The 49,529-nt window shown below is 43.3% G+C and carries 32 protein-coding genes, 2 tRNA genes and 3 pseudogenes (1 of these 37 running past the window's edge); 29 read left to right on the forward strand and 8 right to left on the reverse strand.

Annotated features, from left to right (window positions below):
* Positions 1–205 carry the 5' portion of a hypothetical protein gene (locus tag ABV001_RS15580; protein ID WP_352423660.1) on the reverse strand. It extends 113 nt beyond the left edge of the window, so 205 of the gene's 318 nt are visible here — the first part of the coding sequence; the start codon lies at positions 203–205; its stop codon lies off the left edge, out of view.
* A 204-nt stretch (positions 206–409) separates the two neighbouring features.
* On the opposite strand from ABV001_RS15580, the gene ABV001_RS15585 reads away from it, so the two are divergent.
* The 10 genes and pseudogenes from ABV001_RS15585 to ltrA all read left to right on the forward strand — a co-directional run.
* Positions 410–967, forward strand: coding sequence for an IS1096 element passenger TnpR family protein (locus tag ABV001_RS15585; protein WP_352423661.1), 558 nt, complete (start codon positions 410–412; stop codon positions 965–967).
* A 285-nt stretch (positions 968–1,252) separates the two neighbouring features.
* Positions 1,253–2,155, forward strand: a complete 903-nt coding sequence (gene miaA / locus ABV001_RS15590) for a tRNA (adenosine(37)-N6)-dimethylallyltransferase MiaA (RefSeq protein WP_352423662.1) — start codon at positions 1,253–1,255, stop codon at positions 2,153–2,155.
* Between the two features lie 102 nt (positions 2,156–2,257).
* Positions 2,258–2,331, forward strand: a tRNA-Asn gene (locus ABV001_RS15595).
* 30 nt (positions 2,332–2,361) lie between these two features.
* Positions 2,362–2,435: transfer RNA gene (locus ABV001_RS15600), tRNA-Asn, on the forward strand.
* A gap of 196 nt (positions 2,436–2,631) precedes the next feature.
* Positions 2,632–3,588 carry an NAD(P)-dependent oxidoreductase gene (locus ABV001_RS15605; RefSeq protein ID WP_352423663.1) on the forward strand — a complete coding sequence of 319 codons (957 nt, stop codon included), beginning with the start codon at positions 2,632–2,634 and terminating at the stop codon, positions 3,586–3,588.
* 21 nt (positions 3,589–3,609) lie between these two features.
* Positions 3,610–4,836, forward strand: coding sequence for a M16 family metallopeptidase (locus ABV001_RS15610; protein WP_352423664.1), 1,227 nt, complete (start codon positions 3,610–3,612; stop codon positions 4,834–4,836).
* Between the two features lie 254 nt (positions 4,837–5,090).
* Positions 5,091–5,705, forward strand: coding sequence for a porin family protein (locus ABV001_RS15615; protein WP_352423665.1), 615 nt, complete (start codon positions 5,091–5,093; stop codon positions 5,703–5,705).
* A 165-nt stretch (positions 5,706–5,870) separates the two neighbouring features.
* Complete coding sequence (gene dacB / locus ABV001_RS15620; protein WP_352423666.1) at positions 5,871–7,322, forward strand: D-alanyl-D-alanine carboxypeptidase/D-alanyl-D-alanine endopeptidase; 1,452 nt, start codon at positions 5,871–5,873, stop codon at positions 7,320–7,322.
* 76 nt (positions 7,323–7,398) lie between these two features.
* A complete protein-coding gene (locus ABV001_RS15625; RefSeq protein WP_352423667.1) occupies positions 7,399–7,599 on the forward strand; it encodes a hypothetical protein in 201 nt (66 codons plus the stop codon).
* A gap of 6 nt (positions 7,600–7,605) precedes the next feature.
* Positions 7,606–8,688: pseudogene (gene ltrA / locus ABV001_RS15630) on the forward strand (group II intron reverse transcriptase/maturase); the annotation flags it as partial.
* Between the two features lie 132 nt (positions 8,689–8,820).
* On the opposite strand, the gene bamJ reads toward ltrA, so the two are convergent.
* Positions 8,821–9,384 carry a BamJ family beta-barrel-assembly machinery protein gene (gene bamJ / locus ABV001_RS15635; RefSeq protein ID WP_352423668.1) on the reverse strand — a complete coding sequence of 188 codons (564 nt, stop codon included), beginning with the start codon at positions 9,382–9,384 and terminating at the stop codon, positions 8,821–8,823.
* Positions 9,385–9,402: 18 nt separating this feature from the next.
* On the reverse strand, positions 9,403–10,947 hold the full coding sequence (locus ABV001_RS15640) for a glycine--tRNA ligase (protein WP_352423669.1): 1,545 nt from the start codon (positions 10,945–10,947) through the stop codon (positions 9,403–9,405).
* A gap of 313 nt (positions 10,948–11,260) precedes the next feature.
* Between ABV001_RS15640 and ABV001_RS15645 the strand changes: the two genes are divergently transcribed.
* From ABV001_RS15645 to feoB, 11 genes and pseudogenes are all read left to right on the forward strand, one after another.
* On the forward strand, positions 11,261–12,766 hold the full coding sequence (locus ABV001_RS15645) for an oligosaccharide flippase family protein (RefSeq protein ID WP_352423670.1): 1,506 nt from the start codon (positions 11,261–11,263) through the stop codon (positions 12,764–12,766).
* Between the two features lie 91 nt (positions 12,767–12,857).
* Positions 12,858–14,999, forward strand: coding sequence for a S46 family peptidase (locus tag ABV001_RS15650; RefSeq protein ID WP_352423671.1), 2,142 nt, complete (start codon positions 12,858–12,860; stop codon positions 14,997–14,999).
* A gap of 191 nt (positions 15,000–15,190) precedes the next feature.
* Positions 15,191–15,910, forward strand: a complete 720-nt coding sequence (locus ABV001_RS15655; protein ID WP_352423672.1) for a DUF6088 family protein — start codon at positions 15,191–15,193, stop codon at positions 15,908–15,910.
* Positions 15,907–16,860, forward strand: a complete 954-nt coding sequence (locus tag ABV001_RS15660) for a nucleotidyl transferase AbiEii/AbiGii toxin family protein (RefSeq protein ID WP_175533498.1) — start codon at positions 15,907–15,909, stop codon at positions 16,858–16,860. The genes ABV001_RS15655 and ABV001_RS15660 overlap by 4 nt, the downstream gene beginning before the upstream one ends.
* A gap of 24 nt (positions 16,861–16,884) precedes the next feature.
* Complete coding sequence (locus ABV001_RS15665; RefSeq protein WP_352423673.1) at positions 16,885–20,172, forward strand: helicase-related protein; 3,288 nt, start codon at positions 16,885–16,887, stop codon at positions 20,170–20,172.
* A gap of 2 nt (positions 20,173–20,174) precedes the next feature.
* Complete coding sequence (locus ABV001_RS15670) at positions 20,175–23,969, forward strand: Eco57I restriction-modification methylase domain-containing protein (RefSeq protein ID WP_352423674.1); 3,795 nt, start codon at positions 20,175–20,177, stop codon at positions 23,967–23,969.
* Between the two features lie 102 nt (positions 23,970–24,071).
* Positions 24,072–24,893: pseudogene (dinD, locus tag ABV001_RS15675) on the forward strand (DNA damage-inducible protein D); the annotation flags it as partial.
* 158 nt (positions 24,894–25,051) lie between these two features.
* On the forward strand, positions 25,052–25,969 hold the full coding sequence (locus tag ABV001_RS15680) for a hypothetical protein (protein ID WP_352423675.1): 918 nt from the start codon (positions 25,052–25,054) through the stop codon (positions 25,967–25,969).
* Between the two features lie 45 nt (positions 25,970–26,014).
* Entirely contained in the window at positions 26,015–26,899 is an 885-nt protein-coding gene (fic, locus tag ABV001_RS15685) for a protein adenylyltransferase Fic (RefSeq protein ID WP_352423676.1), read from the forward strand.
* A gap of 139 nt (positions 26,900–27,038) precedes the next feature.
* On the forward strand, positions 27,039–28,091 hold the full coding sequence (locus tag ABV001_RS15690) for a metal-dependent transcriptional regulator (RefSeq protein ID WP_352423677.1): 1,053 nt from the start codon (positions 27,039–27,041) through the stop codon (positions 28,089–28,091).
* Positions 28,069–30,447: a ferrous iron transport protein B gene (gene feoB / locus ABV001_RS15695; protein WP_502929910.1), complete on the forward strand. Its 2,379-nt coding sequence runs from the start codon at positions 28,069–28,071 to the stop codon at positions 30,445–30,447. Before ABV001_RS15690 ends, feoB begins: the two co-directional genes overlap by 23 nt.
* Before the next feature lie 285 nt (positions 30,448–30,732).
* Here feoB and ABV001_RS15700 read toward each other — a convergent pair whose 3' ends face one another.
* The 5 genes from ABV001_RS15700 to ABV001_RS15720 all read right to left on the reverse strand — a co-directional run bounded on the left by ABV001_RS15700 (position 30,733) and on the right by ABV001_RS15720 (position 36,325).
* Positions 30,733–33,159 carry a TonB-dependent receptor gene (locus ABV001_RS15700; protein ID WP_352423679.1) on the reverse strand — a complete coding sequence of 809 codons (2,427 nt, stop codon included), beginning with the start codon at positions 33,157–33,159 and terminating at the stop codon, positions 30,733–30,735.
* A gap of 228 nt (positions 33,160–33,387) precedes the next feature.
* Positions 33,388–33,768, reverse strand: coding sequence for a DUF8478 family putative metalloprotein (locus ABV001_RS15705; protein ID WP_352423680.1), 381 nt, complete (start codon positions 33,766–33,768; stop codon positions 33,388–33,390).
* Positions 33,769–33,885: 117 nt separating this feature from the next.
* The gene (locus ABV001_RS15710; RefSeq protein ID WP_352423681.1) at positions 33,886–34,350 is read right to left on the reverse strand and encodes a hypothetical protein; all 465 of its coding nucleotides are present in this window, start codon (positions 34,348–34,350) and stop codon (positions 33,886–33,888) included.
* Positions 34,351–34,391: 41 nt separating this feature from the next.
* Positions 34,392–35,609, reverse strand: a complete 1,218-nt coding sequence (locus tag ABV001_RS15715) for an ABC transporter permease (RefSeq protein WP_352423682.1) — start codon at positions 35,607–35,609, stop codon at positions 34,392–34,394.
* A 68-nt stretch (positions 35,610–35,677) separates the two neighbouring features.
* Positions 35,678–36,325 carry an ABC transporter ATP-binding protein gene (locus ABV001_RS15720; protein WP_352423683.1) on the reverse strand — a complete coding sequence of 216 codons (648 nt, stop codon included), beginning with the start codon at positions 36,323–36,325 and terminating at the stop codon, positions 35,678–35,680.
* Between the two features lie 398 nt (positions 36,326–36,723).
* Here ABV001_RS15720 and ettA point away from each other — a divergent pair, with 398 nt between their 5' ends.
* The 8 genes and pseudogenes from ettA to ABV001_RS15760 all read left to right on the forward strand — a co-directional run.
* Positions 36,724–38,403: an energy-dependent translational throttle protein EttA gene (gene ettA / locus ABV001_RS15725; RefSeq protein WP_352423684.1), complete on the forward strand. Its 1,680-nt coding sequence runs from the start codon at positions 36,724–36,726 to the stop codon at positions 38,401–38,403.
* Positions 38,400–38,555, forward strand: coding sequence for a hypothetical protein (locus tag ABV001_RS15730; protein ID WP_352423700.1), 156 nt, complete (start codon positions 38,400–38,402; stop codon positions 38,553–38,555). The genes ettA and ABV001_RS15730 overlap by 4 nt, the downstream gene beginning before the upstream one ends.
* 73 nt (positions 38,556–38,628) lie before the next feature.
* Entirely contained in the window at positions 38,629–40,779 is a 2,151-nt protein-coding gene (locus ABV001_RS15735) for an FUSC family membrane protein (protein ID WP_352423685.1), read from the forward strand.
* Between the two features lie 184 nt (positions 40,780–40,963).
* Positions 40,964–42,289 (forward strand): ATP-binding protein, encoded by a 1,326-nt coding sequence (locus ABV001_RS15740; protein WP_352423686.1) that lies wholly within the window; start codon positions 40,964–40,966, stop codon positions 42,287–42,289.
* A gap of 151 nt (positions 42,290–42,440) precedes the next feature.
* Positions 42,441–44,108: a tetratricopeptide repeat protein gene (locus ABV001_RS15745; RefSeq protein ID WP_352423687.1), complete on the forward strand. Its 1,668-nt coding sequence runs from the start codon at positions 42,441–42,443 to the stop codon at positions 44,106–44,108.
* A gap of 453 nt (positions 44,109–44,561) precedes the next feature.
* Entirely contained in the window at positions 44,562–46,874 is a 2,313-nt protein-coding gene (locus tag ABV001_RS15750; RefSeq protein ID WP_352423688.1) for an outer membrane beta-barrel protein, read from the forward strand.
* 91 nt (positions 46,875–46,965) lie between these two features.
* A complete protein-coding gene (locus tag ABV001_RS15755) occupies positions 46,966–49,167 on the forward strand; it encodes a peptidase domain-containing ABC transporter (protein ID WP_352423689.1) in 2,202 nt (733 codons plus the stop codon).
* Positions 49,168–49,283: 116 nt separating this feature from the next.
* A pseudogene (locus ABV001_RS15760) lies at positions 49,284–49,529 on the forward strand (HlyD family secretion protein); the annotation flags it as partial.

Raw genomic sequence — 49,529 nt, forward strand, 5'->3', positions numbered from 1 at the left:
CGAGACGTACCTGATCATTGTTTTCAAAGCGCAGAAAATGGCCCTCTTTTCCCTGGTCCTCAACACCCGTGATTTTTCCACGTGACTCTTCCAGCTTAGGCTCACCGGCAAAAGCAAAATAAATCACCCTCGCGTCGTCTTTTTCCATCTCCCTTTCAAAAATTTCAAAATAACCGGGGTCTACAGGCATATATTTTGGTTTCATATCTTTTTTTAATTCTTCCATTTTACTATTAGTGGTCTTTATAAAACAATTGCTTTATGTTTTAGGTTCATCCATAATATAGGTTCATTCGTTGTCGGTAGTGTTGTCGGTGGTGTTATCGGGTAAAAATAATTACTGCAATGTGAAAAATTAAAACTTTTTATTACCTTTGAAATGTAAACAATGCATAAAACAAGAATCACAATGATATTCAAGTTCCTAATCCTGTCAGATGAAGTAGATAACTTCAAGAGAGAAATTAAAATTGATGCGGATGCCACGTTCCTGGATTTTTATAATGCCATCATTGAGGCCACCAGGTTCAGTAATAAAGAAATGGCGTCGTTCTTCCTTTGTGACGATAAATGGCGTAAGAAACAAGAAATCACTCTGGTGGAAATGGATACCTATTCAGATGAAGATTCTTATATAATGGAAGAGTGCGTCCTGGGCGATTATCTGGAAGATGAAAAACAAAAACTAATGTTCGTGTTCGATTATTTTAATGAGCGCGCATTGTTTATTGAGTTGTCGGAGCTTATTCCCGGAAAGAACTTAAAAAAACCGGTCTGTACCCTTTCAATGGGAGAAGCACCGGAGCAGATCGTGAATATCGAAGATCTGAAAACAGATACTGTTTCATTGGACACGGGTGAAACTTTTTATGGCGATGAAAGTTTTGAACTGGATGAGTTGGACAGGGAAGGGTTCGAGGGATTGGACGACACTCTGCCAGAACCGGACACAAACGACCTGTACTAATTCGGCTTCGCCAATTCCATTGTTATTCGGCTTCGCCAATTCCATTGTTATTCGGCTTCGCCGTTATTCGCACTTCGTGCGTTATTCGCTTCGCTGTTATTAGTGCTTCGCACGTAGCTCAAATACAACTGAATATTTGCGATAAGCGAGCACAGAGTTTACTATGTCGAGCGCAGCAAATATCTAAATTTACAAGGTAAATTTGAATAACAACCGAATAACAACCGAATAACAACCGAATAACAACCGAATAACAACCGAATAACAACCGAATAACAACCGAAAATGAACAAGCTTCTCGTGCTACTTGGCCCGACAGGCGTGGGAAAGACCGAGTGGAGCCTGCGTATTGCCCGAGCATTGGGATGCCCCGTTATATCGGCCGATTCGCGTCAGATCTACAGGGGAATGACCATTGGCACGGCAGCACCCACCTCCGCTCAATTGAAACAAGTGCCGCACTATTTCGTGGGGGTACTTTCCCCGGAAGATTATTATAGTGCCAGTGAATATGAACAAGATGCCCTTTCCTTGCTTCGGGAATTGTATGAGCAATATCCGGTGGTGGTGATGGCGGGTGGTTCCATGCTGTATATTGATGCTGTCTGCAAAGGGATTGACGATATCCCTACTATTGATGAAACACTTCGGGGGGAATTGCAGGAACTTTACCGGAAAGAGGGGCTCGATCCCATACGGCAGCAGTTGAAGATACTTGATCCTGTTTTTTATAATGAGGTGGATTTGAAAAATCCCAAACGGGTGATCCATGCCTTGGAGATATGTCTGATGGCCGGGAAGCCTTATTCGTCTCTTCGCACTAATCCCAGAAAAGAACGGCCGTTCCGGATTGTGAAAGTCGGTTTTACCCGTGACCGAGAGGAATTATACGACCACATCAATTGCCGTGTCGATCAAATGATCGAGGATGGCCTGGTCGGGGAGGCAAGAGGTTTCTATCCGCAACGTCATCTGAATTCACTCAACACGGTAGGGTATAAAGAACTTTTTGATTATTTCGACGGGAAATGTACACTTGAATTTGCCATAGGAAAGATCAAGCAGCATTCCCGTAATTACGCCCGCAAGCAGCTTACCTGGTTCAAAAAGGACAAAGAAACGACCTGGATCAACTTGTCCGATGAAAGTGCAGAGGTAATGGAACGGGTGATGAGCCTGTTAAAATAGCATCATCCGGTTTCTATCCGGGGTAACATAATTTTTTTTAGGAGTTATTGGTTTATTCGGAAAATTATACTACTTTTGCATCGCTTTTCAGCAAAGAAAAATTCTTCCTTAGCTCAGTTGGTTAGAGCATCTGACTGTTAATCAGAGGGTCCTTGGTTCAAGTCCAAGAGGAAGAGCGAGAAAGTGGATTTTTGAAGTAAATATATTCTTCCTTAGCTCAGTTGGTTAGAGCATCTGACTGTTAATCAGAGGGTCCTTGGTTCAAGTCCAAGAGGAAGAGCGGAAAACGGGTCGGAAGGCTCGTTTTTTTGTTTTAATGTGCCAATATGCCAATGCGAATAGTATGCCAACATGCCAATATGATTAATATTTTAATTTTCTTGCAATTTAATTGGTATATTGACTAATTCGCACATTATTAAAGTCTTGGTTCTTGGTTCTAACAGTCTTTACTCTTTACTCTTTATTCTGAAGATATGAAAAAAGTATTAATAGCATATCGGCTAAAATCGGAAGGGCTGAAAGCGCTGGAAGGGAAATATGATGTTACCCTGCCTGTTGATAAATCGTATTTCAGCAAAGAAGAAGTTCTGGGTATAATCTCTGATTATGAGGTGCTTGTGCCTAATTTCAGTTTCTATACCGATAAGGAGATCATGGACAGGGCGGTGAAACTGGAGTTGATCTCTAACTGGGGTGTGGGGTTTAACAATATCGATGTGGATTATGCTACCCAAAAAGGCATTGTGGTCACCAATATCCCCAATAGTACGCGTGAGCCGACGGCCGAGTTTGCTTTTGCGCTTTTATTGGCTGCCGGACGCCGTATCGGTTATTATGACCGGAAATTGCGCACTCCTGAAGGGGTAAGCTGGGGAGTGTATGCCGAGAGCGGGATGCAGGTGCATGGAAAAATATTGGGTATCATCGGGATGGGGCGTATCGGGCAATCATTGGCACGGCGTGCGGTAGCATCGGGCATGGAAATCATCTATCATAATCGCCACCGTTTGGATGAAATTATCGAGCAACCATACAAGGCCCGGTATGTATCATTCGAGGAACTGCTGAAAACGGCTGATTATATTTCGCTGAATGCACCTTATACTTCTCAAACGCACCACATGATAGGTGAAGAGCAACTCAATATGATGAAACCCACTACTGTGTTTATCAATACTGCGCGTGGCAGTATGGTGGACGAAAGAGCACTGGCAAAAGCGTTGAAAGAAAACAGGATTTGGGCTGCCGGACTGGATGTGTTCGAGAATGAACCGCATATCCTTCCGGAATTGCTGGAGCTTGATAATGTGGTGCTTGCACCTCATGCCGCGACCAAGACAATAGAGGACCGTATCAACATGTCGGTTGAGATGACGCAGAATATTGTGGGATTTTATGAAGGAACTTACCCTGTATCACGGGTGAATTGAGAGGGGAGAGGATTATAAATAATGGTACAGACACACACTTTATTGAACGGTTTACGTGTTATCCATCGTTCTTTCCCATCCGACATATCTTATTGCGGCATTGCAGTGAATACCGGAACCAGGGATGAATTTCCCGGTGAGCACGGTATGGCCCATTTTGTGGAGCACATGCTCTTCAAGGGCACGCAAAAGCGCAGGGCACACCATATTGTCAACCGGATGGAGGATGTGGGAGGAGAGCTCAACGCATACACGGCAAAGGAAGAGACATTTATTTATGCTGCCTTCCCGGGTGAATATTTATCCCGGGCGGTGGAATTGTTGGGCGATATTGTTTTTCATTCCCAATTTCCTTTGCGGCAGATAGAGAAGGAACGGGAAGTGATCATCGATGAGATTCTGTCATACGACGATTCTCCCTCGGAATTAATCTATGATGATTTTGAAAATATGGTATTTGCCGGACATGATTTGGGGCACTATATACTGGGCAATCCGGAGACGCTGCAATCATTCAGTACCGGAAATATAAAACGTTTTACGGAGAGGCAATACCGCCCGGATAAGATGGTTTTTTTCTCTTTTGGAAAAACTCCCTTTTCAAAGGTGGTACGTTTGACGGAAAAATATTTTTCATCCGCGTCTAATCCGTCCAACGGAGCATTCCCCCCAAAACAGCGTACATCTCCAGGTATCCTTGTTCCTGCAAGGCAAGAGATCCGGAAAGACACTTCCCAGTCGCATGTGGTAACGGGTTGGAGGACTTTCAATATGCATCATCCCGACAAGTATGTATTGTATATGATCAATCATATATTGGGTGGAGAGAGCCTGAACAGCCGGCTCAATGTGTCGCTCAGGGAAAAGCACGGATTGGTCTACCATGTGGAATCAAACGTTACCCTCTATTCCGATACAGGTTTGTTCACTGTGTATTTTGCCTGCGACCCTAAGTACAAAGAAAAGTGCCTGCGACTGGTCAACAAAGAGATAGAGAAGATCCTGCAGACCGAACTGACTCCCACACAACTCATGCGGGCCAAACGGCAATGGAAGGGACAGATGGGAATTGCTGCGGAGAATCATGAAAACAGTGCGTTGGCGATGGGAAAGGCCTTTCTGCATTTCGACCGCTATACGCCGTTGAACGATCTCTTCCCCAAAATCGACCCGATCACAGCGCGGGAGATCAGGGAAGTTGCCAATGAAATCTTCTCAACACCTCCTTTTGAGTTGAGTTATGTATGATCAGATGTAATTTATCATATTTTGGTGATTGGATAGCAAAAATAATGAATAAATATGAAAAAGAATTGTTGTAGAGTGTTCTCTCCTATAATTTTTACATTTGGTACATATATGATCAAACAATTTGGGGCTGTCGGATGTTTTATGCTGTAGTATTTAAACCATTTTTGAAAGATGTAGTCTGAATGCAAACGAAGACATGATCTTCCAATAACGAACTAACTAATTAAATTTTTAACTAAAAAAGTGAAATTATGAAGAAAATTACATTCTCGCTGATCGTGGCAATGCTTGTTGCTGTAACGTCAGTAAGTGCACAACAGCTATACCTTGGCGTAAAAGGAGGTATAAACTTGTCAAACTTTAGTGGTGATCTTGACGATGCGGATGCAAAGGTCGGTTTCAACATAGGATTGGCTGCCGATTATGAATTTATGTTCAACCATGCCATCCAAACAGGATTGTTTTTCACGACGAAAGGTGCGAAATACGAAGGGGATCTTGGTGAGGTATCCGGAAAGCTTACGATGAACCCCATGTATCTGCAACTTCCGGTACATTATGCTTATAAGCTCGATGTCTCTCCCGGCACCCGTCTTGTTTTCCATGCCGGTCCTTACATGGCAGTGGGTGTAGGCGGAAAAGTAAAGGTTAAAGCAAGCGGTTCCTCTGCTGAAGTCAGTGATGATTTTTTCCAGGATGGCGCTTTCAAACGTTTTGATGCCGGTTTAGGTCTTGGCGTAGGTGCCGAATTCGGTCCGCTTTTGCTGGATCTCGGTTGGGATATGGGGTTGACAAATATCTCCGATATCAGTGGTGCGGATGCCAAAAATCAGAATGCTTACCTCACTGTAGGATATAGATTCTGATCATAAGCAGAAAACAGATTATATAAGCGGATGGCTCTCCAAAGGAGTCATCCTTTTTTATTGGCCGCCCGGCATGAACGGTAAATTGAAAATATGTAATGAAAATTGTGACTTTAGTTGTGATTAATTTATATATTTGACTCATCGAGATAAAATGAGGTGATTATGAAAAAATATCTCTTTTTTGCTATTTTTCTTTTGACAACCGTATTTGGCTACTCACAGTCGCAGACGGCATTGCAGCGTTTTATCAGTCATCCCGCACTGAAGCATGCTTCTGTAGGTGTGTCGGTGGTGGAGCTTGAAAGCGGCCAGCGTATCGTTTCGCACGATGCAGGGAAATCACTTACTCCGGCATCCATTCTTAAATTGATCACTACCGCCACAGTCCTGGAGACATTGGGAGATAATTACCGTTATAAGACCGAACTGGCACTCGATGCCGATGATCCGTCGCGTATCTTGGTTTTCGGTGTCGGAGATCCTACGCTGGGAAGCGAGGCGTTCGGGGAAAATAAGAATGCTTTTTTTATCCATTGTGCCGATGCCCTTGGAAAGGCACTTCCCAAAGACAGGGAGTATTCCATTTACGTGGTGGATAACCTCTTTGGGTATGACGGCATTGCGCCCGGATGGACCTGGATAGATATGGGAAACTATTATGCCGCGGGGGCTTATGGTATCAGTGTTTTCGATAATAGTTACCGGTTGTTTTTTAATACTCTCGACAGGAGCAGTTGCCCGCGGATCCTTCGTACAGAACCGGAGATCAAAGGGCTTACCTTCCGGAATTCGCTTTCACTGAACAATAGCGGACAGGATAACGGATATATTTATGGCGTTCCTTTCTCTTACGACAGGGAGGTGAGGGGTAATATCCCGGGCGGTAGGACGGAATTCAGTATCAAGGGCGATATTCCCGATCCGGGTATGTTGCTGGGTGAAACACTGGCTGACTATCTTTCCCGTGCGGGTTTCAGGATCGAGAAGATTGAAACCGCACGTAACGACTATCTCTCGGGAGTTTGTAGGGTGGAACGCAGGAAAACAGGTTATCGTGCCGGAAAAGTGGTCTTCACGCAGACATCTCCTCCCTTGAAAGAGATCATCCGGGAGGTAAATGTGGAGAGTAATAATCATTATGCGGAACATCTGATCCGTACTTTGGGGCGCTACAGCAAAGGAGATATCTACGCCGATCCGTTAGAGGCAGGCATTGAATATGTAGAAGAGTTTTGGAAAGGAAAAGGGACTGCCACCTCCTCATTGCAGATGTATGATGGTTGCGGACTGGCACCACAGAATGCAATAGCACCGCAGTTACTGACCGATTTATTGGTATATATGTACAACCGAAGCGATTATTCCAATGCTTTTCTTCAATCATTGCCCAAGGCAGGGCAGGAGGGTACAGTCCGTAGTTTTCTCCGGAACACGAAACTAAACGGGAAAGTTTTCGTGAAGAGCGGCAGCATCGGAGGGGTACAGTGTTTTGCGGGTTACCTGATCGATGGAAATAAAAAATATGCGTTTGCCGTGATGGTGAACAAGTTCAATGGTACACGTCCCCAGGTCAGGAGCGCTATCGAGCAGTTTTTAACCGGAATATCCCTATAAATAGGGGCATTTCGAGAAAAAAATCCCAATTTTAAGGGATTGAAATCATTGTGCTGAGGCAGTAATTTTGTAAAAAATGCATGTACAAGATGAAATCTCAGAATCAAACCTCCATATTCAATTTATTAAGGGGCTATATGGGAAAGAAAGGAATTTTGATGCCTTTTTCCATTACGCTCTCGGTTTTGGGAAACCTGGTAGGGATATTGCCGTTCGTATGCGTATGGCTGATTATCCGCCTGTTATTCACGGAAGGAACCGCTGCCTCGGGCAATGAAATTGTCCGGTACGCCGGGTGGAGATACCGAAAGGAAACGGTCAGACCCGTCCCCTTGGTATCCCGACGGTCGTCGACCGTCTGGTTCAACAATCCATATCCCAAGTCCTCACGCCGATGTATGAAAGGGAGTTCAGCGAAAGCAGTTATGGCTTCCGCCCCAAACGTGGCTGCCATGACGCCCTGCGGAAAGCGCAACGCCACATCAATTCGGGCTACAAATATGTCGTTGACCTCGATCTGGAGAAATTCTTCGACACGGTCAGCCATAGCCGCCTGATAGAGGTGCTGTCACGGAAGATCCGTGACGGGAGGGTGATTTCCCTGATCCACAAGTATCTCCTTGCGGGAGTGCAGGTGGGTAACCGCTACGAGGAGAGCCGTGCCGGCGTACCCCAGGGCGGTCCGTTAAGTCCATTGTTGGGCAACATCATGCTCGATGAACTGGATAAGGAGCTGGAAAGGCGTGGACACCCGTTCGTGCGCTATGCTGATGATTGCATGATCTTCTGTAGGAGCGAACGGGCGGCTGAAAGGACAAGGGATAGCATCATCCGCTTCATAGAAGGCCGACTTCATTTGCGGGTCAACCGTGAGAAGACGAAAGTCGGCTATATAAGGGGAATGAAATTTCTCGGGTATAGTTTCTATGTCCATTCGGGAGAATGCCGCCTGTCGGTTCACCCCAAAAGTATCGAGAAGTTTAAAGCAAAACTTAAAGAACTTACGGGTCGGAGCAATGGCATGGGGTATGCCGGGCGCAAGGAATCGTTGCGCCACTTCATCATGGGCTGGCTTGAATACTTCAAGCTGGCTGACATGAAGAGCAAGCTCCAAGAGATGGACATGTGGTATCGCCGCCGGTTACGGATGTGTATCTGGAAGAACTGGAAAAGGGTAATCACCCGGTTCAGAAACCTCATGAAGTGTGGAATAGACAAGTATCAGGCATGGCAATGGGCAAACACCCGCAAGGGTTATTGGCACATATCCAATAGCTGGGTTCTTGGACGTGCACTGAACAATGATAATCTGAGACGGGCAAACTATCCACTGTTAATAGACTGTTACAGCAAAGTCGTATCGTAAGTAAGGAACCGCCGCCTACGGAACCGTACGGGCAGGTGGTGTGAGAGGTCGGAAAATAAAGTAGGAGGAACTACTTTATTTTCCTCCTACTCGATTAATTTCACAAAAGACTTGCGGTCTCTGCTTGACGAGTTATTTTACAATACTGACCAGTTCAATTTCAAAAACCAGGGTAGTGTAGGCGGGGATGGTTCCGGAACTGTTTCCTGAGGATCCATAAGCCAGTTTCCAGGGAATCCATATTTCCCATTTATCTCCTACCTGCATATGTTGCAGTGCCGTTGAAAATCCTTCTATGATATATGAAACCTGTGGATTGATGGCGAACGTGCTGGGAATATTGTTCCTGTTTTCTGTGGAGTCGAAGATGTATTTGTTGGTGATGGTCTCTCCTTTATCATTAGGATAGGTATCGGGCAAAGACCAGTCACGTTTGAACCAGCCAGTGTAAAGCACTCTCACCTTATCGGTAAAATAAGGTATCTCCCCGTCCCCGGCCTCAATCTCCTTGTACATGATATAGCCACTGGTTGATGTTGTATTGATCCGGGTGTACTCCGAATCGGCAGTAATTTTCGCGAACTGTGCTTCATTATCTATTTTCCATTGATCGTCGAATGTTTCCGTATCATCGTCGCATGAAGCAAAAAGTATAAGTGCGCAGAGGCTGAAAATCAGTGATAGTTGTTTCTTCATTGTGGTGGTTTTTATGCTTTATACTGACAGTTGTTTCAGTAAATTCTTCATATCTGTCCTTTCGGCGATAGTGCGTTGCAGGGAATCGATAGAAACCCTTTCCTGTTCCATCGTGTCGCGGTAACGGACAGTTACCGTATTGTCTTCGAGCGTCTGATGGTCGATGGTGGCACAGAAGGGAGTGCCAACGGCATCCTGGCGACGGTAACGCTTGCCGATGCTGTCTTTCTCGTCATATTGACAGGCGAAACTGAATCTGAGGTCGTCCATAATCTCACGCGCTTTCTCGGCCAGACCATCTTTTTTAACCAGCGGCAATATGGCCAACTTGACCGGCGCCAGGGTAGGGGGAAGCTTCAGCAATACTCGGGTCTCACCACCTTCCAGTGTCTCTTCGTGATAAGAACCGGCAAGGATCGAAAGGAACATCCTGTCCACCCCGATAGACGTTTCCACCACATAGGGCACATACGATTTTCCCTGTTCCGGGTCGAAGTATTGTATCTTTTTACCGGAATATTTTTCGTGTTGGCTCAGGTCGAAATCGGTGCGGGAGTGAATTCCCTCCACCTCCTTAAAGCCGAACGGCATCTCAAACTCTATGTCGGTGGCGGCATTGGCATAGTGTGCCAGCTTGTCATGGTCGTGGAACCGGTATTTCTCCGCTCCGAATCCCAACGCCTGGTGCCATTTCATGCGAAGCTGTTTCCACTGCTCAAACCATTTCAATTCTTCACCGGGAGCCACAAAGAATTGCATCTCCATCTGTTCGAATTCGCGCATGCGGAAGATGAACTGACGGGCCACGATTTCGTTGCGAAACGCTTTCCCTATTTGAGCGATACCAAACGGTATCTTCATACGTCCCGTTTTTTGCACATTCAGGAAGTTCACGAAGATGCCCTGTGCCGTTTCGGGACGAAGGTATACCTTCATTGCTCCGTCGGCTGTCGATCCCATTTCGGTGGAGAACATCAGGTTGAACTGGCGCACTTCCGTCCAGTTGCGCGTGCCGCTGATGGGGCACACGATCTCGCAATCGATAATGATCTGGCGCAGTTCTTCCAGATTATTGTCATTCAGCGCTTTGGCAAAACGGGTGTGGATTTCGTCCCGTTTCTGCCGGTTTTCCAGTACACGGGGATTGGTCTCGCGGAACATAGCTTCGTCGAACTGGTCGCCGAACCGTTTTGCGGCTTTCTGTACTTCTTTTTCTATTTTTTCGTCATATTTGGCGAGATGGTCTTCAATCAATACGTCGGCACGGTATCGTTTTTTACTGTCTCGGTTATCGATGAGCGGATCGTTGAAAGCATCCACATGTCCCGATGCTTTCCAGATGGTGGGATGCATAAAAATGGCGGAATCAATCCCCACCACATTCTCGTGAAGTAGTACCATACTGTCCCACCAGTATTTTTTGAGGTTGTTTTTCAGTTCAACACCCATCTGCCCGTAATCATATACGGCGCTCAACCCGTCATAGATCTCACTCGACTGGAATACAAACCCGTATTCTTTACAATGCGATACCAGTTTCTTAAAAACGTCGTCCTGTGCCATAAACTCTTATTATTTCAGCCTGCAAAGTAAACTTTTTTTTTCCATATTCCAGCTATCATTGTTCTTAAAGATAAATAATGATGGGCTACAGGAGAAATGCTACGCAGAAAAATAGTACCTTTGCCATCGTTGAAAATTAAAAGTTAAGAATTAATTAAGAATTAATTAAGAATTAAGAATTAAGAATTAAGAATTAAGAATTAAAAGTTGGAAGTGAAGAAGTATAAGAAGTAGAGAATCTCAAATTTTCACTATTCATTTTTCACTATTCACTATTCACTATTCACTATTCATTATTCATTATCAAATAGATATGGCAGGAGGAATGAAATCATTGGCAAAGGAGACTTTCTTCTATGGGATAGGAAGTGTCCTTCCCAAGCTCCTTAGCTGGTTGTTATCGCTCTACTGGGCATTTGCCCTGCCAAAGATCTCCGATATCGGAGTGCTGACCAATTTTTATGCCTGGGTGGCGCTTTTGCAAGTGATACTCACTTATGGGATGGAGACCGGTTTCTTCCGTTATGCCAATAAGGAAAAAGATCCTGTCAGGGTTTTTTCTACTACCTTTATCAGTATAGCTTGCACTACATTGCTTTTCTTTGTCGCGGCCCTCTTATTGTTGGAGCCCGCAGCTTTTGCCTTGGGAGGTGTGGCAATGAAGCCGCGTTATCTGCTTATGCTGGTGAGCATCCTATGTTTTGATGTGTTGGGGGCTATTCCATTTGCCAACTTAAGGTTTAAAAAACGTCCCATCCGCTTTGCGATGATCAAATTGATCAATGTGGTGCTGACCATCATTTTCAATTTGTTTTTCTTCCTTGCCTGTCCCCGCCTGCAAGCAATATTTCCTGAAGCTTTTGCATGGTTCGACATTAGCCACGGCGTGGATTATGTGCTGATCTCCAACCTTGCTGCATCAGTGATCCAGTTCCTGATGGTGTCGCCGGAGTTGAAAGTCAGGTTTACATTCGACCGGGTATTGTGGCGGCAGATACTGCGATATTCGTTTCCTATCCTTATCCTGGGTGTGGCGGGCGTATTGAATCAGACGGTGGACAAGATTGTCTTTCCGTGGGTATATCCCGATGCCGACCCGGAGAAAGCCAATGCGCTGCGGGAACTGGGTATTTACGGGCAGAATTTCAAGATTGCCGTCATCATGGTGATGTTCACCCAGGCTTTCCGTTACGCTTTTGAGCCTTTCATATTCGCAAGGAACAGGGAAGCGGCAGACGACCGGCAATCGTTCAGCGATGCGACCAAATACTTTATCATTTTTGGATTGCTGATTTTCTTGCTAACCACTGGTTATATTGATATTATCAAAGGATTGTTCCCGGAACGGTATCATGTGGGACTAAAAATAGTGCCTATCGTCCTGTTGGGCGAGCTCTTTTTCGGCGTTTATTTCAATCTTTCGTTGTGGTATAAACTTACCGACCAGACCCGCTGGGGAGCCTACATGTCGGTCTTTGGCTTTGCCATCACCATAGCAATCAATATCCTTTTTATTCCCCGGTTCGGCTATATGGCTTGCGCATGGGCATCATTTATCGCCAACCTTGCCATGATGCTGGTCTCTTATTTCCTGGGACAAAAGAATTATCCTATTCCCTATAATCTCAAATCGGCTGGATTCTTTTTCATCTTGTCGATGATTCTTTTTGCGGGAATCACACTGGTGTATACCTATGTGCCGAACGTGTGGTTGCGGTTACTGGTCAATACGCTGTTGATCGCGGTGTATATTTTTGTGGTTGTTAAAAAGGAACTGCCTCTGCGGGCATTGCCGGTGGTGGGGAAGTATTTTAAGTGAGTGCCTAAGTGGTTAAGTGCCTAGGTGCCTAAGTGGCTAAGTGCAAAATAGTAATTTGTCATTTGTAATTGGTAATTTTTAATAGTGTTTTATGAAGAAATTAGGTTTGTTGGTCGCGATATTTCTTGCGGCGTTGACGGTGAAAGCCGATGAGGGTATGTGGTTGCTCAAGGAGTTGAACAGCGAGAGTGTGGCCCGTATGAAAGAGTTGGGATTTACTTTTCCCGTGGATCAACTATACGATGAGAATAATCCGTCCCTCAAAGATGCTGTGGTGATTTTCGGCGGTGGATGTACCGGCGTGGCAGTTTCCGAGCAGGGACTGATATTTACCAACCACCATTGCGGTTACGGGGCTATCCAGAAACTGAGTGCCGTAGAGCATGATTATCTGAAAGACGGGTTTGTTGCCAAATCACAAGGCGAGGAACTGCCTGCCGACGGACTGACTGTATCGTTCCTGAGATCGATGACAGATGTGACCGACCGGATTTTGTCACAGGTGCCCTCCGTACTCAGTGAAATACAACGTGAGCGGGCAATCGATTCTCTCTCTACGGTGTTGATGGATGAATATGAAAATGATCCTTTTACCAGCGTGAGGATAATTCCTTTCTACTCACGTAATCAATATTATCTGGTGCAGTATGATCAATTTCGTGACGTGCGCCTTGTCACTACGCCTCCCTCTTCCGTGGGGAAATTCGGCGGAGATACCGACAACTGGATGTGGCCCCGCCATACCGGCGATTTCTCGGTGTTCCGTGTCTATGCGGATAAAGATAACCGTCCGGCCAACTACAGTAGCGAAAATGTACCTTATCAACCTAAATATGTAGTGCCCGTGTCACTCGATGGGGTGACCGATGGTGATTATGCCATGACTGTGGGTTACCCCGGCAGCACACAACGTTACATGTCGTCGTGGGGCATCCGCCAACGGATGGAATCGGAGAACAAACCCCGCATTGAAGTGAGGGGAGCCAAACAGGATATCTGGTGGAACGCGATGACCCAAAACGATACCATCCGCATTAAATATGCCAATAAATATGCCGGCAGTTCCAATTATTGGAAGAATTCCATGGGGATGAACGAGGCGCTTACCAACCTGGAAGTGCTACCCGAAAAAGAGGTGCTGGAAGCAAGATTGAATGAATGGATCAATAGCAATCCTGTTCGTAAGGCCAAGTATGGCAATACCCTCGCTACCCTGGAAGAGGCTTATGCCGAGTCCGGTGATTTGGCTCTGTATACTTCTTACTTTTTGGAGACATTCAAAAACGGAATCGAGTTGATCCGCTTTGCCAATACCATCCTACAATTCGATAGTGATGGTACCGAAGAGGACAAGCAGGAATTTATCAACGAACGGTTTATAGAGTCGTATAAGAATTATGAACCTGCACTCGACAGGAAGGTACTACCCATATTGATGAAACTCTATGCCGAGCGTGTTCCCGCAGAGTATCACCCTGATATCTACCGGAAAGTGCAGGATGAGTTCGGCGGTGATTATGAACAATATGCCGACTGGTTGTTTGCCAACTCCCGGTTCACATCATTAGCAGAGTTACTGGAATTGCTGAAGACGGCAGATACACAGTCGCTCACAGAAGACCCGGCCATGGAACTGGCGTTGTCGACTGCAGATATGGGTTATGAGTTGTCGGGACAAATGATGCCCTATTATGAAAAAATGCTCAGAGGAGAACGGGAATTTATGGCTGCCCTGATGGAGATGGATGCCGACAGGACTTTTTATCCGGATGCTACCTTCACCCAGCGTATGAGTTACGGGACGGTAGGAGGATACCAACCGCGCGATGCCGTGTGGTATGATTATTACACTACGTCAAAGGGGATATTGGAAAAGCAGAAGCCGGGTGATCCCGAGTTCAATGTGCAGGAGTATATCCTGGATGCCATCCGTTCCGGGGATTTCGGTGGTTATGCCGATCCGGAAGGTGTGCTGAGAGTCAATTTCCTGTCGAATAACGATATCACCGGGGGTAATTCCGGTAGTCCGGTTCTGAACGGGAATGCAGAACTGATCGGACTGGCATTCGATGGAAACTGGGAGTCACTCAGTGGCGATATCCTTTTTGAACCTGAAATGCAACGTATGATCAGCGTGGATATCCGTTACGTATTGTATGTCATCGACAAGGTGATGGGGGCATCGCGTGTGATGGATGAGTTGAAACTGGTGAAAAAGGGCCTGAGTGATTAAGGGCCTTAGTGATTAAGTGCCTGAGTGGTTGAGTGCCTGAGTGATTAAGTGCCTGAGTGATTAAGTGGCTGAGTGATTGAGTACCTGAGTGATCAAGTGCCTTCTGGTTTGAGGTGTTTTTTTAATAATTCCTGTTTTTACCCGTAAAAACAGGAATTTATTTTATCTTTGCGGTAATGATCAGTGAAAATATGACAGAGATTATAAAAAGGACAATTGATAAATTTCCATTTGGTTTTGTGATTACGCCAAGTGATTTTCCGGTTGATTTGAAAAAACAAGCATCGGTTAATCGAATACTGAACAATATGGTGGCTGCCGGTACTATTCGTCGTTTGTCGAAGGGGCGTTTTTATAAACCACAAATAAGTAAGTTCGGAGAACTCCCTCCTGATACATACCAAATTGTAAAAGACTTGCTTGAAAAAAACGGGAAAATAACGGGATATATCACTGGGTACTCTGCTTTTAACGATTTAGGGCTTACTACTCAAGTGCCTTTTGCCTTGCAGATTGGAGTGAGGCATGAAAAAAAAGCTATTCAACGAGATGTATATCGAATTAGTTTCATTAAGCAAAAGAATGCGATAACTAAAGAGAATATTCCTTTGCTACGTTTGCTTGATAGTTTACGTTTCTTTAAAAACATACCTGATACAATGCCTGATGATGCATGTAAGCGGTTACTGTATTTATTCTCCCAACTCGACAGAGCGCAAACCGACAAAGTAAAAAAATTAGCACTAAATTACAATCCTGCCACAATTGCATTGTTAGGTGCCATCCTTGAGACCCTTAATGAAAATGAAGATACAACGAGGCTGTTAAAAGAACTCAACCCTCAAACTTCTTATAAATTAGGCATTTCGGAAAAAGTATTGCTTAATCAACAAAAATGGTACATAAAATGAATTTACATACAAATAAAGAATTGTTTTATACACTTATAACTTTGACAGCAAGGCATTTTCGGATGACACCTGCTTTTGTTGAAAAGGACTATTGGATCACACTTATTCTCTATAATTTGGCAAATTCCCCTTTTTCTAATGATGCTGTTTTTAAGGGTGGAACCTCTTTGTCTAAGGGTTACAGATTAACAAATCGGGTGTCGGAAGATATCGACATTGCTGTAATCGAAGAAAAGCTGACTGGTAATGCGTTGAAAACAAAAATCCGCAACATTGAAAAAGGAATAACAATCAATTTCACAGAAATTACAGTACCGAATATTAGCAGCAAAGGCTCTATATTTCGAAAATCTGTCTTTGTATATCCTTCTATTATTTCAGGAGTTTTGAATGGGAATGCGTCAAAGCGGATTATTGTAGAAATTAATTCGTTTGCTAATCCGTATTCTTATTTGCAACAGGAGATAACCTCTTTTATCTCGGAATTTCTACTGGAAACAAAACAACCGCAGACCATAGATGAATATGGATTACATTCTTTTTCTCTCAATGTGTTAGATAAACGTAGAACGATGCTTGAAAAATTGGTTTCGCTCATACGTTTTTCTTTTTCAGAAAACCCGACGCAAGCACTTGCTTCCAAAATACGTCACTTTTATGATTTATATTATCTAACTCAAGATTTTGATTGTCAGGGATATTTAGAATCAACTCATTTCAAATCGGATTTTTCGGAATTGTTATCACATGATAAAGATGCATTTGATACGCCTAAAGGATGGCAAATCAAAGACATTTCAACATCGCCATTGGTAGATAATTTCTCGGCATTGTGGGGCGGCTTGAAAACAACTTATCAAAATGAATTGTCTCAATTGGCATTTGAGACAATTCCTGATGAAAAATTGGTCGCTCAGAATTTTGAAAAAATAATCAATCGAATTAGGTAAATAATAAAGCACAAAATTGATAATATGGAAGGTAATTTTATCACCAATCAAAACAATAGATTTCTGTCTGAAATAATAAATGGCATTTTACCTAAATGCGATAATAGTTATTTTTTAGTCGGGTATTTTTACTTTTCAGGCTTTGTGGAATTATACGAGCAATTGAAGGATAAAAATATAAGAGTGCTTGTGGGGTTGGATATTGAAAGGGATATGATTAATCGTATTCGGGAAGTTGATTATCATTCAACACTGAATCTCACCCGTGCTGAAGTAAAGCAAAATTACTATTCCTCGCTGGTTGAACTATTCAATGAAACAGATTACTTCGATAGTCAGCAACAGGAAGAGGCTTTTAAAATTTTCTATGAAAAGATAAAAGCCGGCACATTGCAAATTCGAAAAACCAAAGAGCCCAATCACGCTAAAATGTATCTTTTCGAAAACAGGGAAGAGTTTGCGGAATGTGGAACATATCCCGGAGCACTAATAACAGGATCAAGCAATTTATCTTTGTCCGGATTGAAAGGCCGTTTAGAATTAAACGCCATTCTTCGTGCCAGAACCGACTTTTTGGAAGGAAAGCGTATCTTTGATGAGTTATGGGATAATGCTATAATTATCGCTGATAAAAATAATATCACAGAATTTGAAAATGGGGTAATTGAAAAAACTTGGTTTGAGAAGTTGTATTCGCCATACTCTTTTTATCTCAGGGTTTTACATGAATATTTTTCTATTAGTTATGACAAGGATTTTAAAACAGCCCACGAGATTACAGATGGCAAATTTTTAGATTTAAAATATCAGGCAGATGCCATTCAAATGTCGCTGGCTACAATAGAGAAGCATAACGGGGTTATTATTTCCGATGTAGTCGGTCTGGGGAAAAGTATCATTGCTTCGGCAGTTGCACATAATATGGGATTGCGGACTATTATTATTGCGCCTCCACATCTCAAGCAACAATGGGAAGATTATCGTTCAGAGTTTAGTTTTAATGCGAAAGTTGAAAGTAGCGGCAATATAGAAAAAGCACTGAATTATTATAAAGAACGTGATGACGAAAAAAAGAAATGGCTTATTATTATTGATGAGGCTCATAAGTATAGAAACGAGTACACCCAAGACTATTCCAATCTGCACAAACTTTGTCAGGGGAATAAAGTGATGTTGCTTACCGCCACGCCATTTAACAATAAACCCCAGGACATCTATTCTATGATACGCTTGTTCCAGATTCCGTCAAAATCTACACTCAAAACAGTGGATAATCTGGGGCGAGAATTTCGGGAACTGATTAAGCAGTATAAAGAATTGGCAAAAGAACAAAAGGAGGGAAAATTAACAGCCATTGAAATACAAAAGAAGGTAGATGATATTGCAGGAAGAATTCGTGCGATTATTTCTCCTTTGGTCATTCGTCGCTCTCGACTCGATTTGAAAGCAATTACTGCTTATAAAACAGATTTAAAAAAGCAAAAGATTGATTTTGCAGAAATGAATGACCCTGAATTGTTAGAATATCCTTTAGGGAAAATGAAAGATTTATATTTAGAAACACTAAATCTTATTTCTCCTGACGTGCCAACAGACATAGAAATTGAGGGAACATTCAAGGCTGCGCGCTATCATCCCATACAATATGTAATCCCCGAACGGGAACCACACTTACAAAAAGAGATTGAGAAAGCGGGGTTTGAATACAATCTGTTCAAAGGGACTCAACGAAATTTGTCGAAATTTATGCGTCATTTATTGGTACGTAGATTTGAAAGTTCCACAGCAGCATTTAAATTCTCTTTAGAATCCATGATAACCTCATCCAATGGCATATTGAAATGGATTGAAAAGAGAGGTAAAGTGCCGGTTTACAAAAAAGGATACCTCCCTGATGTGGATGAACTATATCAGACCGATGACGATAACATTGACAATGAGACAAGAGAGCAAGGCGTAGAGTTAGAACTGGATAAATTAACAGAAAAGGGCCTTTTTGAAATTGATGTGGAGGATTTGGAAGATAAATTTATTGATGACATAAAAGCTGATGTAAAGCTGTTGGAATCTATTCACGAAAGATGGTTCGTAAAAAATGCTATTCATCATGACCCGAAGGTAGAAGCATTCAAAAAGATATTATGTGAATTGTTGGAAAAAGAACCTGATCGCAAGATTATTGTATTTAGCGAATTTGCCGATACTGTAAACTATTTATACAATTGCCTGAAAGACGAAAACATGGGCGTATTTAAATACACTTCAAGCGATGCTTCTCCGGCGAACAAAGAAATTATCCGCACCAATTTTGATGCGGGGATTAAGGAGGAGTTGCAAAGTGATGATTATAAGGTTTTAATTGCAACTGATGCCATTTCAGAAGGATACAATTTGCATCGTGCCGGGGCCATTTTCAATTATGATATCCCATATAACCCTACAAGGGTTATTCAACGCATTGGACGTATCAATAGGGTAAACAAAAAAATGTTCGACCGATTATATATCTTCAATTATTTCCCGACCGATGTAGGGGAGAAAGAAACTCGAACAAAAGAAATTTCCACATTAAAAATGGCTATGATTCAGGCAATCATGGGTGAGGATACCAAAGTGTTGACAAGTAACGAGGAGTTACGGTCCTATTTCAAGGAAAGATATACAAAAGAGTTTCAGGCAAATGAATCTGAATCGTGGGAGAGTAAATACCGGAATCTATTAGATAAGTCTGCCAATAGTGAATATTATAAAGACGCTCTTAAAATGCCACACAGGGCAAAAATTGGCAGACAAACGGAGAAACATGCAGGAGTTTTAGTATTTGGAAAGAAAACCAATGATTATGTTTTTAAGTTGGGAGTTTCAGGAACTGATGTATCTTCATTAACTCCTGAAGAGGCCATATCCCTGTTTGAAGCAACCATTTTTGAACAACCCCAGAAAATATCATCCGGATACGATGCAATTTACCAAAACGTAAAACGCAAACTGTTCGAGACTCATAAAGATGATAAAGTGGAGAAGGCTAAGCGTGAAGCCTTGGATAAAATTAACGTTCTTCTTCGAATGGAAATAATTGATAAAGATTATCTCAACGATTTAAAAGAAGTCATAGAATTAGATGGCCTTCCGGGACATTCCATCCGGTTTATCAATAATTTAAAAATGAAAGATTACAATTCTCTTCCCAAACAAATAGAACAAGGATATATCAACCGGATGATAAAACTCTCCCGCGAAATTGACTTGGGAAGCGAAGTGTTGATTTTGTCTGAAGAGTTAACGCGTAATTCAAATTTGAAAAATAAGTAGTAATGAGTAGTATAGATTTCAAACAAGCATATAGTCGAGAGACGTTTTTAAGTTTCTTAGAGAAAGACTTTTTACCGGATGATTTGCGCATTGAACGGGAAAGTATAGACTATTCGGCAAAATACACCCAGCAGGTTACCCGTTTAGGTGAATGTCAAAGTTTAAAGCTTGATGTTATTGAGATTATTCATGCTTCAACTCACGACGCACGGGTAGGTTTATCGAAAGAGGCTTTTCGGCTACTACTTGAAAGAAGCAAGTATAACAGGGCGCTAATACTCTTTGTGCCAAAAGATAACCCCGAAACCTATCGTTTTTCTTTGGTAAGTATTGAAATAACGTTGGATGAACATAAGATCCGTCGTTCCTATTCCAATCCTCGCAGATATTCTTTTTTGTTGGGTGAAGAAGCAAAGGTGCATACTCCCACGCAATACCTTGTAAACAAAGGTAAAGTTAGAGATGTAGAAGACCTAAAGAAACGCTTTTCAGTAGAAGTGCTGACCAAAGAGTTTTATGCGGAACTTTCCGATTGGTATTCCTGGGCTATTTCTGAAGTTAAGTTTCCGGGAGAAAAAATAGATTCGACAAAAGATGAAAAAATTGAACATAATTCTAAGAATGTCATTCGGCTGCTTACTCGCTTACTCTTTGTGTGGTTTTTAAAACAAAAGCACCTTATACCTGATGAGTTTTTCAATGAACAGTACGTTGCCGATAATTTATTGAAGAATTTTGCTCCCAATAATCCCGAAAAACTGGGAGAATTATATAAATCTATTGAGAGTAAATACTATAAAGCCATTTTGCAAAATCTTTTTTTTGCGACACTGAACTGTCCAATTACAGCTCCCGGGGATGGTGATACTCGTGAACGTGGTTTTCGAAAAAGTAACAGCTATGGACAACACCGTGATGCCAATTACCTGATGCGTTACGAAATTTTATTCAAGAATCCTTCTCATTTCTTGGATTTGGTCAACAAGCAAGTCCCTTTCTTAAATGGAGGACTATTTGATTGTTTGGATAATAAATCAGCTCAACCGGCAGAGTATATCGATGGGTTTTCAGATAACCTTCCGGTACCCCATCAATTGATAGTCCCTGATTTTCTGTTTTTTGGAGAAAATCAGGGGAAGAACATAGACCTTACTTGGTTTTATGGCAATAGCAAGAAAAAAAAGAATGTGAATATTCGGGGGCTTATTGATATTCTCGAGACCTATAATTTTACAATTGAAGAGAACACGCCATACGACCAAGAGGTTTCTCTTGACCCGGAATTATTGGGAAAAGTATTTGAAAATTTATTGGCAAGCTATAACCCCGAGACACAATCTACTGCAAGAAAACAGACCGGGTCATTTTATACGCCGCGAGAAATCGTACAATATATGGTAGACGAAAGCTTAACAGCTCATCTTAAGCATACTGTAGGAGATGATTTGGAAGGTGAATTTCGCCAACTGATGAACTACACTGACGAAGAGATGGTTTTGACGGAACAACAAAAAAGTGAAGTTATCAAATCATTATTCTCATGTAAAGTAATGGATCCGGCTTGTGGTTCGGGAGCATTCCCTGTGGGCATGCTTCAGCAAATGGTGCATATTCTTTCGCGACTTGATCCGGAAAACAGATTATGGAAGGAAATTCAAAAGAAAGAAGCACTTGTGGCAACATCCATAGCTTTGGATGAAGACGATGAGACCGCTCGTGCAGAAGCTTTAGCAGAAATAGAAAGAAATTTCAACAATAATTTAAGCCGTCCGGATTATGCTCGCAAACTTTATTTGATAGAAAATTGTATTTATGGAGTTGATATACAACCCATCGCTGTTCAAATATCGAAACTTCGTTTTTTTATTTCGTTAGTTGTAGAGCAAAATGCGACGACTGATTCATCCGACAACTTCGGAATTCGCCCTCTTCCCAATCTCGAGGCAAAGTTTGTAGCTGCCAACACCCTGATTGGATTAGATAAACAAGGAAACTTATCCGAGACGCAAGAAGTTCGCAAAGAGCAAAAAACTCTAAAGCACATACGCCATAAAATTTTTAGTGCGCGCAGTCCTGAACATAAACGCACGTTACGAAAGAAAGATAAAGAAAAACGAGAAAGAATAGCTGGACTTTTAGAAGAATCAGGATTTTTAGATAAAGGTTCTGCTGATGAACTGGCAAAGTGGGATCCTTATGATCAAAACGCAACTGCTCCCTTTTTTGATTCCGAATGGATGTTTGGGGTAGATGCTGGATTTGATATAGTCATCGGAAATCCACCGTATATTAAGGAAGCAACAGACCGTTCTGCTTTTAATGGAGTGAGACAATCAAAATACTACCAAGGGAAAATGGACTTATGGTATATGTTTGCTTGTTCTGGGATCGATATGCTTTCAGACAATGGTCATTTATGTTTTATAGCTACAAATAACTGGGTTACTAATGACGGAGCAAGCATATTAAGGAATAAAATAATATCTGATACGAGGATCATTCAGTTGATAGATTTCAACGATTTGATGATTTTTGAAAGTGCAAGTATACAAACAATGGTAATGCTATTTCAAAAAAATAAAACAGAAAACCATTACTTATTTGACTATAGAAAATTAAAGAAATCTAAATCTACAAAAGCAGACGCCATTAATTTGCTTGCCAAGTTAAGTACATCTGATGCAATCTATTTATATCCTCAAATTCAAAGAGATGGGTATACAAATAGTAAGTTGACATTTAGTAGAAACTCTATTTGTGAAACGTTAAAAATAATAGAGTTAAAACGAAATTTTTACTTATCAGGTAATTCTGATAAAAAAAATTCTTCATTTTCAGAAATGACTTCAGGAATAGATGTTTTGCAAGATTTTCTTAATAAAAAATCTGTTTCTGTTCTCGATTTCCCAGCTAAGGTAGGAGACGGCGTTTTTGTAATAAGCAATGCAGAGTATAAAAATCTTAATCTTACAGAAGCAGAAAAAGAAATAGTCAAACCATACTACACTACAAATCAACTAGAAAAATATTTTGGTAATAAGTTTAATACACATTGGATCATATATTCAAAGCCAGATACAAATATGAACAATTATCCTAATATAAAAAGACATCTCGACAAATATGAGAAAATTATAACATCTGTTTATAAACCGTATGGCCTTCATCGAGCGAGGGAACAACGTTTCTTTGAAGGAGAGAAAGTATTAGCTTTGCGGAAATGCAGTATATCACCTGCTTTTACATATACTGATTTTAGTTGTTATGTTTCAAGAGCGTTTATTGTAATAAAAACAAATAGGATAAACCAAAAATATTTAACAGGTTTATTTAATTCTAAACTCGTTGACTTTTGGCTTAAAAACAAGGGGAAGATGCAAGGAAATAATTATCAGATAGACAAGGATCCTTTACTAGAAATTCCTATTTATGCTCCCTCAAAAAACACTCAATTAATAATCGCTAAGTTGGTTGATTATATTATCTACCTTAAAGGAGTTAACAGAAAAATAAGTGACGACACGACGAATGAGTCCTTAGTTTCTATGTTTGAAAAGGTGATTGATGCGATAATCTATGAGTTATATTTTACAGATGAAATTCAATCACAACAAATGGATGTGATTCATTTAGTGGCAGAGTCTCTCAAACAAATAGATTCAAAACCGGTAGAAGAACAAATTATATTTCTGTTCAATGATTGGAGTGACTATGAAAACGAAATACGAAACAGAGTTATTTTGCAAGAGACTCGCAGTAAAAGTGTATCTGAAATAATCAAATCGATGCAATATTGATAAGAAATAAAAACAACAATGACTGAAGGGGATTGACTATTCCTATTATTATGAAGAAAATGAGTAATATTTGAAAGAATTAGGATACTAAACTGATATTGTATGAAAACAACGGAAATTTTAGATTTATTCGATCGTTTTGAAGAGGCCGTTTCCGAATATGAAGGGATTGAATGTTGGAGTGCTCGTGAATTACAGATACTTTTGGGATACTCCAAATGGGAGAATTTTTCAAAAGTAATCGAAAAGGCTAAAGAATCCTGCATAAATGCAGGTGAATCTATTTTCGACCATTTTCCTGACGTCAGGAAAATGGTTAGGATTGGATCAGGTGCTGAAAAAGAAATCAACGACATGATTCTTACGCGTTACGCTTGTTACCTCATTGCTCAAAATGGTGATAGCCGCAAACCCGAAATTGCTTTTGCTCAAAACTATTTTGCAGTACAAACCAGAAGAGCCGAAATCATCGAAAAGCGACTTTTGGAGGCTGAACGGGTAAAAGCCCGTGTAAAATTACAAGAAACAGAAAAGAACCTATCTGGTGTTTTATATGAAAGAGGAGTTGATGACAAAGGATTTGGTATAATTCGTTCAAAAGGCGATCAGGCTTTATTTGGACTTAACACGGCACTATTAAAAAGAAGGATGGGCGTACCCGCCAATAGACCTTTGGCCGATTTTTTGCCGACCGTAAGCATAAAAGCGAAAGATTTTGCCGCGGCAATGACAACAGAAAATGTACAGCTAAAAAACTTATCTGGCCAGACACCCATTGAAAAAGAGCATATCGAAAATAACCGAGGCGTTCGAAAAATAATGATTGAGAGAGGTTTAAGACCTGAAAATCTACCTCCCGCAGAAGATGTGAAAAAAGTGGAAAGACGATTGAAAAGCGAAGAAAAGAGATTAACAAGAAAAAAAATTGAAGAGGTACGTAGAGAAGGTTGCATCAACGAAACGTTCCTTGTAGTCAGGGATCGTGAACTGGAAGAACTTGGCGAATACTACATAAAACGGCTCGTGGTGAAAACTAGGAATGAGTTTGGATTGATAAACGACCAATTAAATAAGTGGAATTTATGGAGAATGTACGCATTAGTATACCCGAATTTGATGAGAGAGGACTTACATATGAGGAGTCCTTTCGCATCATTGTAATCATGCTTAATCATGAGTTGTATTACCTTAAGAATTTACATCCTTCTGAGGCTATAGATGACTTAGACGCATATCCACTTCAAGTTGCGCAAAGAATTGTGAATACGGCATATACACTTCATTCTATTATAGAACGAGATAAAGACTATGTTGTCGCAAATATAATTGTACGTTCCATTGCAGATTATATATCATCATTCATCCTAATCTACAATGAGGCAGATGAAAGGAAAAAGGTTTTGCGCCATTATCTGTATATAATAGATGGGCTACAAGGTCGGCTCAATCAACTACCGGAAAACCTGTTTAATGATGGACAATTGGTTCAAGCCGAATATGAAGCTCTTTCCAAACAGATTGAAGAAGCAAAAGCAAATTATCAAGCAATTTGCGATTTTTCAATCAAGCAGATTAGAAATTTACCCAATTACAGTGGGCACAAAGCTGTTATAGATAAACTTATCCGTAAGGCGAATTGGAAATTCAAATCGCTTACAATAACTAATATGGATAAAAATACTCTCAAATGGAATGATCTATACTCATATCTTAATCTGAAGGAATCATCAGGATTTTTCTCTTCTCTTTCTGAATTTGTCCATGGTCTTAGCACAAGTAATTTGGCTTTTGGAAAGAACAACGAGATTTTTGAACCTGTTTATAGCATAACTATCTCGCTAATGGGAAAGTTGCGCGAAATATTGGACGTAGTTTATTCTGATGACATTAAAATAATCCGTCCCAAAATGATAACAGCTTTATGTGACGAAGGTATGCCAAATCACTATGTAATGGACCTTTTGGATTCCCTTAAAAAAAGCCAAAGAGTTAAGAAGTGAATTTTTATTAAATTACGATTGTCAGTAGAAAATTTTTATGTAACAATGAGCGATACAACAAAAATATCCATCCGTTTTTTTGATGATCGTGAAGTGCGTGCTGTTTGGGATGAAGAAAACAACAAATGGTGGTTTTCCGTTTTGGATATTGTTGCCGTTCTTACAAGCCAAAACGATTATACAAAAACTCGGAACTACTGGAAATATCTCAAAGCCAAACTAAAGAAAGAGCGGAACGAGTTGGTTAGTGCTACTAACCAACTGAAATTGATGGCGACCGATGGAAAGAGATATCTAACCGACACTCTCGATTATGATGGAGTTATCGCTCTTGCCAAACATTTCCCCAATAACAAAGCGGTCAAATTTCTCGATTGGTTCACATACAGCGATAACAGTATTGACGGTCAAAGCAAGAAGAAGGCTTATTCTCTCTTCGAAAGCAATCTTATCGATGAGGAGGAGATAGGAACAACCAAAAGCCTACAGAAAATCCATGCCTATATTTTTGGAGGGTTGTATGATTTCGCCGGTCAAATCAGGCAGAAAAATATTTCAAAAGGAGGCTTCCAATTTGCCGTGGCGCAATTCTTAGGCAATACATTACAACAAATTGAACAGATGCCGGAGGAGAGTTTCGAGGAGATAGTCGATAAATATGTGGAAATGAATATCGCCCATCCATTCATGGAGGGTAACGGACGAAGCACCCGAATCTGGTTGGATCTGATCTTGAAAAAGAGACTGAAACAATGTGTGGATTGGAGCAAGATCAGTAAAAACGACTATATGAACGCGATAATACAAAGTTCCATAAACAGTGACGGGTTAAAGTCATTGCTTAAAGAGGCCCTCACGGATGAAATCCATAGCCGTGAAATGTTCATGAAGGGAATTGACTATTCCTATTATTATGAAGAAAATGAGTGAAACAAATAGGAGAACATCGGATATTTACCATGATTGGATATGAGAGAACCTTAAATCTTTTGCCGGATGAATCTAAATATATAATTTTGTGGCTTCTAAACAATGGTGATGATGAACATCAAATAGTAGTGGAAATCGTATGGAGAATTATTATTATCCCATCATTTCAATATCGATTTTCGTTTTGCTTCTCCTTTTCCTTTGCTGGCTATTTTGGCCGCAAAAAGGATTATGGGCAAAATTAAAAAGATTAAATACCGATAGTCAACGTGTGCTGTTGGAGGATGCGCTAAAGTATTTGTATGACTGCGAGTACAAGGGCTCGGAATGTAAACCGGAAAACCTCTCGGACAATCTGGGCATATCCAAAGAGAAGTTGCATAAATTGTTGAAGCGGCTTCAATCGTTGGATTTGATTTCTTCGGCAAACGGGAGTTATAGCCTGACGGAAACCGGGCGTTCTTATGCCTTGCGTGTCATCCGGATGCACCGGGTCTGGGAGCGTTACCTCGCCGATGAGACGGGATTGCCGCATACCGAATGGCATACCCAAGCCGATTATCTCGAGCACACCTTGACCGGGGAAGATGTGGAGAAACTGGCTGCCCGTATCGGTAATCCGGCTTTTGACCCGCATGGAGACCCCATTCCTTCTGCTACGGGGGAGTTGCCTGTCCATAAAGGTCAGCCCTTAAGCGAGTTAAAAGAGGGTGATGTGGCACGCATCATCCATATCGAAGATGAACCGGTAGAAATTTATCAGCAACTGGCAGCAGAGGGGCTTTATCCCGGATTGCAAATTTATGTCCTGAAATCGGAGAGAGACCGGATAACCTTCGCCGCCGATGGAGAAGAGCGTGTATTGATACCCCGGTTCGCGGAAGCGATAACGGTAGAAATTGTGGTCGGGGAAAATGTGGCTTCGGTAAAACAGGAACGGCTGTCGTCGCTTAAAGTGGGAGAAAAGGCCGAAGTGGTGGGGATCTCACTTAATTTTCAGGGGCAACAGCGCCGCCGGTTGATGGACCTGGGCCTTGTCCCGGGACAGCGGATTTCCGCCATCATCCAGAGCGCCTCGGGTGATCCCGTAGGGTATCGGGTGATGGGAACCACTATCGGGATCCGGCGAAGCCAGGCCGACCAGATTTTCATCAGGAACAAAGAAAAGGATGATTATGGAAGCAAAAAATAGTTGTGAAGCTTGTCCCGTATATCACAAGGAAAACCTGACCCGTTTGGGGGTAGATCTGGAAAATGCCGATTATGTGATCACGCTCGCCGGTAATCCCAACACGGGCAAAAGTACGGTTTTCAACAATCTCACCGGACTGAGGCAGCATACCGGCAACTGGCCGGGGAAAACGGTCACCCGTGCCGAAGGAGCATACTCTTATAATGAAAAAAGATACAAGGTGGTCGATTTACCGGGTACCTATTCGTTACTCTCCACGAGTGTGGATGAAGAGGTGGCCCGTGACTTCATATTGTTTGGGCGGCCCAACGTCACGGTCATTGTGGCCGACGCCACGCGCCTCGAACGGAATTTGAACCTCACCCTCCAGATCCTTGAAATAACCGACCGGGCCGTGCTCTGCGTCAACCTGATGGATGAAGCCCGCCGGAACCATATTGAAATAAATATCCGTGCGCTTTCCCGTGAATTGGGAATTCCCGTGATTGCCGCCTCGGCGCGGAGCAAGCAAGGAATGCAGGACCTTCTGGCTGCCATTGAAGAGGTCGCTTCGGGGAAATATACCTGCAAGCCCCGCCGGATAAAAAGCCAGCCGGCCAACCTGAAGCATGCGATATCGGTGATTGCCGAAAAGATAAACGGGGTTTTTCCCGACCTTCCCAATGTGAACTGGGTCGCCCTGCGCCTTCTCGAAGGCGACCAAAGTATTATCGATGCCATCCGGTCGGGCGATCTGGGTTCGCTGAAGCAGGATTTGCCTTCTACCGTTTCAGAAGAAGAGAGGGATTTGAAGGCAGGGTTGGCTTCACAGGAAAGAGTTACATCACAGGAAAGAGTTACATCGCAGGAAGGAGTTACATCGCGGGAAGGAGTTACATCACAGGGAAGAGTTACATCGCGGGAAGGAACTGCATCACAACAAGGACAAAATACTTTGAAAGAGCGGGAAGAGGTATTGTCCGTCGCCAACGCGGAGCGGTGGGATCTTGGGCTGAACTTCCACGATACCGTCATCGAGACCATTTACTCAGAAGCATCGGCAGTCGCCCAAAAAACAGTCTCTCTGTCGGGAAACAAACCGCCTTACAGCCTCGATTTGAAGATCGACAAGATAGTAACGGGCAAATGGACGGGATTTCCCATCATGTTCCTGCTGCTGGCCGGCGTTTTCTGGATCACTATTTCGGGCGCCAATTACCCTTCGGGTTTGTTGTTTTCCCTATTGGTGGACAAGCTGCACCCCCTGCTGAACGAATGGGCGCAGGCTGCCCATTTTCCCTGGTGGCTGAGCGGCGTCCTGATCGACGGTGCCTACTTGTCAATGGCCTGGGTCATATCCGTCATGCTGCCGCCAATGGCCATCTTTTTCCCGCTTTTCACTTTGCTGGAAGATTTTGGATACCTTCCGCGGGTAGCATTCAATATGGATAGCCTGTTCCGTAAAGCGGGGGCACATGGCAAGCAGGCGCTGACCATGAGTATGGGGTTCGGCTGCAACGCCGCCGGAGTGGTGGCGGCACGTGTGATCGACAGTCCGAGAGAGCGACTAATTGCCATTATCACCAACAATTTCTCCCTCTGCAACGGACGGTGGCCGACCCAAATTCTTATCGCTACCATTTTTATCGGTGCCGCTGTGCCTGCGGCCATGGCCGGCGTTGTTTCCGCTGCCGCTGTAGTGGGTGTCGCCCTATTGGGAATTTTTCTGAGCCTTGTCGTGTCGTGGGGACTGAGCAAAACGGTGTTGAAAGGGGAAGCCTCCACTTTCAGCCTGGAACTTCCTCCATACCGTCCCCCGCGGATATGGCAGACCTTGTATACTTCGCTTATCGACCGTACACTTTTCGTATTATGGCGGGCTATGGTCTTCGCCGTGCCGGCCGGAATTGTCATCTGGTTGGTAGCCAATGTCACTATTAGCGGGGTCAGCCTGGCGGAATATTTCATCGACTGGTCCAATCCATTCGCGCTGATTTTCGGGTTAAACGGCATTATCCTGTTGGCGTATATTATCGCCGTACCGGCCAATGAAATCGTGATTCCCACCATATTGATGCTTACCGTCCTGATGACCGGAATTACCGGCGTGGGTGCAGGAGCGGGCGTGATGATCGACAATGCTTCCATCGGCCAGACAGGGGATATCCTGCGCGCCGGGGGATGGACCACGCTCACGGCCGTGAATCTTATGTTGTTCAGCCTGCTGCACAACCCCTGTTCCACCACTATCTTCACGATATACAAGGAAACCAGAAGCGTGAAATGGACGATGGTTTCCACCTTCTTGCCATTGGCTTTAGGATTTACCATTTGTTTCCTCACCACACACATCTGGTTTTTGATACATTCATTATAAAGTAGGTATACTCGTCGTATTCCGGTCGTACTTCGGTCGTACTTTGGTCGTACTTCGGTCGTACTTCGGTCGTACTTTCTCCAGTACAACTCTATATCATCCCTATAGTAACTCTATATCATCCCTATAAAATTATAGAGTTAGACTAAATTTTTCTTTGTCTTTTTCTGTGAGGATCTCTTTTTTATACCTATAAAATATTTATCCGGGTATTCTCCCTGTAATGGGGAGAAGTACCCGGATAAAGCATATATTTTCCCGTCAAAAATCTAATACGTGGTAACCCTACAGGTTGCCGAACCTGAAACCAACGTTGATGGTACGTGGCGCCGAGGGGCCGTAAATATAACTGGCATCCCGGTAAACACCCTTGTCGTAGTCCTTCTGTAACTGGTTGAAGATATTCTTCACGCCGCCAAAGAACTCCAAAGTAGTTTCTTTTCCCAGATGGAAATCATAGGAGAGCAGCAGGTCTGCCACAACAAAACGGCGGGTTCTTTTTAGCATTTCACCTTCAATAATATCTCCATTTTTGATAGCTGCCAACACCTTTTCCCGTTCAGCACCTTCAAAATCGTCGGCATTAAGACCAAAATGCGGCACATCCATCGGTCCTGTATAGTTGAGCGAGAAGGAGGTGTTGAAGTGATGTGTCGGTTTCCAGATAAAAGTAGCATATCCGTATTGGCCCGGCGTTCTCATAAAATTCTTCGAGACACTTTCGTCCCCATCTCCCCAAGCCTGTGCCGTCTTGTAGCGGCTGGACTGGAAAGTAAAACCAAGCTGTGTCTCCACGCCGGTGGAGAAGAGCGATTTCAGTTCGAGGTTCACCCCGGCCACATAAGCGCCATCTTCGGCATTCACCCTCTCGTAATAGAATCCGCGCGATTCGTCATTCTCATCAATCAGCGCATACTCATTGGAGAAAGGATCATTCAGCGAGGTGTAGAATCCTTCCACCAGAAAATCGTGATAGGTGCTTCCCCAGACGAATACCGAGTTGAAAGAGGCGGTAAACGCGTTGGAAGTCTCCTGTTTCAGGTCGGGGGAGTTACGTGTCTCCACACGGGTGGCATTTACCAGGTCGATATGGAGGTCTTCATTGAAGATCTGCGGGGCACGGTAACCCCTGGCGTATCCCGCACGGAAACGCAAATCGGGGGTAATCTTATATAACACACTGGCGCGCGGCACCAGCACTCCACCTTTGGGGTCGTCGCTTACGCTTTCCGTATCTTTGATACGATAGTAGTCATAACGTAATCCTAACGAGAGGTTCACCTTGTTCGATTTCCAATCGTGCTGCACAAATGTCCCCAACGTATTTACAGTCTGGTCGGCGAGGGTAGTGTTCGCCTCTCCACCTGCACCCAACTTCACGTCCTTTAGCCTGTCATTGGTGTTGTCAATCCCGAAGACAGTGGAGGAGGGAGCCAACAAAAACCAGTCGCTGTTCAGGTTGTAATGGGCACCCACCGAAGAGGTCAGCCCCTTGGTATCTCCATAAGCGTTGGGATCCTGTTCGGCGCCATAATAGGAAGCCCGAGCCACATGCTGGGCCGACACATAAAGGTTCAGCTTGTCATATTTATTGTTGGTAAAGAGGTCATAGGAGAGGTTTCCTCCCGAGATAAGGTGTTCGAGTTGTTCCGCCACATCGGCCTCGTGCGGCAAATGATCGAGCATGTTACCACCCCTGCGGTATTCGCTGATCCGGTACCCGTCGAGCGAGATCTTGCTCTTGCTGCCTGGCTTATGGAACGCGTTGAAGCCGAAGGTGGTGTTCTCCATCTCCACCATCTCGCTAAAGCCGTCGCCATTGGCATCATACGCCCCGCGGTTCCGCAACATGGTGTAGATATACCCTCCCGTTTTGCGGTTGTCGCTGATTACGGACGCGTTCACGTTCAGCTGTGCGTCAGTCCTCGTATTGGAGCCTTTACGTCCACCCACGTTAATCGTTCCAATCCTGCTTTCCACATTGAAAGAGTTTCTGGACGGCTCCCGGGTGATGATGTTGACCGTTCCGGCAATGGCATTTCCCCCGAAGAGGGCCGAGCCGCCGCCGCGCACTACTTCCATCCGTTCCACCATATTGGTGGGGATCAGTTCGAGTCCATATACACCCGCCAATCCGCTGAATACCGGTCGGCTGTTCAATAATATTTGCGTATAAGGCCCTTCTAACCCGTTCATCCTTAATTGTGTGAACCCGCAGTTCTGGCAGTTGGTTTCCGTCCGGAGTCCCGGAGTAAAGGAAAGACCCTCGGCGATGTTCACCGACTGGGTCTGCACCATCAACTGCGGGGAGATGGATGAGACCACTACCGGCGCTTCGGCACGGTTGGTCTGGTTCCGGTCGGCCGTAACCACCACCGTTTCCAATTGCAGCGGATCCTCCTCAATAATAAATTTGATCTCCTCGGTAGTATTGGCTTTCGTAGTCACTTTTCGGGTAACGCTCTTGTAACCGACGCCGCTGACTCGCATCGTCAATTCTCCTATCGGCAGGTCGATTAACTGGAAGTGTCCGGTAGCATCAGTTGAAGTGCCGATGGTTGTTCCATCAATCGATACTGTCACGTAAGGGACATGTTCCCCTTTGCTCTGCACGTCGCCCACAATATTGGCGTCCGTGCCTCTTTTTGCTTGTGCCCTTCCCGCAATAACAGCGGTAAAAATGATTATAGCAATTATTATAATTTTTCTCATAAGTTTATTCAATGTTTGAGTCTCCTCCGAAAATCCCATTTTGTCAATTTTACCCATTTTATAGGGAATGGTGGAGGAGGAATAAAAAAAAACGGGTAATATTTTCCGTGTATCTAAAGCAATCCTGTTCTCGATATGCCATAGCGAAAAACAAATTCATCGGCGATACGGCACAATCAGTAGCCGTTTCTCCGGAAAGAAGAAAAATGATTTAATTTATGAAAGTTATCAATTTATCCCGTCGGGAATAGGCGGGGAACGCCCTCTTGGTTTTGCGTAGTATTTGAGATGTAGTGACGGGTAAATATAAGAGAAAACTCTTTTATAGCCAATTCTGAAGACAGAGGCGGACAACGTAACCAAAACAAAGAAGAGAAACTGGAGTTGCGCTAAAACAAACAATTCCGCGGCAGTGTGATGGTGTGCTGTGATAGGAATCGGTGCCTTGTCCTGGCTCTTTTTATACGGGTGGGCGTGCAGGATAACCTGTCCATCGGGCAAACGGTGCGCATGCAGGAAAAAGGCATTGTTCAGGATAGACAAGCCGAGCGCTACGATTAACAATCGCGCGACCTGCTTTGATAGGCTATTCTTGAATATCGTTTTCACTTTATTCGATGATATTTGAAATTCTGAAAGTACAAAAATACAAAATCAGACTAATCGGATAAAATACCAGAAACAATAAATTTCTTTAGAATGGCAAACAACGTTGCTTAAATACCATTATCTGATCACTTTTACCAGTTCCGCGTCTTTCAGCAGGTACATCAGGTGTTCCGGATCATCCCGGTTGATATTGAGTATTCCTTTGACTTGTATGTACCGGTCGGTACGGACCCGTTTTAAATCGTGGTGCCCCTCTTTTACGAATATCTCCATTACAGATTCAATGCCTCCCACTCCGCAGAAAAAACACATGTAGGAGGGTGATTCCGAGAGGGCGAAAATGGTCCCGTCCACATCCACCGGCACATAAAATCCCTGTATGGTAATCGTTTTTTTGTCGAGAAACTCTATCTGCCTTCCGAATTCAGGCATCTGATAATATCCCGAAAGCGATGTTATGTATTTCTGTGACCAGTTTACGTCCTTCAACATGTTCCAGGATACAGTCTGAGGTTGCTGTGCATTTACCGGAAGATAAATTGCGCAAACAAGAAGAAATAGAAAAATGGCTTTTGTCTTCATCTTTTTTTAACTAAAGTACATGAAACATTTATTTGTTCATTTCATTCGCTAAGCGTTTTAGAAATGTCAGTACGCATTGCTTTGATGGCAGGGATGAGCGCCGACAGCAATCCGATGATGAGTGAAACAAATAAGAAATAGACATCGTTCAAATTGAACCATTGTTGCAAACTGTAGTGATAATTGGTTTCGGCATAATACGAAATAAACAGCATACCCAACCGGCTTAATACCAATCCTGCCAGATAACCGATAAATGCGATGGTGACCCCTTCGAGGACAATGAGAGAGAACAGTTTATTGCGGCTCCCTCCCATTGAACGGATCAACGCCAGTTCATACTTACGTTCCTTTAATGAGTTAAGCAGTGATATAAAAATGCTGAAAGCGGATATGATAATGATAAAACCTGCGATAAGGCGTATGGTGTGCACTCCGACTCCCATCAATGAATACAAGCGGTTTATTTCCAGGGCGGGTGATGCTGCCTGCATATTCGTGGTGGAATTGACCAGTCGCGGCAGGGTGATTGCTCCCATCGGATTGGTATATTTCACCAGCAATAGGGTAATTTCCTTCTCCTCGTCGTTCCCGGAAATCTGTGCATGTACCTCTGCGGTTTCATGATCATGTCCATGATGGTGTTCGTGGATTTTCCATACACTTTCGATATTGGTAAGGATCAACTGGTCGAGTACCGTTCCCGTTTCCTCAAAGATGCCTGTTACTGCATATTCATGCTCATGGTGCGCATGGCCTGCTTCTTCTATGAAACCATGCACGCCGGCAAAGTGGTCGCCAATTCTCAATCCTGTTTTTTCGGCTACTTTAGATCCTATGTTTGCTTCAAAAGCGGATTTCCACGGCTTCCCTTCCTTCAGCTGTCCATGATAAAGATCAGGGTATGTCTGGTTGGTGCCGACTATCCGGAATCCGTGGTAACTGTCACCCAGAGCCAACGGTACGGCTTGCTTGACCAGCGGGTTCTTTGTCAGTTCCAGGGCATCCTTGTATTGTATATTTCCGGTAGGATGGTCGATATGATAAATCCCTGCTAAAATAAGTTGCAAGGGGCTGCCTTTCGCACCTACTACCAGATCGATATTGGCCACGTTATTCTTTAGTTGACTTTCAATTTTATCCGTTGTCAAAAAAAGAAAAGAGATGATGGCGACACCTGTGGCAAATAAAAAAATATTTAATATTGTGGACAGGGGCTTTGCCTTGATTTGTTTCCGGTTCAGTGAAAATATATTCATGATGCAGGGGAGATAAATTAAAAATGAAGAGTGAAGAAGTAAAAATTGAAAACTAAGAGCTAAAAGTTTTATAAGAAAATCCTGTCTGGAAAATGATCCAGCAGCCGTTTATCGTGGGTGGCGATCACAAGGCTTGCCTGTAGTTCCTCCGCCTGTCGTTTGAGCAGATTCAATGCCTCTTCACAATTTTTGTCGTCGAGACTCGACGTGGGTTCATCGGCCAGGATCAGGCCGGGTTTATTAATCACTGCCCGCGCAATCGATAAACGTTGTAACTCCCCCTGGCTCATTTGTGAGGGTCTGCTCTTTGTCTTATCCTGCAGATTCAAAGAACGGAGCAGATGGTTTATATTTTCATTTTCCGTCGGCAGATTATTGAGATACTGCGCAATTTGTAAGTTTTCAAAAGCTGTCAACCACTGTATGAAGTGCGGCTTCTGGTAGATGATGCCGATATTTTTTCCCCGGAACCGGTCGGCGTCACCACTATGTAACCCGACAGTATCAGTGCCTTGAATGATCACTTCTCCCGAATCGGGTTTTAACAATCCGGCAATAAGATGCAGAAAGGTTGTTTTTCCACATCCTGACGGCCCCACAATAATGCAGTGGTTTCCCGACCCGCAAGTTATATCGGGAAAACCAAATGTGACCGACCTGTTATAGGAAAAAGTCAAATCTTTTGTTATAAGCGATGGGTTGTTCATTTTTTTCATTAAGCGAATATATTCAAAAAACCAATCTCCTCACAAAAGTAGAAAAATATTCCGTAAATGAAATAATGTTTCATTTGATATTTTGTTACAGAATAAATCTCCATTGTTTTGTCTTCTGCCCGTTTTACTTACCGAAAATGTACAATTACATTAGACTATTTGAGTCGCCTGGCTCCTCGATTTTCAATTCTCGTTATGGCAGAATATAAACAAGTTTATCTTCTGCTCATTTAACTTAACGAAATAGTTCATTATCTTTGTGCTCCGTTTCAGATGTATGCTCAATGGTTATTCAGTGTGCGAACTACATGCACGGGAAGAGTAAATCATGCGAAACAAATTATAGAAAAAAATTAATTAGTAATCAGTCATTGGTAATTGGTAATTTAAAAAAAAATATGTCCGACGATAAAAAAATTATTTTTTCCATGGTGGGCGTGAGTAAAACGTTTCCGCCGCATAAACAGGTATTGAAAGATATTTACCTCTCTTTTTTCTATGGTGCCAAGATAGGTATTATCGGTCTCAACGGATCGGGAAAATCCACGCTGCTGAAGATCATTGCAGGAATTGAGAAGGAGTATCAGGGCGAAGTGGTGTCCGATAAGAGTTTTTCTGTGGGGTACCTTGAACAGGACCCGGCCCTGGATCCGGATAAGACGGTGATTGAAATTGTCCGTGAAGGTGTACAACCTGTCATGGATCTTCTGAACGAATATGAAGAGATCAACCTCAAATTCGGATTGCCCGAATACTATGAGGATGAAGATAAGATGAATTCCCTCTTCGCCCGTCAGGCCGAATTGCAGGATAAACTGGATGCCGCCGACGCGTGGAATATCGATAACCGGCTGGAACGGGCGATGGACGCCTTACGTTGTCCCCCGGAAGAACAGCCGGTGCGCGAACTGTCGGGTGGAGAACGCCGCCGTGTGGCACTTTGCCGGCTGTTGTTGCAGGAGCCGGACGTGCTGTTGCTGGACGAGCCGACCAACCACCTCGACGCGGAGTCGATCGATTGGCTGGAACAGCATCTGCAACAGTACAAGGGTACGGTGATCTGTATCACGCACGACCGTTACTTCCTCGATCATGTGGCGGGTTGGATCCTCGAATTGGATCGTGGCGAAGGAATACCCTGGAAAGGGAATTATACTTCATGGCTCGAGCAGAAGACCAAACGGATGGAGCAGGAGGAAAAGCAGGTAAGTAAGCGCCGTAAGACGTTGGAGCGGGAGTTGGAATGGATCAACCTGGCGCCCAAGGCCCGTCAGGCAAAGGGAAAGGCACGTTTGAACTCTTATGAGAGATTGTTGAATGAAGATCAGAAGGAACGGGAAGAAAAGCTGGAACTCTTTATTCCGAACGGCCCACGGTTGGGAAATAAGGTGATTGAAGCGGTCAACGTGAAGAAAGCATTCGGCGACAAGCTGTTATTCGACAACCTGAACTTCATGCTTCCTCCCAACGGTATCGTGGGGGTGATCGGCCCCAATGGTGCGGGAAAGACCACGCTTTTCAGGCTGATCCAGGGGATGGAAACTCCCGATGCCGGAAAATTCGAAGTGGGTGAGACTGTGGTAACGGCTTATGTGGATCAGGCGCACGAAGCCATCGACCCTGAGAAGACAGTGTACCAGGTTGTGTCCGGCGGTTCGGAGTTCGTGCGTGTAGGTGGAAAAGAGATTAATGCCCGTGCTTATCTTTCCCGGTTTAACTTTTCGGGTGCCGACCAGGAGAAACTGTGCGGCGTGCTGTCGGGTGGTGAACGCAACCGCTTGCATCTGGCGCTGACATTGAAAGCAGGTGCCAACGTGCTGCTACTCGATGAGCCGACCAACGATATCGACGTGAATACTTTGCGTGCATTGGAAGAAGGGCTGGAAAACTTTGCCGGCTGTGCCGTGGTGATCTCGCACGACCGCTGGTTCCTGGACCGTATCTGTACCCATATCCTGGCCTTTGAAGGAAATTCAGAGGTGTTTTACTTCGAGGGTTCCTACAGTGAATATGAGGAAAACAAGAAGATGCGTCTCGGAAATGAGGAGCCGAAAAGGGTGAGGTACAGGAAGTTGTGATTGAAAGATGTGATAATATTCCTTATATAGAAGGGACCATCGGTATTACCAATATCCTCGGACTATTGCGGGTGGAATATGTCCACCGTTTCACATACCGGTATCATCCTAATGCATTACGTGGTGCTTTCAGGGTGGATGTAACGTTATGATGTGATGATGTAGTGATGAGACTAATGTGCCAATAGGGCTAATGAAAATTGGTAATTAATTTCCGGAGTGAAGATGGAGAAAGATAAAAAGATGAATAATGGTATAAAACGACTCGTAGATGGGATAACCTATATTTGGGTCAATGTCTTCTGGAAAAGCCCGAATCATTTATGGGCATTGAAGGTGACAGTCTCCATCGCTTGCCTGTTGATCCCTGCTGAATTGATCTTCCATAATTCTTTTATCGGTACTACGCTGGCGCTGGGTGTGGTGGCGATGGCATTGGGGGAGACCGATGTGCATCCCGTCGGGCGTATCAAATCGGCTGCCATAGCGTTGCTTTTATTCTTTGTCGCCAGTAGCCTGGTGACTATTTTTCTACCTCATCCGGCATGGTTCGCAGTCGTATTGGCAGTGATGTCGTTTTCGCTGATACTGGTCGGCGGCATTGATTCCCGGTTACAGGGCGTAACTTTTGGTGCCATGCTGATTATCGTTTACACCATGCTGGGGGCCGATGGCAATAATCTGGAATGGTATTATCAGCCGGTACTCCTCACCATAGGTGCATTCATTTATTCCCTTGTCTCTATCTCGTTGTTGTATTTCAGACCCTACCGGTTATTGCAGCAGCAACTGGCCCGTGGCTTTCACTCTTTGGCGGAGTATATCGACCTGAAGGCAAACCTGTTCCCCAGTGATCCCCAGATACAGGTAACCCTCAGAAACCAGTTGGCACAAAAAAATATAGAACTGGCACAGCAGATAGAGGCTTGCAAGCAGGACCTCTATAGTTTTTCGGGGGAAAGCAGTCAAGAAGCACTACAGACCGTAAATCATTATTACCGTATATGGTTTCTGCTGCAAGCCATGCAGGAAAGGGCCATCTCGAGCCATGAACAGTATGATCTGCTTTCAGAGCAAGTAAAAAATAGCGAGTTGCTGGATGGATTCGGTAGATTGATGCGGGAAATCGCATCGGCGGCGCATCTTTATGCCGACTCGTTGCTGACGGATCAACCCTATAAACATCCACTATCGTTGAAATGGACGATATCGGCCTTGCAGACAATGCTCGAAGCTGAAAAGGATGAACCGCATTGGCTCACTTTGTCGCTGCTGATGAGGAACCTGACAGGGATGGAAATAAACCTTCGCGAGGAAGAGAAAACCATCGGGCAGATAGATGTGGCCGTTTTTCATAGCCGTAAACCGGAAAGAAACAGTTTGAAGGCTTTACTGAATCCGACCCATCCACGTTTTCGTTTTGCCGTAAGGCTCACCCTGAGCTGGTTATTGGGATATGGGTTCATGCTTTATTTGAATTTCGGGAAAGGATCATGGATACTGATGACATCGCTGATCGTCTTTCAACAGACTTACAGCGCTACCCGGCTCCGCTTGTTTCACCGGCTGTTCGGGACTTTGCTGGGAGTCGTTGCCGGGGTGGCATTGACACAACTGTTGCCGACGGTTCCGGGGCATATCCTGTTGATGATCGGCTCCATCTACCTCTTCTTCTATTGGTTAAAACAAAATTATACGATTGCCGTTATTTTTATTACCACATTTGTGATGGGAGCGTTCGATCTTCTCGCCAACGAAGGGATTGCGGTCATCTTTCCGAGGGTGATCGATACAATAGTCGGTGGCGTATTGGCATATCTGTCGGTACGCTTTATCTGGCCCAACTGGCAGTACAAGCAACTCCCGGGATTGTTGTTGAATGCGGTAGTAAAGAGTCGGCGTTATTTCGAGAGTATCTATGACGGTGCTATTACCGAAGAGGACTACCTTCATAACCGGCGTACCGCTTACAATGCCGACAATGCGCTTACTTCCGCCTGGAAATGGATGCGGCTGGAACCTAAAAATGTACGCCGAAACCAGGACAGGGCTTTTAATCTTACCAATCTGAACCACGCCCTATTATCTTATATTTCCGCTTTGGGTGTACATAAATCAGCAGAAGACCTGTCAGAGAAAGAACTCGATTTTTGCCGTGATGTGAGTGATGTACTCCGGTTGGTTTCCGAAATGCTAACCCGTCAGGCCGATGAGGCGCAGATAGCCTCTTATCTTCAAAAAGCAAACTGTTGGGATGAGCAGATGGAAGTGATGATGAATGACCCCGGAAACAGAAGGGTAAGGCTTATTTATAATATAGCGCATGTTTCACGGGAGTTGCTGTTGGAGGCGAGGGGGATTATTATTGATCGGTAAAAAATAGTTTGATATTCAGGGTATTTGTAACTTGTAGAATCTTCAATAAATTTCCCATTTTATTTTGTTGTAGTGGAAAATTAGTCTATTTTTGTGGATAGTAAACTTTACGGTTGTAAATTTTACAGCTGTAAAATTTACGGCTGCAAAATTTATTGTGAGATTGGATAAATAAAGAAAAGAGATGAAATTCTATAATAGGGAGAAGGAATTAGTGTCATTGGAAAAGATACGTCAGGTATCGTTCTCAGTACACTCTCAAATGACAGTGCTTACTGGTCGACGTCGTATCGGTAAGACCAGCCTTATCTTCGAAAGTTGCAAAGGCTCGCCTACCGTGTATCTTTTTGTCAGCAGGAGCAATGAAGCGGATCTGTGTCAGAGGTTTACCGTAGAAATTCGACAATCATTGGATATTTATGCACCCGAATTTACAAAATTTGCTGAATTGTTTCATTTCTTGATGGACTTGGGTACACGCTTGAAATACAACTTGATAATAGATGAATTTCAGGACTTTTATTATATCAATAAAGAGGTCTACAGCTTGATGCAGGATACTTGGGATAGGCTAAGAAAGCAAAGTCACGTTAATCTCATTGTGAGCGGTTCGGTTTATACGCTTATGAACGAGATTTTTAAAGATTCCAAGGAGCCTTTATACGGTCGTGCGGACAGTATCATGAAATTGGTTCCTTTTCCCACTACAGTTTTAAAAGAGATTTTGTCCGATTATAAACCGAATTATACCAAAGATGATTTATTGGCCCTTTATACATTTACAGGAGGTGTGCCTAAGTATATTGAGTTGTTTATGGATCATGGATGTACTGATATGAAAAGCATGGTAGGCTTTATGTTACAACCTGATTCTTCTTTCCTGACAGAAGGGCAAGGCTTGCTAATACAGGAGTTCGGTAAAAGATATGGAAATTATTTTTCCATTCTTTCAGCGATCTCCAATGGACGGAATACTTTAGCTGAAATGGAAGCACTTATGGGGGGGATAAGTTTGGGGGGACAGTTGAAACGGTTGGAAGAGGATTATGATTTGGTAAAGAAGAAACGTCCCATATTTTCCAAAGAGGGTTCACAAACTGTGCGTTATGATGTGTCAGACATGTTTTTGCGTTTCTGGTTCAGGTACTTCATCAAATACCAGAGTCTTATAGAGATAAGGAATTTTGATCGGTTGGCCGATATTATTATAAAGGATTATCCCACTTTCTCAGGTTTAGCATTAGAAACATATTTCCGTCAACAAATGATGGAGAGTGGAGAGTTTGCAGAGATCGGTTCTTGGTGGCAAGGAACAGGCAATGATGATCAATCGGAGATAGACATAGTAGGCTTGTATTTCGGAGAAAAAAAAGCGTTAGTGGCGGAAGTGAAGAGACAATCCAAAAATTTTAGACCCGATTTATTTGCGTTGAAAGTAGAAACATTGAGAAGGAAAGCATTATTTAAGTACGAGATTGCATCCAAATGCCTTTCTATGGAAGATATGTGACGGAATAATAATCGGTCAAAAATAAAGTCACCACTAATTAGCAGACTAACTGATATCCTACGTTCTTTAAGATATCTGATTTTTCATTTGTTATGTTTGGCGTAGTAGGAAAAATTAGCTACTTTTACAGTATGTAAATTTTCCTTTAAATATGGTACGTATCATCATTCATATATTGATAATCACCGGGTTATTTTTTTTCGGAGCCTGTAATCCCCAACCCGAAGCACCCAAACTGTTGGTGGAGGCAGAGCGCCTTGTGGAAAACAATCCCGACAGTGCCATGCGGTTGATCGATTCCCTTTTCTATCCCGAAAAAAGCCTTAGTCTTGAATATTATATGCGTTTTCTGGTAACGCAGGTACAGGCAAAATATAAGACCGGCCGCCCCATACATGGGGATACGCTAATCTTCCGGGCGAGAGATTATTATTCAACCGGGAATAAGGATCCCCGCATAACTGCTTTGGCTTGCTTCTACAGCGGTTGCGTGTATCGTGAACAGGAGGAATATGGTAAGGCCATACGGTATTATAAAGAGGCGGAAACATCTGCCGAAAAAACAACCGACCACGCCTTGAAAGGATTGATACAATATAATCTCGGAGATTTGTTTGCAGTACAAGATTTGTATCCCAAAGCGTTGGAAAGTTATAAGAACGCAGCCCGATTCTACAGTGCGCAGCCTGAACAAAAGGCATATAGCTTAAGTGCTGTGGGGCGGATGTTCCTGCTGGATAAAAATCCCGACAGTGCATTTTTGTATTTTCAGAAGGGACTGAACGCCGCAAAATCGACTAATGATAAAATATTGCAAAGTTTATTAGCCCAAAATATAGGCGTGGCATATCAGGAAACAGGACAATATGATGAGGCCGAAAGATATCTCCGTCATTCCTACCAATATAACCGGGACATGAAAGATCAGGCCCGGTACCATTTGAATTTTGCAGAATTATATTCGCAAATGGAACAGCAGGATTCGGCTGTCTTCTATACTGAAAAATTAAAGAACAGCGTTGATTCATCCGATAACAATTACATCAAGGCAAGTGCCTACAAGTTTTTGGCTGAGTGGGAAAAAGAAAGGGGAAATAACAATGAAGCATTCGGTTATCAGAATAAACGGATACACAGCCTTAACCGGATTATGGATGACCGGAAAGATCAATCGGTTTACGAAATAGAGCAGAAACATAATTACGAGCAACAGCAGAATCACTATAATCAGCGATTTATCCGTTTTCAGCAATGGCTGATGGGGGTGATGGGTATATTGCTGGTTGTGGCAATCGCCTTTTTGTTCTTCTTCCTGCGGATGCTGAAGGAGAGGGCGGCTAAACTGAGAATGCAGGAGAATGTAAATACGTTGCATGAAACCACGAAAGACCTGTTGTCCGCAAAGAGGTTGAAAGAAACAATATTGAAAGAAACGTTGCTGTGGAAGTTAGATGTGTTGAAGGATATAATACAACTGAAATACATGATGAGCGAAAAAGAGCAAAAAACATACCAACCTTTGTTGGATAACCTGGATGAAATTCTATTCGATGAAAACACAAAAACGCCGTGGATGGATATACGGCAAACAGTGGAATACCTTCATCCCCCACTACCGCTTTTTATCAGGCAGCAGTACCCCACACTTTCAGAAGCCGAATACAATGTGTGCCTTTTATCGTATGCCGGACTGAGTGTACAGGAAATGGCTTTTGTCCTCAATCTGAGCGAACATACCATTTACAAGGCTCGCACCCGACTCAATAAAAAAATAGGAGCCGATTTCTGTTCTGTGCTACGGAAAGCATTCAGCCATTAACTTCCCACGTTAAAATTTTGTACCGCTTTGTATCCTTATTATAATATAGCTTGTTTGTCAGTAAGTTATATTGATGAATACAGTTAATTTTTGTACTTGTCAATATCCTATTGCTCAGGAAAAAAAGATTATTTAGGTTTGTGGCAAATATTTCTCACTATAAAACGTATCCAATTATGCAAATAAAAAAAATCGTAATATCATATAAAAAAAGAAAGATTTCACGGTGAAAGTATATGTATAAAGTGTAATTATTTTGATCATTGTCACACAATTCATAAGAAGTGTTGGACACAAATAATACGTGCCTATGGCATTGAAAAGTGGTATTATCCAGATCCACATTGTGAAAAAGCGCCAAAAGTAATTCCAGTTTAATTAACATGAATGTAAGAAAAAATATATTATTTACGTCTCTATAATAGACATTCTTTGTCTAAAATAAGATGAATCATGAACAAATACTTATTGTTTTTATTTATCCTATTCTCCTGTCACTACCATATAGGAGCCCAACAAATCGTTGTAAAAGGGAAAATTATTGATTCAACCTCTAAAGTCCCGTTAGAGTATGCCACAGTAGTTTTACAGCGAATGGATTCTACATTAGTGAAAGGTACAACAAGTAATTTGGAGGGTTACTTTACGTTCGATAATATTGCTCAGGGCAGCTACCGGATAGTGATAAGCAGTGTTGGATATAATTCATTACATATTGATTTGATAAATTTAATTCAATCTGTAGATTTAGGTGAAACCGAAATAAATCAACAAGCAACAGAGCTTTCCGAGATTACAGTTGAAGCATCACAGGTAATTGATAAATCAAACCGTAAACTCTTTTTTCCAACAAAAGATCAGATTGATAAATCAACAAACGGATTGCAACTTACACAACGTTTATTGCTTCCACAACTTTTTATCAATTTACAAAGCAGTTCAATCTCTTATGCCGGTGATAAAAAAATAAAAATATTAATAAATGGAATAGAATCATCTTCCCAGGAAATAGTCGCATTACAACCGGAAAACATCAAACGAGTGGATTATTACGATAATCCAGGAATGCGTTACGGAGAGGATATTGGCATAATTATAGACTACATTGTGAAAGAAAGAACAACAGGAGGTTTTCTCTCTTCCAACTTATCAGAAAGCCTTACGTATGGGATGGGCAACGGCCAGTTGTCCGGGGGGATTAATTTTAAGAAATCACAGATAAAATTCTTTTATTATATAAATCATAATAATTTTAAAACCTCCACGCTCAAAGAACAAAATTTTTATTTTCCAGATAGCAAGATTATTTCGAGAGAAGAGGACGGACAGATGCGGCATTGGAGTGAAGTATTTCAAATGGGTAATATTTCATATACAAATTATAGTGAAAAAAATGTGTACAGTGTAAAAGCCGGGCTATTCAGTGTAAATCAGCGGCATGATGACGTAGAGGGGATTATTGCAAACCTTTACAATTACCAAAAAACAAATTTTAAGACGCAAAATAGACCAGTTACATTGCGCCCTTCTGTCGATTTTTATTTTTCCCGGAGAATAGATGATAAACAGATACTTGCATTCAATGTTGTGGGGACATATAGTAAAACTTCTCTCGATTATTTATATACTGAAGTACTTGGTATGGATACCATTTCGAATATAGTAACGTATGTCGATGGCAATCGTTATTCACTGATTGGAGAACTGTTTTATGAAAAAAAACTTTCACAAGGTTTTTTTTCCGCTGGATTACGCCATACTCAGGGAAACACGGAAAACATATATACCGGAACTTCAAATTTTAAGACGGAGATGAACGACGGTGTCACTTACGGTTTTCTCCAATATAATAAAGAAAAAGAAAAATTTGGTTATATGATAGGGATTGGCGTTTCCCGAACATACTTCAACCAAAAAGGAGAGGAAAATATCTATAATAAATGGACTATTTCACCTATGCTGAACATGAATTACCAGTTTAATGAGAAATCCTCTTTACGCTACTCATACCAACTGAAGAATATCAATCCTTCTCTGTCTTATTTGAGTGACGTAGAACGTTCAATAAATCCGTATCAATTGAATAAAGGAAACCCTTTATTGGATTCTTATTTATTGCATGAAAATGAGATCCGATTCAGTTTTAATTCTTCTCCAATCAGGTCTTCCCTCTCATTAAGTTCAAATTATTATGATAATCCTATTATGGAGGAAACATATTACGATAATTCACGCGATATTTTTGTAACAACCTATGAGAACCAGAAAAGAAATCATCAACTGAGACTTCAATTCAACATAGGAGTATCTTTATTGAACGATCATCTGAGTATAAACGGATATGGAGGATATAACACTCGAGTCTCGCAGGGGAACCATTATAAACATACAAGAAACGAATGGTTTTACGTTCTCCAAACCATTGGCGATTATAAAAAATGGACGTTAACTGTAACAATGATACATTTACCGCAACCTTTCTGGGGTGAAACAGTTTCAAAAGGACATTCATATAACGATTACAATCTCAGCTATCGTTTTCCTTGGGGACAATTGGGTATTACTTCATTTAATTTGTTTGGAGAGAAATCAAAACTGTACTCCTATAATTTTAATCAATTGACAGGATATAGGATTATGGATATTAACACAAAAATTTATCCAAGTTTTGGTATTTATGGTTCAATCAATTTAAATTGGGGAAAACAGAATAAAGGAACAAAACAGAGGTTGAGTAACACCGATTCTGAAACTGGAATTTTGTAAATAATCAGCTCTTTCTTCAATTGAATAATATCCATATTCCCTCTCAGTATCTTCATAGTGGGATGTAAAAGATTACAGACGATAAGGAATAATGAAACCCTTCCCCTTCACCAAACAACCCGACGCAATGGACTGCGGCCCTGCCTGCCTGAAGATGGTGTCAGAGCACTACGGCAGGCGTTACACGTTGGAGCACTTGCGCGAGAACTGCTTTATCGGGCGTGACGGGGTCTCGATGCTGGGCATTAGCCGCGCCGCGGAAAAGATAGGATTTAAAACCGTGGGCGGGCGCCTCACTTTCGAGAAACTGGTGGAGAAAGCTCCCTTGCCCTGCATCGTCCACTGGAAACAGGAGCACTTTGTGGTGGTGTACGGGATAAGGAAAAACAGGAAAGATTACAGAATCTCTGTGGCCGATCCGGGAAAGGGATTGCTGACCTATTCCCGGGAAGAATTCTGTAATAACTGGATCAGTACCCGCACCCAAGGCGAAGAGAAAGGGGTGGCCTTGCTGCTGGAGCCAACCAACCTGTTCTATGAGCAGGAGGGTGATGCAGCCCCCGCACAAAACCGGCTGAAATTCCTCTGGAAATACCTGCTCAAATACAAACGCTTTTTTACACAATTGATTTTGGGCCTATTTATAGGCAGTATTCTGCAACTTATCTTCCCGTTCCTCACCCAGGCGATTGTGGATACCGGTATCTCCGGGAAAGATATCGGCTTTATCTGGCTGGTGCTCATCGCCCAGTTGATGTTGCTGTTCAGCCGTACGGCCATCGACTTTATCCGCAGGAAAATACTGCTGCATATCAGTACCCGCATCAACGTGTCGCTTATCTCCGATTTCTTTATCAAGCTGATGAAGCTGCCCATGAAGTTCTTCGACACCAAACTCACGGGCGACCTGCTGCAACGCATCGAAGACCACCGCCGCATCGAGAACTTCCTCACCAGCCAGACCATCTCGGTGCTGTTCTCCGCCTTTACCTTCGTGATCTTTTCCGTGGTGCTGTTCATATATAACGTGCCTGTCTTCGCCGTGTTCCTTGCCGGCAGCATCCTCTACGGCCTGTGGATCATGGTATTCCTGAAAAAACGGCGGGTCCTCGACTACAGGATGTTTGAGCAGCAGGGCATCAACCGGAATGTGACTTACCAACTAATCACGGGCATGCAGGAGATCAAGCTGCAGGGATGCGAACAGCGCAAGCGCTGGGAATGGGAGGACGTGCAGGCGAACCTGTTTGATGTGAACCTGCAATCGCTCAACTTGCGGCAGGGACAGGAAGCGGGTGGCATCCTGATCAACGAACTGAAGAATATTCTGGTGACGGTGCTGGCGGCTACCGCCGTCATAAATGGCAACCTCACCCTGGGGATGATGCTGGCCATCCAGTACATCATCGGCCAGTTGAACAGCCCCGTGGAACAGGTCATGGGCTTTATCTACCAGTGGCAGGACGTGAGCATCAGCCTCGACCGCATGAACGAGATACATACGCAGCGCAATGAGGAGGACGAGAGCCGTACCGTGGCGGAGTTGCCTGCAGAACGCTCCATCCATGTCGAACACCTGTGCTTCAAATACGACGGAGCACGGCCGGATTATGTGCTGGAAGATATCGACCTGATCATACCACAGGGGAAGGTGACCGCTATCGTGGGTGCCAGCGGCAGCGGAAAGACTACCCTCGTAAAACTCCTGCTGGGCTATTACGCTCCTAACGAGGGGCGGATCACTGCCGGGACAACCGGCCTGGAGGAAGTCAACCTTACCTGGTGGCGTACACAGTGCGGGGCGGTGATGCAGGACGGTTACCTCTTCTCCGATACTATTGCCCGCAACATCGCAGTGGCAGGCGACGGGGTGGATGTGGAGCGGCTGCGTTATGCCGCCCGTATAGCCAATATCGCGGAAGACATTGAACGCCTGCCGCTGGGATATAACACGAAGATCGGTCAGGACGGGCAGGGGGTGAGCCAGGGACAGCGGCAGCGTATCCTTATCGCGCGGGTGGTGTACAAGGACCCGCCGTTCATCTTCCTCGACGAGGCGACCAATTCGCTGGACGCGAACAACGAACGTGCCATAGTGGAGAATCTGGAGACGTTCTACCATGACAAGACGGTGGTCGTGGTGGCGCACCGTCTCAGCACGGTGAAGAATGCCGACAAGATTGTGGTGCTCGACGGCGGACGCATCGCCGAATCGGGTACTCACGGGGAACTGACAAAAAAACGGGGTAAGTATTACGAACTGGTGAAGAACCAGTTGGAATTGGGGAACTAATGTGCCAATCCCGATAACTTGTCCCGATTTATCGGGAAACCGGGACGGGTAGTGCTAATCGAAACGAAGTGGAGATCCCGGCCTGACGGGATGAGATTATCAAGAAAGATTGCTAAATGGAAGAGAATAAACCCATAGAATTACGCAGTGAAAAGGTGCGGAACATTATCGGGCGGATGCCGCCGGTATTGGTGCGGTATGGCACTGTCATGATCGTCGGTGCGTTACTGGTGTTGGCGGGCATTGCCGCCTTTGTTCCCTACCAACCGAAGATCTCCATCGAAATCACCGCCACACAGGACGAAACAGGAGAGGTGCACTATACGGCACGGATACCGCAACGGGCTATGGCGCAGCAGGAA

The organism is Proteiniphilum sp. (genome assembly GCF_040307845.1).
GTDB lineage: Bacteria > Bacteroidota > Bacteroidia > Bacteroidales > Dysgonomonadaceae > Proteiniphilum.

What these genes read in the sequence shown, in the direction of transcription:
- feoB (WP_502929910.1), top strand. Translation starts at nt 28,069, where the DNA reads ATGATTATGGAAGCAAAAAATAGTTGTGAAGCTTGTCCCGTATATCAC.
- ABV001_RS15640 (WP_352423669.1), bottom strand. Translation starts at nt 10,947, where the DNA reads ATGGCACAGGACGACGTTTTTAAGAAACTGGTATCGCATTGTAAAGAA.
- ABV001_RS15715 (WP_352423682.1), bottom strand. Translation starts at nt 35,609, where the DNA reads ATGAATATATTTTCACTGAACCGGAAACAAATCAAGGCAAAGCCCCTG.
- ettA (WP_352423684.1), top strand. Translation starts at nt 36,724, where the DNA reads ATGTCCGACGATAAAAAAATTATTTTTTCCATGGTGGGCGTGAGTAAA.
- ABV001_RS15665 (WP_352423673.1), top strand. Translation starts at nt 16,885, where the DNA reads ATGGAAGGTAATTTTATCACCAATCAAAACAATAGATTTCTGTCTGAA.
- ABV001_RS15645 (WP_352423670.1), top strand. Translation starts at nt 11,261, where the DNA reads ATGGCAGGAGGAATGAAATCATTGGCAAAGGAGACTTTCTTCTATGGG.
- ABV001_RS15655 (WP_352423672.1), top strand. Translation starts at nt 15,191, where the DNA reads ATGACAGAGATTATAAAAAGGACAATTGATAAATTTCCATTTGGTTTT.
- ABV001_RS15680 (WP_352423675.1), top strand. Translation starts at nt 25,052, where the DNA reads ATGGAGAATGTACGCATTAGTATACCCGAATTTGATGAGAGAGGACTT.
- ABV001_RS15650 (WP_352423671.1), top strand. Translation starts at nt 12,858, where the DNA reads ATGAAGAAATTAGGTTTGTTGGTCGCGATATTTCTTGCGGCGTTGACG.
- ABV001_RS15625 (WP_352423667.1), top strand. Translation starts at nt 7,399, where the DNA reads ATGCATGTACAAGATGAAATCTCAGAATCAAACCTCCATATTCAATTT.
- ABV001_RS15585 (WP_352423661.1), top strand. Translation starts at nt 410, where the DNA reads ATGATATTCAAGTTCCTAATCCTGTCAGATGAAGTAGATAACTTCAAG.
- bamJ (WP_352423668.1), bottom strand. Translation starts at nt 9,384, where the DNA reads ATGAAGAAACAACTATCACTGATTTTCAGCCTCTGCGCACTTATACTT.
- ABV001_RS15750 (WP_352423688.1), top strand. Translation starts at nt 44,562, where the DNA reads ATGAACAAATACTTATTGTTTTTATTTATCCTATTCTCCTGTCACTAC.
- ABV001_RS15700 (WP_352423679.1), bottom strand. Translation starts at nt 33,159, where the DNA reads ATGAGAAAAATTATAATAATTGCTATAATCATTTTTACCGCTGTTATT.
- ABV001_RS15605 (WP_352423663.1), top strand. Translation starts at nt 2,632, where the DNA reads ATGAAAAAAGTATTAATAGCATATCGGCTAAAATCGGAAGGGCTGAAA.
- ABV001_RS15610 (WP_352423664.1), top strand. Translation starts at nt 3,610, where the DNA reads ATGGTACAGACACACACTTTATTGAACGGTTTACGTGTTATCCATCGT.
- dacB (WP_352423666.1), top strand. Translation starts at nt 5,871, where the DNA reads ATGAAAAAATATCTCTTTTTTGCTATTTTTCTTTTGACAACCGTATTT.
- ABV001_RS15615 (WP_352423665.1), top strand. Translation starts at nt 5,091, where the DNA reads ATGAAGAAAATTACATTCTCGCTGATCGTGGCAATGCTTGTTGCTGTA.
- ABV001_RS15720 (WP_352423683.1), bottom strand. Translation starts at nt 36,325, where the DNA reads ATGAAAAAAATGAACAACCCATCGCTTATAACAAAAGATTTGACTTTT.
- ABV001_RS15755 (WP_352423689.1), top strand. Translation starts at nt 46,966, where the DNA reads ATGAAACCCTTCCCCTTCACCAAACAACCCGACGCAATGGACTGCGGC.
- ABV001_RS15660 (WP_175533498.1), top strand. Translation starts at nt 15,907, where the DNA reads ATGAATTTACATACAAATAAAGAATTGTTTTATACACTTATAACTTTG.
- miaA (WP_352423662.1), top strand. Translation starts at nt 1,253, where the DNA reads ATGAACAAGCTTCTCGTGCTACTTGGCCCGACAGGCGTGGGAAAGACC.
- ABV001_RS15710 (WP_352423681.1), bottom strand. Translation starts at nt 34,350, where the DNA reads ATGAAGACAAAAGCCATTTTTCTATTTCTTCTTGTTTGCGCAATTTAT.
- ABV001_RS15690 (WP_352423677.1), top strand. Translation starts at nt 27,039, where the DNA reads ATGGAGAATTATTATTATCCCATCATTTCAATATCGATTTTCGTTTTG.
- ABV001_RS15745 (WP_352423687.1), top strand. Translation starts at nt 42,441, where the DNA reads ATGGTACGTATCATCATTCATATATTGATAATCACCGGGTTATTTTTT.
- ABV001_RS15740 (WP_352423686.1), top strand. Translation starts at nt 40,964, where the DNA reads ATGAAATTCTATAATAGGGAGAAGGAATTAGTGTCATTGGAAAAGATA.
- fic (WP_352423676.1), top strand. Translation starts at nt 26,015, where the DNA reads ATGAGCGATACAACAAAAATATCCATCCGTTTTTTTGATGATCGTGAA.
- ABV001_RS15735 (WP_352423685.1), top strand. Translation starts at nt 38,629, where the DNA reads ATGGAGAAAGATAAAAAGATGAATAATGGTATAAAACGACTCGTAGAT.
- ABV001_RS15670 (WP_352423674.1), top strand. Translation starts at nt 20,175, where the DNA reads ATGAGTAGTATAGATTTCAAACAAGCATATAGTCGAGAGACGTTTTTA.